Here is a 55,720-nt window from a genome sequence, read left to right as displayed (position 1 = left end):
GCTCTACAAGCACTTCGGCTCCAAAAGGGAGCTGCTGGAGGCCGCCGTCGCGCACCGGATCGACAGCATCGTGGCCGCCCGGGAACAGTACGACGCGGGAGAGCCCGGAAGCGTCGAACAGGCGGTGCGAACGGCGGGCCAGTTGATCTGGAGCAACCTCAAACAGAGCGAGGACCTACTCAAGGTCATGCTGCGCGAGCCCGACGCGCTCGGCGATCTCGACGAGAAGACGTGGCAGGTCATCACCGACAACGCCTACCAGCGGTTCACCGACGAACTGGCCGCGTTGAATCGCTCGGGCCGCAACGAGATACCCGATCCCGCTGCCACCGCGGCGGTCGCGATCGGGGCCTTGTCCTATGCCGCGACGCTGCAGGCGCTGACCGGGCGCCTGCCCGGCAATATCGCCGAAGACCGCTACATCGAGGCGTGGGTGGACCAGACGCTCAGCGTCCTCAAGCAATACCGCAAGCCCAAGAACGACTGACCACCAACCTATTTCAGGAGCAAACCCGTGACATTCTCACTGCAATTGAGCGACGACGTGATCGAGGTGCGCGATTGGGTGCACAAGTTCGCGGCCGAGGTGATCCGCCCGGCCGCCTCGGAATGGGACGAGCGGGAGGAAACCCCGTGGCCCGTGATCCAGGAGGCCGCGAAGGTCGGGCTGTACTCCCCCGACTTCTTCGCGCAGCAGGCGGCCGAGCCGACGGGGCTGGGCTTTCTCACCACGTTCGAGGAGATGTTTTGGGGTGACGCCGGCATCGCGCTGTCCATCCTGGGCACCGGCCTGGCCGCGGCGGCGTTGGCGGGCAACGGAACTCCCGAACAGCTGGGCCGCTGGCTTCCCGAGATGTTCGGTACGGCCGACGAACCCAAGCTCGGCGCTTTCTGTTCCTCGGAGCCCGACGCGGGGTCCGACGTCGGCGCGATCCGCACCCGCGCCCGCTACGACGAGGCGGCCGGCGAATGGGTCCTCAACGGCACCAAGACGTGGGCGACCAACGGCGGCATCGCCAACGTGCACATCGTGGTGGCCTCGGTCTACCCCGAGCTTGGCACCCGCGGCCAGGCCACGTTCGTCATCCCGCCGGACACCCACGGCCTGTCGCAGGGCCAGAAATTCAAGAAGCACGGGATCCGTGCGTCGCATACCGCCGAAGTTGTGCTGGACAACGTCCGGCTGCCCGAGGACGCGATCCTCGGCGGCAGGGATAAGTTCGAGGAGCGCATCGCCCGGGTCAAGTCCGGCGCCTCGTCGCGCGGACAGGCCGCGATGAAGACCTTCGAGCGCACCCGGCCCACGGTCGGCGCGATGGCCGTCGGGGTGGCCCGGGCCGCGTATGAATACGCCCTCGAATACGCCTGCCAGCGCGAGCAATTCGGGCGCAAGATCGGTGAGTTCCAGGCGATCGCGTTCAAGCTGGCCGACATGAAGAGCCGCATCGACGCGGCGCGGATGCTGGTGTGGCGGGCCGGCTGGATGGCGCGAAACAACCAGAGCTTCGACTCGGCGGAGGGCTCGATGGCCAAGCTGGTGGCCAGCGAGACCGCGGTCTACGTCACCGACGAGGCCATCCAGATACTCGGCGGCAACGGGTACACCCGCGACTACCCCGTGGAGCGGATGCACCGCGACGCCAAGATCTTCACGATCTTCGAGGGCACCAGCGAGATTCAGCGCCTGGTCATTTCGCGGGCGGTGACCGGGCTGCAGATTCGGTAGGCCGCCGGCTGAGACATGATGTCGGGATGACCACCGACATTCGTGTTCTCGACGGCGAGGACGACCTCCTCGCCGCCATGAACGTGTTTCGCGCCGCCATGGTCGGTTTCCCCCCGCTAGCCAACCTGGCGCCCGGCCAGATCACCAAGTTGCTCGATCCCGGCCGCACGATCGGTGCTTTCGTCGACGGACAACTCGTCGGCAGCGCCGACGCGGTGACGAGCACGTTGACGCTGCCCGGCGGGGCGATCGTGGGCCATGCCGCTGTGACGCACATCGGGGTCCTTCCGTCGCACACCCGGCAAGGGATCGCCACCGACCTGATGCGCCATCAGTTGCGCGACATCGCCGCGCGCGGCGAGGTGGTCGCGACGCTGCGCGCCTCGGAGGCGACCATCTACGGGCGGTACGGCTACGGTGTGGCGAGTTCATCGCAGACGGTGGAGGTTCAGACCGCGCGGGCGGCCCTGCGTCCCGACGTTGCGGGCGGAGGTCCGGTGCGACTGCTCGAGGTGGGCCAAGCGTGGGATGTCCTGCCCCGGATCTACGCCGAAAACCGTCCGTCCCGCCCGGGGACCATCGACCGGCCGGCGGTCTGGTGGCACAGCTTGCGGATGCGCGCCGAATCCTCGCCCGGCGCTTCCTATGTCGCGGTGCACGGTGAACCGGGATCGGAGTCCGGGTTCGCCCGGTACCGCCCCGTCGACACCGAGAACTGGTTCGTCAGCGATCAGCGCACCATCGCGGTCGAGGACTTCTTCGCGCCGACGATGGAGGCTTACGTCGGACTGCTGCGGTTCCTGCTCGGGCTCGATCTCATCGATCGCGTGGTGTTCTGGATGCTGCCCCTCGACGATCCGTTGCCGTGGCTGCTCGTCGACCGGCGGGCCGCGCGCGTGACGGCGGTGCACGACGAAACGTGGCTACGCGTCGTCGACGCGCGAAAGGCGTTGGCGGCGCGCGGATACGCCGGGGACGGCGCGGTCACGATCGCGGTCCATGATCCCCTCTTGCCGGGCAACTCGGCCAGCTTCGCCGTCACCGCCGACGGCGCCGAACCGACGGACCGGCCGGCACAGCTGCACACCGGCGTCGAAGCGCTGGGGGCCGCGTTGCTCGGCGGCGCGACGTGGCGCGGCCTGGCCGCCGCCGGGCTGGCGCGGACCGATGACCCCGCGGCGCTCGCCATCGCCGACCGCCTGTTCGCGGTGCCCAGCGCGCCACACGCAGGATTCTTCTTCTAGCGATGATCGTCATCGTGGGCGCGGGGATCTGCGGGCTGGCGGCCGCCTACGAGCTGTCTCGGCGCGGGGAACACGCGATCGTGTTCGAGCGTGGAGAGCCGTTCGCCGAACAATCCGCGGGGCTGGCGCGAATCTTCCGCATCGCGCACCGGCGCCCCGCGTTGTGCAGCCTCGCAATGCGGGCCCGCGACGGATGGCGGCGCTGGGAGACCGAGTTCGGCGCCGGGCGCCTGCTGGGCACGGAGGGCTTCATCTCCGCCGGCGCCAGCTCGGACACGGCGGCGGCAATGGACGGCGCCGGTGCCGCATACTCCTGGCTTGACCGCTCCGAGATCACCGCACGAATCCCATTCCTGGCCGCGCCGTGGGAAACCGGGCTCTTCGATCCACAGGGCGGCAGCCTTCGCGTCCGCCGCGCGCTCGACGCCCTGGCGCGTCGCGCCGCCATCGAACGCGGCCACGTGGTGTCAGTCGGCGACGACGGCGCGACGACGCTGGAGGACGGCACGGTGGTGCGCGCGGACCGCGTGCTGATCTGCGCGGGTGTCAAGACGCCGACGCTATTCGGTCCGCTGGGGGTGGAATTCGCCCCGCACACCCGCTTCACCTACGAGGGCGCCGAAGCGGCCGGTGCCGCATGCCTTTCCGCGCCCGAGGGATACGGGTTGCCGCTGGGCAGCACGGGCCGCTGGGCGTTCGGGCAGGAGGTGCCCGATCCGGCGACGGTGCGCGCGCTGTTCCCGTCGCTGTCGCCCGTGGACCGGGTGGACTGCGTGACGGTTCGCGCCCCATGGCTGGACTCCGGCGGCGACGGCTGGACGGTGGCCCGGAGGGGTCGCGTCGTGGCGTTCGTCGGCAGCAACCTGATGAAGTTCGGGCCCCTGCTCGGCGAGTTGCTCGCCCGGGCCGTACTGAGCGACGAGCTGCCGGGCGCGCTCGCGCTCGGCTAGCCCCTTCTCGGATGGATTCTGTTGCGCTAAGCGGATTCCGCCGGGCGGGCGCCGGGGCCGGGCCTGGGCTGGAGGTCTCGTGGGGTCAGCGCGACGCCGTCGTTGCTGCAACGCAGCGCCAGCTCGACGCGGTGTCCGCAGTCGCGGTGGGTGATCTCGACGGGCGCGCCGTCGGGGTCGGCCGCCCAGCGATCGCCCCACTCCATCAACGCAATAACCGCGGGCAGCAGGTCGAGGCCCTTGTCGGTGAGGCGGTATTCGTGGCGTTCGCGCTGGCCCGGTTCCCGGTAGGGCACGCGCCGCATCACGCCGGCCTCCACCAGGGTGTTCAACCGTTCGCTGAGCAGGTTGCGAGCGCACCCCACATGGGCCTGGAACTGTTCGAAGCGCCGTGCACCGTAGAACGCCTCGCGCAGCACCAACAGCGTCCACTTCTCGCCGACCACATCGAGTGCGCGTTTCACTGAACAGTTTTCGGCGCTGTAGCTATCTCGGGCCTCGAACACGGCACCCATCATAGCAGAGTTTGACTTTGCAACTCAGGCATGCCTATGCTGAGTTGTGAAAGTAAATCCAGATCTTTGCTCACAAATTGGAGGTCCACGAGATGCCGATGCTGGATGCGTACATTCCCGAGGGAGCGTTGCCTGACGAGGCGGAAACGGCGCTATTGGCCACACTGACCGACGTGCTGCTTGAACACGAGGGTGCAGACCCGGGCAATCCGGCGGCGCGGGCGCTGGCCAAAGTTTGGCTGCATCGACCCGCCCGCGTGCTGCATGCCGGTGAGCGGCCCACGGCACCGCATTATCGCGTGGTCGCGTCGGTACCAGAAGGTCAGTTTGACGACGAGCGCCGCGCCAGCATGGTCGCCGCGGTCACCGAGGCAATCCTGGATGCCGAGAACGGGCGCTACGAGCGTGATCCGTTGCGTATTTGGGTGTTTGCCAACGAGATTCCCGACGGCACCTGGGGCGGCGGAGGGCGCATCGCGAGGCTCGCCGACATCGCCGGGATCGTGATGGGCGACAGGGACCAGGGCCGCGCGTATGCCGAGCAGCGGCTGGCCGGACGGCGATCGGTGTCCGCCTAAATACTGATGCCGGATGGCTAGTCGCGCCGCCGCACCATCCGGCGCTCGAGCGCGCCCAACGCGGCATCGCTGAGTTTGCCCAATCCGGCCAGCAGGACGATTGCCAGCAGCATCACATCGGTACGACCGGTGTTCTGGCTGTCGATGAGCAGGAAGCCGAGACCCTTCGACGAGGCGATCAGCTCGGCCGCAACCAGAAACAGCCACGCGTTCGCCAGTCCCAGGCGTAGCCCGTTGACCAGTTCCGGTGCGGCGGCGGGCAGCATCACCGTCGTCAGCAACGAGGCGCCGCGCCGGCCGTAGGCCCGGCCCACCTCGAGCAGCTGTGGGTCGACGTGCGACAGCGCCGACGCCGTCGTGGTGTAGATGGGAAAGAAGCCACCGATCGCGACGAGCAATACCTTGGGCGTCTCGTCGATCCCAAACCACAAGAGCAGCAAGGGCACCCATGCTAACGAGGGCACCGTGCGAAACGCCGCCACGGTCGGCCCCAGCAGCACCCGCGCGGTAGCCGATAACCCGATGAGTGAGCCGAGCCCGAGCGCGGCGACAGCCCCGGCGAAATAGCCGAGCAGCACCCGCGTGAGGCTCGCTTGCAACTGCGTCCATAGTTCGCCCTGCCGCAACAGCCCGTCGAGGGCGGCCACCACGTCGCCGGGGGGCGGCAACTGGCTGGCGGAGAACCATCCCGCCGCCGTGACGAGCTGCCACGCCGCGAGCAGCAGTATCGGGACAACCAGTCCCACCAGCGGTGCGGCACGCAGCCTCAGGACGCCTGCTGGGCGTACTTCGGGTCGATGATCGTGCTCAGCGCGCCGCGGCCCGCTTCGTCGGATCTGATATCCGAGTCCGCCACGGCGATCGGCAAGATGTTGCTCAGGACCGCCCGCTGCGGATCGCCCGGAGCCGGCGGGACGTCCAGGGTCGTCCGCTGCAGCTCCTCCTTCGCCACGCTGGGGGTCACCTTGGCCTGCGAGGCAAGCAACGCCGCCATTTCGTCGGGGTGGGCCTTCGCCCATTTGCGGGCCTCCTCATAGCTGTTGACCACGGACTGCACCAGATCCGGGTGCGCAGTGCTGAAGTCCTCCCGGACGTTCAACACGCCATAGGAATTGAAATCCGGGTTGCGGTACAGCAGCCGCGAACCCTGCTGCTGAACCGTCTGCGCCATGAAGGGGTCCAACCCCGACCAGGCGTCGACGTCGCCGCGCTCCAGCGCCGTCTTGCCATCGGCGTGCTGCAGGTTGACGATCTCCACGTCGGCGGGCGAAAGACCGGCTGTCGCAAGCGATTGCAGCAAGAAGAAGTAGGGGTCCGTCCCCTTGGTGACCGCGATCTTCTTGCCCCTCAGGCCGGCAACCGAGTTGATGCTCGAGTTCTGGGCGACAACAAGGGCGGTCCACTCCGGCTTGCTGTAGACATCGACGATCTTGATCGGTGTGCCGTTGGCCCGCGCGACCAGCGCGGCCGAGCCGGCGGTGGAGCCGAGGTCGAGCCCGTTCGAGCGTAGCCCCTCGTTGGCTTTGTTGCTGCCCGCCGACAGCACCCAGGTGACATGGTAACCCCGGCTTTCCAGCAGGCGCTGATCACGCACCACCAGGCTCAGCGGGTTGTAGTAGGCGTAGTCCAGCCGGATCTCCTTTGCCGCCAAATTGCCGGCATTCGAACCGCAGGCAGGCGTGGTGGCGATCGCGACGAGCATCGAAATCGCCGCCCAGCGGCGCCCTTTCATCACGCGTTGGCCTCCTCTTCGATGGCGGACTGCGGCCCGGCGGCGCTGCGCCGGGGCACGCCGAGCTCGTCAAGCAGCTGGTCACGCAGCGCGGCGACGCGCGGATCGCCGCGGTCCCGCGGCTTGGGAACGGCAACGTCGAACGCTGCGGCAACGGTTGCGGTGCTTGCCGTTTCGGCACGGTCGGCGGCCCGCAGGATGAGCACCCGGTCGGCGAGGATCACCGCCTCGTCAACGTCGTGGGTGACCAGGAGGGTGGTGGTGCCCGCCTCTTGCTGCACCGTGTCGAGTAGATCCTGCATCCGTAGCCGGGTCAGCGCGTCGAGCGCCGCAAGCGGCTCGTCGAGCAGCAGGACGCTGGGTCGCCGGGCGAGGGCGCGCGCCAGGCCCGCCCGTTGCGCCATGCCGCCGGAGACTTGCCGCGGGTAGTGGTCCCCGAACTCGCGCAACCCCACGACATCCAACCAATGTCGCACCACCCCAGGCCCTTTCGCGCCGGTCCCGCGCGGCAGCCCGAACGCGACGTTGGCCGCCAAGGAGCGCCACGGCAGCAGTCGGGGTTCCTGGAACACCACTGCGCAGCGCGGATCGATCCCCCGAACGGCCTTGCCGTCGATATCGATTCGTCCATGAGTCGGGCGGTCAAGACCGGCGACGAGCCGCAGCAGTGTCGACTTACCGCTGCCCGAGGACCCGAGCAATGCGATCACCTCGCCGGGCTCGATCTCGATGTCGACGTCGTGCAGCACGGTGCGCGTCCCGAACGTGCGATTGACACCGCGAAGCGACACGCCTGCCGGCGCGGGGTTGGTCGACATCACCCGCGCAGCCTAGGAATCGCGCTCAGCGCTCGCCAGGGTTGGGTTGATCGTGATTCAAACCCCGTCCCGCGCGGGTGGCGTCAGCCGTGGGGCGCCTCGGAGATCTTGGTGTCCGGCTTGCCCAGGGTTTGGCAGTACGTCGTCGCGGACAGCCGGGTCACCGTGATCTCCGCGTTGGTCGGATCGCTCCCGTTCTTGTCCTTGAGCATCTTGCTGACCTCATCGCTCTGCTTCTTTTCGTCCTGCGAGGTGAAGTCCTTGCACTTGGTGTCACCGCCCGTGTTGACGATCTGCGAGGCAGAGCACGCGCCGGACAGCAGCGCGGCCAACGCAATCGTGGCCGCCGCGATTTGCTTGATCATTTGCCCTCCTAGGTCCGCGTTGTGCTATCTGTTCACCAGAACCGACTGGTTTCAAACCTCCCTGCGATTTGCGCTGGCGGGCCGTGTGTTTGCTTGCGCTGATGCGGGAATACCTCCCTGGGCCGCCGCGTCTTACTGGGGTCCGCGCACGGAGCCGGGGAGGACAGAAGCTATGTCGAACGCGTCGACCGGCCTCGTGCGCGGGACGACATCGGCTTCGGCCACGGTGAAACGAGACGGCGGCAGCGCGGGCACCGACCGAGCGGTGTTCGCCAGCGTATTGGCCCTGTTGCTATCGACGGGATGGGTCGCCAACCACTTCGTCGCGTTGATGCCCTCGATCAGCGACCGCCAACACCTCGGCACGACCCGGCTGGATGCCATATTCGGGATCTACGCGCTGGGATTGTTGCCCGGACTGCTTTTCGGCGGACGCGTCTCGGACGCGCTCGGGCGGCGGTCCGTTGCGTTGGCGGGGTCGACGACCGCTCTGGTGGGCACGTTGGCGATGCTGTTCTCTCAGCAACCCGACGTCTTGCTGGCGGGACGGTTGGTCGTCGGGCTCGGCGTGGGCCTCTTGATGAGCTCCTGCACCGCATGGGCCTCCGATCTGAGGGGCCCCGCCGGTGCGGCCGCCGCGGGTGCGGTGTTGCTCGCAGGGTTTGCCGTCGGCCCATTCGCCGCGGGCTTGATCGCGCGGAACGGCCAACTCGGCATTCGGCTGTCGTTCGGACTCGCCGCCGCCCTCGTCGTGGCCGCGATGATTTTTGCGTTGTCGGCGGCGCGGAGCCGGGACGAAATCGCACCGGCAACCGCGCACGGCTGGGAGCCATCCATGGCGGCGCGGCGGGGAACCGCGTGGGCCCTGAGTTGGGCCATGCCGCTCGCGCCGTGGGTGTTCGCCTCGGCGACTTTGGGATTCATCACCATACCCGGCCGTGTGCACACCGGGCTTTCGGCTCCGATGGCCGCGGGAACCGCCACGCTGATCGTCAACGGCGTAAGCGGACTCATCCAGATGCTGGCCCGTGCGCTGCGCTGGGGACCACACGCCGGCACCGCGGGCGCGGTGCTGGCCGCGCTCGGCTACGCGGCAACCGCCCTGGCCCCGCCGACCATGTCGGTGGCGCTGGGCCTGCCGCTGTTCCTGATCCTGGGATGCGCGTCCGGCCTTTGCCTGCGCGAGGGCTTGATCGATCTCGAAGCCGCGGCGCCGCGGCGGCTGCGCGGCGCGCTGGTGGGAGTCTTCTACGTGGTGGCGTACGTCGGCTTCGGCCTGCCGCTGATATTGACCGCCGTCGGGTCCGCGGTCTCGACCGTGATCCTGGCCGTCATGTCGCTGCTGGCGCTGACGACGGCGGTGAGTCGCGCGGTGCGGCTGCGACGGGATCGCCACCGCGAGGGTTGACTCAGCGGCCGGATGGCTTATGCCGCCGGTGTTTTGGGTCGTACGGCGGCGCCGGCCCCGATCGGCGAGTTGGCGACAACGCTCAACCCGGCTAACCGCCGCCATGAGCGAATGGCGCGGCGCGTGACCTCCACGATGGGGGCGGCGCCAAGATCCGCGCTCGCCAATCTGTGCGCCTTGAGCGCGTTGCCGGTCACGGCATCCAGCGTGTCCCAGTCGTCGGTCTCAACGAGCGCGGTCGATTGATAGGCGGCCCGGAGCGCATACCTTTCGGCGGTCACCGGCGTGGTAGTGACCGCGCGCGCGGCGCGCGCGGCGCCGTTCCATTCGGCGATCGGCGGCATCGCGCCGGGAGCGAGCCGGCGATGCAGTTCGGCGATGTCGGTGATAGCCCTGGCCGCCGCGTTCCCGGCGTATCGAATAACGCCCCACGGCGGGCTGACCAGCAGCTTGGCCACCCAGGGGTGCACGACGGCGTCGGCGACGTCGGCGGTGCCGACCGTCAGCCAGCCCAGGTCGAGTACCAGCAGGCTGTCGTCCGGCGAGAGATAGCCATCGGGCCCGGCCAGCAGGTCGTTGCACAACTGGACGAAGGACGCCAGCGGGCGGGCCGAAGTCGCCGGGAAGTCGGTGATCCGCTCGTCGCCGTTGATGTATGAAATCGCGTTCATCGCACACCCTTTGCCCGACCCGGGCTGATGCGATCCTCTGGAGAGTCGCAGCGGATGGGTGATTCGGTCGAGGTCCATTTCGGTCGCTTCCTACGGCTCGCCGGCGCGATGAACCCATGCTATGGCAAGCGATGCCCTCGCGGGCCGCGACATGACCGTCGGCGGTTAGAGCAGTCCGCGCAGCGTCTCGATCAGCTTGATCCGCTCCGGCGGCGTGCCCGCCATGGGTGCGACGTTCAGCGTGGTTACGCCCGCCTCCCGGAACGCCGCCAGGCGTTCCTTGACGAACTCGCGCGTGCCGATCAAGTTGACGTCCCGCACGAGTTCGTTGGGCACCACCTTCGCCGCGCCGTCCTTGTCGCCGGCCAGGTAGAGCTCTTGGATCCGGTCCGCTTGGGGGCCGTAACCGTACTTGGTGGCGAGGGTGTGATAGAAGTTCTTGCCCTTGGCGCCCATCCCCCCGATGTAGAGCGCCAGGTGCGGTTTGACGAATTCGCGCAGCGGCTCGACGTTTTCGCCGATCGCCAGGGCCGGTCCGGCGTACACGTCGAGTTGACCCAACGCCGGGTCGCGCTTGGCCTGGCCGGCGGCCAGCGCCTCTCCCCACACGTCGCGCGCCCTCTCCGGCAGGTAGAAAATCGGTTGCCAGCCCTCGGCAATTTCGGCGGCCAGCTCGACGTTCTTGGGTCCCAGCGCGGCGACCAGGATCGGAATGCGCTCTCGGACAGGCTTATTGATGAGCTTCAGCGGCTTCCCGAGCCCGCTGCCCTGGCCCGCGGGAAGCGGGATCGTGTAGTGCTTGCCGCTGTGTTGCAGGGTCTCGCGCCGCCACACCTGGCGGCAGATGTCGATGACCTCCCGGGTGCGCGCAATCGGGGCGTCGTAGGGCACACCGTGGAAACCCTCGATGACCTGGGGGCCGGAGGCGCCCAAGCCCAGCGTGAACCGGCCGTCGGAGACGTAGTCGAGACCCGCTGCGGTCATCGCGGTCAGCGTGGGAGTCCGCGTGTAGAGCTGCAGGATGCCGGATGCGAGCTGGACCCGTTCCGTGCTCGCCGCCAGGTAGCCCAGCGCGCTGACCGCGTCGAATGAATACGCTTCGGGGACAAAGACAATGTCCAGCCCTGCGCGCTCCAGGTCGGCCACTTCCGCGGCGACCTCCTTGAACCCGCCGGCGTAGTTGATCCCCAGTCCGATGCGCATGATCCGCTACCCCCGCACCGCGGCGAACTGGTCGGCCAGTTCGACGGCCTCTTGCTGGATCCGATCGAACTGCGCGCCCATCGCCTCCGACAGCGCCGTCGCACCCGAGAGCGGCCGCACCATCACCATGAACTCGTCGATCAGCCCGTCGTCGTTGAAGTGGAGGAAGTCGCAACCGGTGATCTTTACGCCCGGCGCCCCCGATATCCCGGTCTCGAACACCAGCGCGTGGTCGTGCCCGTTGGCGTCGGCGATTTCACGGACGTAGTGGAAGTTCTCGAAGACCCGCAGCACACCGCGCAGGATCGCCGCGGTTATCGGCTTGCCGGCATAGGGCTTGAACGCCACCGGGCTGGTGAACACGACGGTGTCGGCCAGCATCGCCTGGATGGCCGCCTCGTCGCGCCGCTCGACTGCCTCGCGAAAGGGATGCTTGGAACTCACGCGACACCTCGCATAGTCAATTTGTTGAGTAGGCGTGCTCGACGCTAAGGCCTGCTCGGCCGTCTGTCGATGTGCGATTAGTCACTTTGTTGATTATTCGCATAGTTACACTGTCAGGCGTGTCCCTGCGCGACGCGGTGCTGGCCGCACTCCTCGAGGGCGAGGCCTCCGGGTACGACCTGGCCAAGGGCTTCGACGCCTCGGTGGCGAACTTCTGGATGGCCACCCCGCAGCAGCTGTACCGAGAACTCGACCGGCTCGCCGAGCAGGGTCTCATCCAGGCGCGCATCGTGCATCAGGATCGCCGGCCCAACAAGCGCATGTTTTCCCTGACCGAGGCGGGCTACGAAGCAATCCTGCAGTTCACCGCCCGGGCGCCGAAGCCCTCGGCGATCCGCGACGAGCTCGCGGTCAAGGTCATGGCCGTCGACGCCGGTAACGCACAGGCCGTCCGCGACTTCATGGTGCAGCGAGTGCAATGGGCGAAGACCAAATTGCAACGCTACGAACGCATGCGGGCCCGGATGCTCGACGGCCGCAGCGAGGCCGAATACCTGGCCCAGGCGGAACGGGTGGGCCCCTACCTGACGCTGCTGCGTGGAATCTCGTTCGAAAAGGAGAACATTCGGTGGGGCGAGCGCGCCGTCACGATCATCGAGCGGCGCCTACCCGCCGCGCCCGACCGATGAGGGCCCGAAGCGCTACGAGTCCTTCTCGGCCTGCACCGCGTCGCCGGGCTGCTGCGCACCGACCAGTTCTTCCACCCCGACCTCGGGGACATCGCTGTCGGCCGGTGGCGGGTCCGCGGTCAGCGCGTCGCCGGGCTGCTGCGGGCCGACCAGCTCGTGGTGCCCTACCTCGGGAAGGTTCCCGTCGCCATTCGGCCCTCCGCGCTTGGCCGACTTCTTTTTCGGCGTTTTCGCCGGCGGCGGCGCGGCCTTCCGTCGCGACGTGCGGTGACCGTTGGCTGCGAGCCCGACCGACTCGCTGACCATCTCGATGGCCTTCTCGGTGTACACGCGATAGCCGAAGTTCGGCAGGTAGCCATGGATTTCGGGGGTGTCGAGGTCGCGCATGAACTGCAGGATCTCCCGGCTGAAGACCTGGCCGGGCACCAACACCGGAAACCCCGGAGGATAGGGCGTCACGTAGGTCGCCGACACGATGTCGACGCCCGCGTCCAAGCGTTCATCGATCTGCTCGCCGGTGAGGTATTCGCAGTTGGTGTCGTCGTAGGAGAGATAGAACGCGCGCCGCACATCCCCTTCCGGCGTCGCCTCGCTGCCGCTGTGGTCGAGGAACGCCGGGTGAAATCCGCTGAAATCGGGCAGCGGCAACGACATTTCGGTAAGTCGGTAGACCGCCTTTGCGAAGTGCTCACGCTCACCGAGGCTCATCTCGGAGATGTCCTGGTCCAACTCGCGGGCGATGTTGACGAGAACTTCCACCAGGAACGCCACCGAGCTGCGGGTGGTCCCGATGTTGGTCATGAACAGCACGCTGTTGCGCGACGTCTTGTTGATCTGGATTCCGTAGCGGTCCATCAGCTGCTGGCGCTTGAACGTGTCGCCGTCGTAGCCGGTGGGCCCGATGAACAACGTGATCCGCGACGGATCGAGCACGAACTCGTCCTGATCCCAGGCGGCCATCATGTTGCGCAAACCCGAGCGCAGGGGCTGGGCGATGGCCGAGGGCCGGAACTCCTCCGGGATCAGATCGGAGGTCCGCAGGCACCGCATGTACCTGCTGAGTAGGGGATGGTTGTCGATCGCGTCGCGCAACTGCATCGCGTTTTCGATCTGCCGCTGCACCAGTTCGACACCCTCCAACGCCACCTGCCGGCGGCCGAGATCGAGCGAGGCGAGGATCTGGTAGTTGGGTGAGGTGGAGGTGTGCGCCATGTAGGCCTCGTGGAACGGCTCCGCCACCTTCTGGTCGTAGTCCTGATCGAAGACGTGGATCATCGATCCCTGGCGCAGCGCGGTCAGCGTCTTGTGCGTCGATTGGGTGGCATACACCCGCACCCGGGCCCGCGCCGGGTCCGGGATCAGGCGGCGGTCCAACAGGTCGTCATCGCCGGGCGCGTCGGTTGCCAGGTGCTCCTCGAAGCGGCGCTTGTAGGCGGGGTCGGCCAGCCGCTCCCGCAGCGCCCGCGCCGACGCCATGGCGGTGCGCGTCCGGTAGACGGGGTGGAAACGGGCGAATGCGAACCACGCCTCGTCCCAGAGGAATACCAGGTCGGGCTTGATGGCCAGGCACTCCTCCATGACCCGCTCGACGTCGTAGACGATCCCGTCGAAGGTGCAGTTCGTCAGCGACATCATCTTGACGCGGTCGAGCTTGCCGGCGCGCTTGAGGTCCAGCAGTTTCGACTTGATCTCACGCAGCGGCACCGCACCGTACATCGAGTAGTCGTTGAGCGGATAAGCCTCGAGGTACACGACGTTCGCGCCGGCGAGCATCATCCCGTAGTGGTGGGACTGGTGGCAGTTGCGGTCCAGCAGCACGATGTCACCGGGCGCCACCAACGCCTGCGTGACGATCTTGTTCGCCGTCGACGTTCCGTTGGTGACGAAGTAGGTGTGGCGGGAACCGTAGGCCTCGGCCGCGAGCTGTTGCGATTCGCGCAGCGGCCCGGTCGGCTCGAGCAGCGAGTCCAGACCGCCACACGTCGCCGACGTCTCGGCCATGAACACGTCCAGGCCGTAGAAGCCCACCATGTCCCTGATCCAGTGCGAGTTGACGATCGACTTGCCCTGCGAAATCGGCAGGGCGTGAAAGACACCCGTGGGGCGGTGACTGTACTGCTTGAGCGCGCTGAAGAACGGGGTGCGGTAGCGCGCCGCCACCCCCTGCAGGATCGACAGGTGAAGCTCGAGCATGCCTTCCCGAGCGTGGAACACCCGGCGGAAGTACTGGCCCAGCCGACCCGCGATGTCCTCGACCTCGATCTCGGTCATGAGGTAGAGGTCGAGTTCGGGCCGCAGCTTCGCCAGGGAAACCGCGAGGATCTGCGCGCGTTCCTCGGGCGACTGGTGGTCCGCCAACTCGTGCGACACCCCGGTATCGACGAACTCCGCCAGGGCCGACAGGTCCCGGGTCGATTGGTGTGAGAAGCGCCGGCGGATCACCACCGCCTGCAGGTTGACGTTCAGCCGGGCCGCGATCAGCGCCTCGTCCCCGCTGGACACCACCACCAGCTCGTAGACGAATTCGTCGTCGGGGCGCCGCCATTTGCGGACCTCGTTGCGCAGCGCGCGTTCCTGGTCTTCGGTCATCTTCTCGACGACGAGCACCTCGAAATAGGGGCGGTCACGCTGTGTCGACGGTTGGTGTTCGACGAGCTGACGGGGGTCCGACGGGAACATGTCGAGGTCGTCGGCCCCGGCGTTCTCCACGTCGCCCGTGCGGTACGACTCCGTGGTCAGGGCGCGGTTGATCTGCACCAGGGCCTGCGCGAACTTGTCGTAGCTGCCGGCGGCAAACAGGCGTTGAACCCGCGCGAATTGCGGCGAACCCGGATAGGCCCAGTACGGCTCGAGAGTGCTTAGCCGCGTGAGCAATTCCTGGCAGGTGTTGATGCACTTCGTCTTGAGCGCGCCCTCGGTGGTCGGGCGGATGAGCCGGTCGGCGGCCTCCTCCAACCGGCACCATGAGTCGCTGCGGACCTGCCAGAGACTGTTGTAAGCGCGCAAGTGTTCCGTCATGGCCGCCCTTCTCAAGCGTTACGGCGACTCCTCCGTCCCGGAGCGTCGGTCAAGGCTTGCAGACCGAGCCCGCCCGCCGGTTGCCGCGAGGCAAACACTGCGCGTCCGTCGGGTGACAGCCCCATCAGACGGGGGTAAAGGGCACTCATCACCGCCGTCCCGCGGCGTCGCCGGCACGCGCCGGCCATCGGTTTAGCCGCGCCGCGCACGGGTAGGCCCCTCAGAGGTGAATTCTGACGACCTCAAGGAGGGACGTGATGGCGACAGGGGAAACCGGCTTCGATGATGTGACCTACGATCTCGTTTCGGTGCAGTACCACTCGCTGAAGGCCGGGCACGACTACGGGCAGTACGTCCGCGACGCCAAAAACGCGGGGCTCGACGACGTCGCGTCGTTCTTCGAGGATGTCATGGCCGAGGATTCCAAGCGCGCACAGCGCTGCCATGATTTGCTGGTGCAATTAACGAAATAGGCCCGCCAACCCGGGCCTAGATAATGTTGCGTTGCAACGCAATTGGCCGCTACCGTCGAGGCTATGACTGAAGCTACCGGTAACGACCGAATCGATGATGTCGCACCCGGCGACGTCATCGCCGTCGACCGCGGCGCCGGCGAACAGCCATACAAGGTGGTGTTCAAGGACTTCACCGACGGCCGCTACCTCGTCACGCTCGAGGGCGACGGTGAGACGTTCCAGCTCGACCTGGCGCCCGGCGCGCGCGTGAAGAGATCGCTCGCGGCGAAATGGGAATCGGGGCAGAGCCCCACGCCGCACTCGCACAGCTGACCGGGACGGTTTACATCCGACCGCCAAACCGTTTGCCGGATGGGCGGTTTCGCAGGGCGCCTACTTCCAGGCGAAGACCGGTTGCTCCAGGTCGTCGACGGGGTCGTGGCGGCCCTCCAGACACAGCCATCGCAGCTGCAGCAGCACCGCGCCGGTCGGTGCGTGGATCAGGTCGTTCCCCAGCGGGATTTGCACGACCGGTCGCGGGCTCTCGGGAATGCTGATGAACCGGGGCGAATCGTCCCGCTGCAGCTGGTGGAGGCCCACGCGGTAGACCGCCAGGACCTCGTCGGGTGCGGGCCGGGGGTCGAGCCGCCCGCCTCCCCAGATCACCACCGGGGTGATCACGTATCCCGACCGAGTGGGGTAGTCGTCGAGTAAGCCCAACACGGCCGAGTCGCGCAGCTCGATGCCGACCTCCTCGCGCAATTCCCGCAACGCCGCGTCGACAGCCGTCTCGCCCGGGTCGACTCGGCCGCCGGGCAGCGCCCACTGCGCGGCATGAGAGGTGAGGCGAGATGCCCTGCGGCACAGCAGGAAGGCGGCGCCCCCGGACACATCGACCATGCGGCCGTCGAGGTCGGTCTGCAACACCGGGCCCGCGGCGATCCAGTCGTCCAGCGGCGCAGGATCCACCCTGTCCTCACCGACCTCCGAGTCAACCAGCACCACCGCAACGGCCGCGTGCCGCTTGGTCGGGTCGGTCACCGTGCGCCGGTCATGACGCGCCAGGTGTACCCGAATCCGCTCGAGCAGGGCCTCGTCATACGGAAGGGTCACTTCTCGAGCCTAAGCAAACGGTTATTTGATCTATGGCTCGGCATGGAACACGATGGCCGGAAAGCATAGCGGGCCGGGAGGGTAGGAGGCGGCATGGCTGACATCACCGTATTGATCCGCGCCGACCACGACTGGTTCCGCGAACAGTTCGCCAGGCTGGACTCGCTGCGGGCCCAGGAGCCGGTCAACAACTCGGCACTCGAGCGGGTGTGGCGTCCGCTCGCCGACAAGCTCGACGTGCACGCCTACATCGAGGAGAAGATCTTCTATCCGCAGCTGCTGAAGCGCGGTACCGACGACCCGGAAGGCGAAACGCTCGACGCCATCGGCGATCACAACGACATCCGCGACGGGGTGCGCGACGCCAACGCGGCCCCGGTCGGCACCGAAGCCTGGTGGGCGGCGGTCGGCCGCACCCGGTCGGCCAACGACGACCACATGGTCGAAGAGGAACGGGACGGACTGCCGGACTTCCGCCGCAACGCCCCGATCGGCCTTCGTGATGCGCTCGGGCGCCAATACAGCGAGTTCATGGCCGAGCATCCGACCACCGAAGGACTGCCGATCGTCGACCGCGACCCCGAACGCTACGTCGAGACCCTCGAGAACGAATCGCCACCCAAACGCACCGACTTTTCGCTTCACATCGGCAGCCTGAAAGGCCAATGAGCGACCCGGGCGGACTGAGCCCTCGCTGGCCCACCGACCGCGGTGGGTGGTTAACTGCGACCGTGCGCAGAGAACCCGAATTGGCGCGACGCTTCTTCGATCGATTCGAGCCGGTGCATGCCGTGACCTACTTCGCGCCGGAGGCGCGGGCGGCGCTCGACGGGCTGGGTTACCGAGGCTTCTGGATGGGTTACTTCGCCGCCCGATCCGCGCCGCTGGGCATGGTGCCGCGCGAGGTCGTGACCGCGATCTTCTACAACTTCGCCCCCGAGCGCGTCGCGAAGGCGCTGCCCGCGGCCTGGGAGATCGCGGGCCCTGAGGCCGCATTGCGCGCAAGGCAGGAATCGGCCGTCGCCGCCCTGCGCCGATACGGCGTCGAGGCCGACGAAAACGTCGCCGTCGCAGGGCAATTGGCAGCCAAAGCGGCACGAGGGGCGCCGCTCGACGGGCGTCCGCTGTTCGCCGCCAACCTGGCGCTGCCCTGGCCGGACGAACCGCTGGCCGCGCTATGGCATGCCACGACACTGCTGCGCGAGCAGCGCGGCGACGGGCATGTGACGGTGCTGGCCGCCGCCGGTGTCTCCGGTCGGGAGTCCAACGTGCTGCACGCGGCGGCCGGCCGAGTCGAGCGTGACTACATCGCGCGCACACGGGATTACGACGAGGACGCCTGGCGCCACCACGAGCAACGGCTCGCCGAGCGGGGACTCCTCAACGATGACGGCACGGTGACGGCTGCCGGGCAAGAGTTGAAGAATCACATCGAAACGAGCACCGACGCGCTGGCCCTGGCTGCGCTCGATGCCCTCGACGACGACGAGGTGGAAACGCTGTTTCGGGCGCTCACTCCATTCACCCGTGCGGTGATCGCTGCCGGCGACATCCCGGCCAAGACTCCGATGGCCCTGCGCCGCGACGAATTAGACGACGGCGGCTCGCATTTGGGCGACTAGCCCACTCAGGTGCTGCCGGCCAGGCCGCTGATCGGTTGAGCCGCAATGTGATCCATCGGCGGCGCGTCGCCGTTGGACGTGCCACGGTCGGCGACGGCGGTGGCCAGCACCGTGCCGCCCTCGATTGTCCCGACGATTTCCACTTGGTCGTTGACGGTGAAACGTGAAGCGCCGGTTAGGGGCCGGCCGCCGTCACGGGAGATGACGGTGGTGTTCGGGGTGACGCGGTAGGTCTGTGTGAAGCCGTCGGGGCTCCGCGCGGTCACCGAGTCCGCCGACACGGCGATGACGGTCCCCTCCTGGCGCACCGGGTGAGAGGCGGGCGGGGGCCCCAGCGTCGACTCGACCGTGGGCTTGCCGGGTTCCACGTAGGCGAACAGCCCGGCCAGGCTCGCCGCGCACAGCACCGAAGCGGAGACGATCTCGCACGTCATCGCAACGCCGGACAACCCGCGGCGCGCGCGCCACCCCGTGAGCGACATTCTTTGCTCCGACGCTTCGGTCGCGCAGTGCTTGCCGTCCACGGGCAGTCCTTCCTGCGGTTTTGCACCGAGTAACCCCGGCCTCTACCGCATCAGGTAGTTGCTCGTGGTGTTACCCGCAGGGACGTGCCGGTAAACCGCGCCGCGCACGCGCGGCCGGTTCCAGGCGGCTACCGGGGCCGGGGGTCAGGCCTTGACGAGGGTGAATTGCGCGACGTCGGTGTAGCCGTCGCGGAACAGGTCGGCGCAACCGGTCAGGTACTTCATGTAACGGTCGTAGACCTCTTCGGACTGGACCGCGATGGCGTCGTCGCGGCGCGACTCGAGCGCGGCCGCCCACGTGTCGAGCGTGCGCGCGTAGTGCAGGCGCAACGGCTGGACAAGCTTGACGGTGAAGCCGGCGGCCTCCGCGTGCTCCTCGACGGCCTTGGCATTGGGAAGGTCCCCGCCGGGGAAGATCTCGTCCATGATGAACTTCATGAACCGGATCTTGGTCATGGTGATGGGCAGTCCGCGCTGGCTGAACTCTTCCTCGCTGGGCTTGATGATGGTGTGCAACAGCATCGCACCGTCGGCGGGGAGCGCCTCGTAGGCCATCTTGAAGAAGTCGGTGTAGCGGTCGCGTCCGAAGTGCTCGAAGGCGCCGATCGACACGATGCGGTCCACCTTCTCGTCGAACTGCTCCCAGCCGCGCAGTAGCACGCGCTTGCTCCGCGCCGACGGGTGCTGGTCGAGACGTCGCTGGACGTGCGCCTGCTGATTGCGGCTGAGCGTCAGGCCGACGACGTTGACGTCGTAGCGCTCGAGCCCGCGAACGATCGTGGTGCCCCACCCGCAGCCGATGTCGAGCAGCGTCATGCCCGGTTGCAATCCGAGCTTGCCCAGCGAGAGGTCCACCTTGGCGATCTGCGCCTCTTCGAGGGTCATGTCGTCGCGCTCGAAATATGCACAGCTGTAAGTGCGCGTCGGATCCAGGAAAATCTCGAAGAACTCGTCGGACAGGTCGTAGTGCGCCTGCACGTCCTCGAAGTGCGGCTCCAGGCCGACAGCTTCGGTCTGATTTTCAGGCATGGCACTTCCCCCGGACACGGATTCATTGGCCTCGGCGGCGTGTGATCTCAGCCGCTCGAGTTACAGGCCTAGCAGTCTATCCGTCCGGATGGCCACTCCACGAATTGATGGCTCTACCCGCGGGAACCGGTGGCGCGGAATTTTGCAGGTGTGGGAGGCGCCCGCTCGGGCTAATTGGAGATGAAGAGCTTTGTCGAACGAGACCGGATGGGGAGCCCAACCATGGAACCGATATCGCCCACGGATGCGCTGTTCCTCATCGGGGAGTCACGCGAACATCCGATGCACGTCGGATCGTTGCAGCTCTTCGAGCCGCCCGAGGACGCCGGGCCGCACTTCGTCCGCGAGTCCTACCAGGCGATGCTCGAGTGCACGGACGTTCAACCAACGTTCCGCAAACACCCGGCCTTCTTCGGCGGCATCACCAACGTGGCATGGTCACTCGACCGGGACGTCGAGCTCGACTACCACCTGCGCCGGTCGGCCTTACCGGAGCCGGGACGCGTCCGTGACCTGCTCGAGTTGGCGTCCCGGCTGCACGGCAGCCTGCTCGACCGGCACCGCCCGCTGTGGGAAGCGCACCTGATCGAGGGTCTGGAGGACGGGCGCTACGCGGTCTACACGAAGTACCACCACTCCCTCATGGACGGCATGTCGGCGCTGCGGCTGATGCAGCGCGCCTTCAGCCCCGATCCGGACGACGACGAGATGCGGGTGCCGTGGAACCTGGCTCCCCGGCAGCACAGCGAGCGGCGGACGCGGCCGTCGCTGCTCGAGCGGGTCGGACAAACCGCGGGGTCGGCGTTCGCGCTGGCGCCGTCCACGGTGAAGCTCGCGCGCGCGGCGCTGCTCGAGCAACAGCTGACGCTCCCGTTCCGTGCGCCCCGCAGCATGTTCAACGTACGGATCGGCGGTGCCCGGCGGGTGGCCGCGCAGTCCTGGTCGCTGGACCGCATCAAGGCGGTGAAGTCCGCCGCCGGAGTGACCGTCAACGACGTGGTGCTGGCCATGTCCTCCGGGGCGCTGCGCGCCTATCTCATCGAGCAGAACGCCCTGCCGGATGACCCGCTGACCGCGATGGTGCCGGTCAACCTGCGCAAGGACGGTGACGAGCGCGGCGGCAATATGGTCGGGACCTTCCTGTGCAACCTGGCGACCGACCTTGACGACCCGGCAAAACGGCTGGAGGTCATCAGCTCGTCGATCCACGACACCAAGGAGGTGTTCCGGCAGCTGCCCCCCGTTCAACAGCTCGCCCTTTCGGCGTTCAACATCGGGGGGCTGTTCTTCGGGCTGATTCCCGGCTACCTCTCGGCCGCCTCGCCGCCGTTCAACATCGTCATCTCGAACGTATCGGCCGGTCCGTCGAAACCGGTCTACTGGCGCGGCGCCCGGCTGGATGGGAACTACCCGCTGTCGATCCCGCTCGACGGGCAGGCGGTCAACATCACCGTGACCAACAACGCCGACAACCTCGACTTCGGGCTCGTTGGCTGCCGCCGCAGCGTCCCGCACTTGCAGCGGCTGCTGGGCCACCTGGAGACGTCGCTCAAGGATCTGGAGCGCGCCATCGGCGTGTGAGTCGCGGAGGCTATTCCAGAACGAAGACCGGGATCTGCCGTGCCGTCTTCTCCTGATATTCGGCGTAAGGGGGGTAGGCCTCCACCGCCAGCCGCCACCACTGCTCCCGCTCAGGCCCTTCCAGCTCGCGCGCGGTAAGGGCGACGACCTTATCGCCGTCCTGCACCGTCACCGCCGGATTGGCCTTGACGTTGAAGTACCACGACGGGTGGGCGGGCGCGCCGCCCTTCGACGCCACCATGGCGTAGTGGCCGTCCTTTTCCACGCGCATCAACGGCACGTACCGCTGCTTGCCGGACTTGGCCCCGGTGACGGTCATCAGGACGACGGGCCGGTCGAGAATCTCGACCCCGTCGGTCGTGCCCTGCTGCAGGATTCGTTCGGTCTGCTCGCGCACCCAGTCCCTGGGGCTCAGCTCAACGCGGTCGGTCATGGCCTTCTCAACGCGGAGCCGCCACGTATGCATTCCCGGAGAGGATTGAAGACCACCTGCCGCTAATCCGGACGCCCCGGCGGGAACTCGGCCCGTTTGGCGATCGCGTCGCGATAGGCATACACCCGGTTCGGGACCGTTCCCAGCACCGCGATGGTCTGGCCGTCGCGCCCATACGCGGCGACGAACTCCCATCCGTCGGGATAGCCCTCGACGATTTCGATGGAATCGTAATCCATTGGGACGCCGAGCATTTGGACCTTTACGTCGTACTGATCCGACCAGAAATACGGCACCTCGTCGTGGGCTTCCGCCCCGTCGGGCCCCGCCAGCAGGGTGCGCGCCGCCGCCGCTCCCTGGCGTCCGGCGTCGTCCCAATGTTCGGTGCGCAGATGCCGCTTGTAGAGCGGGTGCCACCAGCGCGCGACGTCGCCGGCGGCCACGACAGCGACATCCTCGGGGCGGCCCTCGGCCGCGCCCGTGGCGTCGCACAGCACCCCGTCGTCGACGTGCAGTCCCGACCCGCCCAGCCAGTCGGTGGCGGGAGTGACACCCAGCCCGACGATGACGAGATCGGCCGGAACCTGCGAACCATCGGTCAGCCGAACCGCCTCCACGTGTCCGTTACCGGCGAACGCGTCGACGCCCACCCCGACCCGCAGATCCACGCCATGCTGACGGTGCAGGTCGGCCCAGCGCGGCGCCAGTTCCTTGCCCAGCGCGGCCAGGAGCGGGCTGGTGGCCTTCTCGATGAGAACCACATCCAGTCCCACCGAACGGCAACTCGCGGCCACTTCGGCGCCGATGAACCCGCCACCGACCACGACGACACGCGGACGCGAGCCCAGCCTTTCCCGGATTGCCAGACAATCGTCGACCGTGCGCAGCATCAGCACCCCGTCGGGGACCGGGCCGCCCGGCCATTCGCGCGGTGTCGCGCCGCTGGCGATCACCAGTCCGTCGAATTGCAGTGCCAGATCCCGGTTTTCGTCGTGCAAGTGGACGGTGCGCGACGCCAGGTCCAACTTGGTCGCCGACGCGCCGCGCAGCACGCGCGCATCGATTTCGGATTGGGGTGCCAGGTCGACGCCTGCGCGGTGCACCTTGCCGGTGAGCAGTTTCTTCGAGAGCGGCGGCCGGTGATAGGGGGCGTGCCGCTCGGCGCCCACGATGGTCAGGGCACCGTCGTAGCCATCCTGTCGCAGGGTCTCGGCCGCGCGGGTCCCCGCCACGCCGGCACCGACGACGACAACCTCCTTTAGCTGAGGGCTCGGCATCGGATCACTCCTTCACCGTGATCGCCTGCGTGGGGCAAGACACCTCGGCGCCGATCAATTGCTGGCGCAGCTCCTCCGGCGGCTGCTCCTGAAGCACGTGAAGTCCGTCTTCTCGTACGTCGAACACCTCGTGGCAGATGCTCATGCACACGCCGTTGCCATCGCAGGTGTCGAGATCAACCGAAACCTTCATCGCACGTCAACCTTTCCCGAGGCGTTTCGTGTTCCGTTGCGGGAAGTCTCGATGCCTTGCGACTGGTCCGGTGACTTCCCTTGGGACTGCGCTCGCTCCTGGGCCGCCTTCGCCACCGGCGAGTAGTTGAGGTAGTCGACCGCCATCTGCGTGGACCCCTCGTCGTTTGGATGGTGGCTGGGCCGCAGGTACCGCACGGGCGTCGTCACCATGAGCTTCCATGGGCCGGGCAACTTGTACTCACGGGCGGCCCGCAGCCAGTCCCGCCAGCGCCACTTCTGGTCGATCGTCGGATCCTGGGCCATCAAGTATCGGGCTCCCGCGACCCACCAACCGATGAACAGCGGCGTCGTGAAGAACATCGAGAACGCCCTGATCCAGTAGTTGCCGCTGACGTGCTGGAAGACGTCGTAGACCAGCGAACGGTGCTCGACCTCCTCGGCGCCGTGCCAGCGCAGCAGGTCCAGCATCATGGGGTCGGCCTTCGCGTAGTCCAGGCCCCGGTTCGTCAGCACCCACTGGCCCAACATCGCCGTGTAGTGCTCCAGCGCCGCCACATCGGCCAGCCGCCGATACAGCCACCACCGTTTCATCGCCGGCGGAAACCACCTGGGGGCATCACCCAGCGTGAACGACAACAGTCGCCCGAGCCGGTCGGTGTACGGCTTGGTGTCGATGCCCTGCTCGGCCAAGTGGTCGAGCACCACCTGATGCGCCCAGGCGTGCCAGGACTCCTGCTGAATGAACGGCTTGATCGCCGCCTCCAGCTCGGGGTCGTCGACCAGCGACGACGCTTCCAGGACGGCCTTGATGAAGTGCCGCTCGCCCTCGGGCAGCAGCAGATGCAGGACGTTGATCATGTGCGTCGAGAACGGATCGTCGGGCACCCAGTGCAGCGGTGTTTCAGACCAGTCGAAACGAACCATCCGGCGGTACTTCGGATGTCCCTCATGGTGAAGTTGGACCTCTGGCATCGGATGCTCCTCCCGCCGACGGGTCGTGTGCCGTCAGCTTCCCTTTCATATTTGAGAGAGCGGTCGATCCAATGGCGGAACGCAGGCCGCCGCTTCGCGACCGTTCAACCGCCCGGGTACCCACCCGTTCGCCGCGTCATGCGTACCGGCGGTACCGGGTTCCCTGGCAGTTCCCTGTGAACGGGTGTTTACCGAAGTAGGGGCCGGGTTGTGCGCGAGTCCGACGGGAAGCAACTGACGCGCGGCGCGGTTGAACGGGCAATGCGCATCGGTGTCGTGTTCCCGCAGACCGAACTCGGTGGAGACCCTGCAGCCGTACGTGCTTATGGGCAGCGCGTCGAGGAATTGGGCTTCACCCACATCCTCGCTTACGACCATGTCGTCGGCGCCGATCCGACAGTGCACCAGGGCTGGCAGGGCTACTACGACATCGACTCGACCTTTCATGAGCCGTTCGTCATGTTCGGCTACCTGGCCGCGGTCACCTCGCTTGAACTCGTCACCGGCGTCATCATCTTGCCGCAGCGCCAGTCGGTGTTGGTGGCCAAGCAGGCCGCGGAGGTCGATCTGCTCACCGACGGGCGATTTCGGCTCGGTATCGGGTTGGGCTGGAACGACGTTGAGTACGAGGCGTTGGGCGAGTCGTTCACCAATCGCGGCCGGCGCTCCGAGGAACAGGTCGAGCTGATGCGCAGGCTCTGGACCGAACGGTCGGTGACGTTCAACGGCAAGTACCACACCGTGACCGGGGCGGGCCTGGCCCCACTGCCGACTCAGCGCCCCATCCCGGTCTGGTTCGGTGCGGCGTCCGACCGCGCCTACGAACGCGCCGGACGGCTGAGCGACGGCTGGTTCCCGATGATGGAGCCCGGACCTGGCCTCGACTACGCGCGTGAACAGGTGCGCCGCGCGGCGACGGCAGCCGGCCGCGACGCCGACACCCTCGGCATGGAGGGCCGGGTCAGCTGGACCGGCGACCCGGAGAAGATCGCCGCTGACATCGCCGCCTGGGAAGCCGCCGGGGCCACGCACGTGTCGGTGAACACCATGAAGGCCGCCCTGGCGACGGTCGACGACCACCTCGCCGCGTTGGAGCGGGTCGCCGCCGATCTGACGTAGCCGCGATTTAGAAGACCGCGAACCAGATGGCGATGTACTGGCAGATCGCCGCGACCGCGGTGCAGGTGTGAAAGACCTCGTGATAGCCGAACGTCGTCGGCCAGGGATCGGGCCAGCGCATGCCGTAAAACAGTGCACCCACGCTGTAGAGCGCGCCGCCCACAACCAGCAACACCGTCGCGGCCGTCCCGGCGTTGTGCAGGATCAACCCGGTGTAGGCGACCGCCACCCAGCCCAGCAGCAGATACAGCGCCACGCCCACCCAGCGCGGGGCGGTCGGCCAAAACAGGGTCAGCGCGATTCCCGCCATCGCGCCGCCCCAGACGATCGCGAGCACCACGTAACCGGTCCCCCGGGGCATGGCGAGCCTGGCGAACGGGGTGTAGGTCCCGGCGATCAGCACGAAGATCATCGAGTGGTCGAGGCGCCGCATCCAATTCCTGCGGACCGCCGACTCCCAGTCGACGCGGTGATAAACCGCGCTGACGGCAAACATCGCCACGATCGCCAGGGTGTAGGTCAGCGTCGAGTGGCCCGCCCGCTTGGAGGCCTCGGCCCACGAGACCACCACCAGGGGCGCGCCCGCGCTGACGGCCGCGACGGCGCAGTATTGGTGGATCCAGCCCCGCAACCGCGGCTTCGCCGGCGCGCCGGCCGCATCGATCGGGAAGCTCAACGTCCCTCCCTCGCACGCGTGGATCGCAAAGCGCTTTCGTCCCAGGCGATCTAAAGCCTGGCTCGATGATTTCGCCGCAACCTAAGTGGCGGCTATGCCGAATCTGTGCAGGACGTGGGACTGCCGGCGGCTAGGTCGTCACGCCCTGGTGGACCTGGACCTGGTCTCCGCCACGGCGTTTCGCCGCATACATCGCATCGTCGGCGATCCTGACGAGCTCGTCGACGATTCGTGCGACGCCACCGGTCAGCAGGCGCAGCTCGGCGCTGGCGATGCCGATGCTCGCGGTGACCTTCGGGAGAAGCCCGGCGAGCGCGGTGCAAAACTGCGTGGCCAGTGGCGTGGCGTCTGAGGTGGCGGCGGTCAGCGCCACCAAAAATTCCTCGCCGCCGGCCCGGCAGATGACCGCGTCGGCGGGAGCATGTTCGCGTAGCAGACCGGCCACCGCCCGCAGGGCACGGTCGCCGGCCAGATGTCCGTGCGTGTCGTTGATGCGTTTGAAGTTGTCCAGATCGACCATCACGACCGTCAGGTGGGTGTGCGCCGGCGGCGGGTTCGCCAACCGGTGACCGACCGCATCGGTGAACGCCCGCCGGTTCAGCAGCCCCGTGAGGGCGTCCTCTTCCGAGCGCTGAACGTAGGTTCCCATCGCGCGGGACATGCCCCAAATGCCCAGGGGGACAGACAGATTGATAAAGGTGTTGATCCAGAGCGCGGATGCCGCCGTGGCCACGTTGGCCTCGTGCGCCAGCCGCACCACCGCCGTGACGGTTACCGCGAGAGCCACCGCGCCGTTGAAGAGTAGGAGCTTGGGCCCGTGAAAAAACGCGATGTACCCGCCGGTGACGGCCATGGCCGTACACGCCAGCGCGGCGAGCGCCCCGGTGGGCTGCACGAGGCTCCACCCGCCGACGAATAACGCGCCCAGCGCCACGCCGGCCTGCGACTGTCGACGGGTGGGCCAGTGGACCATCCACATCAGGGTCACACCGAGAGTGAACGCGACGGCGACCCCGCCGGTGATCACTTCAACGGCGCTCGGCCGGCTCTGGCTCGGCAACACGGTCAGCGGCACCAACGCGGAGGATCCGGCGACGACGACCAAAATCATCCGGCCCGGGCGCAACATCCCGCGTTGGCCAAGGAAAGCAGTGATCCACTCGTATTGATCGGGCTGGCTCCACCACGCCTTGAGCCGTGACATCCGTGCGCGAACCTCCGGCCAGGCGTCGGGTCCCGCGCTGCCCGGCAGCGGCGGGACAAGTAGCAGCTCATGCTATCGGTCGCCGCCGCCGGCGGCCCGCCGGTTTGGGATCCCGCCGGCGCGGAGACCCTCCAGAAGCAGTAGTCGAAGCTCGAAGGAGTTCTCGCGTGGATCAACAAGTCAACATCGACCCGCCGCCGGCGCCCGAAGACGCCAGGAAAGCGACCGAGGAGCAGCGGAAGCTGCAGGAGAAACTGGAGCACAGAGACGATGACCCGGACGGTCCGGGTCTGCATCAGTCCCGGCGCGACCTTCCCGATGAGAGCACGCGGTAGGTCTGGCCGCAGCACGATCGCCGGTTAGCGCTCGACCTTGTCCATCGGGCTGGAGCGCTCCAGCATGCCGACCGTCTCCTCGCCGTTCCACCGGTAGCGCACGCCCGCCTGTTGCAGGGCGGGGAACGTCCAGTTGGCCAGCTTGGCAAGCTGCTCGGGCGGCACCTCGCTCGGATCGGTGAGGTCGTGGGTGGACATGATCGTTTCGCCCGCGATGCGTTCGGTGCCGTCGGCGGTCTCGAGCACCACGGAGACGTCCTCACCGAGCGGTTTCAGCCGCGTCAGCCATGGCGCCTCTGCCACCCGGGCCGGGACAAGGTCGCCGTCGCCGCCGAACAGGTACCCCTCGTTGAACGTGGGCCGCCCGTCCGGTCGCGGTGGATATGCGATGTAGCCGAACCCGCGCCCGCTTGGAAAGAGCGCCGACTGCCAGCAGTGCCCCCAGAATCCTTCCAGCCGGCGCACACCCTGGCGCCGGATCCGCAAACCGCTGCCGCTGAAGGTGTGCTCGCGGCCCGCCACCCGTACCGATCCTGTCGCCCGGAACAGCTGCTCGTAACGCGGCCCGCCCATGAGATCTCCTTCGACCGATGTCTTGAGCGCCGAGGCGGCGTCGTCCTGCAGCGCGCCCTGAACCCATGGCGGCGCGGCCATTTTCGCTTCGACATCGAACCGCAGATCGACCAGCGGACCTTCCTTGCGGCCCTGGGCAAGGTCGGCGGCCGATGTCGCGACCGCCTGGCCGTCGAACGCCATCGTCCACACGTCGAACGGCCCGACGCACGTGAACCGGAGCGGTCCCGCGCCGAGCACGGTTGGCTTGCCGTCGCGGCCGCCGACGGGCCAGCTGGCGCCGTCGTCGCGCAGTCGGTACACGCGGCCATCCGAAAACGCGACGTTGACCTGAAGCCCGTGGGCTTCCCAATTCGCGCCCACCGCCTCGATTCCGATGCGCGGCAGGCCCACCTCGCCGCGGTCGTCGAACACCCAGAAGCTGGCCGAATCGCGCATCTCGGGGTTGTCCGGCCGCTCGGCGAACATGAACTCCCGGGCCGGGTCGATGCCGCCCGTCAGGTCGATCGTCATGCCTGTCTCTCTATCTCATAGGGGCGAGCCACCGCTGCGAATGCTCGACGTATTGCGCGAACAGCGGCCGAATTGCGTTGAGGTCCAGGCCGAATTCCTCTGGCATGGCCTTCGGGTGGGGCTCGCGCCGCTCCGCGTTCTCGGCCCACCAGTCACGCATCCCGGCCTCGAACTCTTCGGTCACCGGTGCGCCGAGCCACTGGTAGAGGCGGCGCACCTCGCCGATGGGATCGGCCTGCATCGCACCGAAGCCGATGTCGAAGAACCGGTTTTCGGCTCCGCCGTCGCGAAACTTCACGGCCCGCTCCATGCCAATCGACCACTGGTGCACGTTCAACTCGCCGAGGTAACGACGGTCGAGGTGGTCGGTGAAGCCACCGACGATGTCGGCGTAGACGTCGGCTACCGACAGGATCACATCGGTCGGATCACGGTGAGTCATAACGAATTTGGCGTCCGGGAACGCGCGGTCGAGGCAGTCGAGCGACAGCACGTGAGCGGGCGTCTTCAGCCGCCAGGGACGCGCCGGTTCCTTCCATGCCAGTAGCTTGAGGACCCGCCGCTGGTAGCGGTAGGTCGACGTGAAGTCCGCCCGGTCGACCAGCCAGGCCGAGTACGACGGGATCTGGGCGTACGCCTGGAAGATCTGTGACTTGAAGTCGAGTGCCATCAGGTCGAGGCACTCCATCGGCCCGTGAATGTCCTGGGGGACGTGATGGCGGGAGCCGGCGACGATCTTCTGCTCACCGGGCGGGATGCGCGGGTCCGCGCCGCGGACGGTCGAAGGTGGCGGGCACGGCTGGCTCGACTCCCAGCTGCGCAGGTAGCGCACATTCGGATCCCGGGCCAGCAAGAACGACAGCGCCGTCGACCCGGTGCGGGGCAATCCCAGCCCGAAGAGGGGCGCATCGATTGGGACGCCGTCGATTTCCGGATGTCGCCGATACCAGTCCTCCACGCACAGCCGCTGCGCGAGATGCAGGCCGATGCGGCCGTAGACGAATGCTTCGCCGCGCGTGTTCAACCGGGCCTCGTCGTGCAATGCGCGCAGCACAATCTCGAGGCCCTCGCGGAAGGAATCGTCGCCGAAGTCATCGAGCCCGGTTCGCTCGACGGCCGCGGTCATCAACTCGCCGGGTGATACCACGATGCGCCTCCACTTTCGTGGCAGTATACTGTCATGAATATGACTGGACCGTCAACGGCCGCCCGCCGGCGCTACGACAACCGGGCGCGACGGCAGAAGGCGGCCGAAACCCGCGCGCGGATCGTCGCCGCCGGCACGGAGTTGGTGCACGGCTTCGACACATGGAATTGGCGGGACCTTACGTTTCGCGCCGTCGCCGACCGCGCGGGCGTCGGCGAGCGCACCGTCTACCGTCACTTCCCGACCGAGCGGCATCTGCATGACGCCGTCATGCAGCGGTTGGAATCCGAAGCGGGCATCTGCTACGAGGACGTGGACCTGGGCAACCTCGCCGAGGTGACCGGCCGTGTTTTCGCTTCGCTGCAACGGTTTTCGGTGCGCCAGTCCATGCAGGCGCCGAACGACCCGACTTTCGTCACCGTCGACCACCGCAGGCGCCAGGCCCTGCTGCGCGCCGTGTCGACCGCCGCCCCGCATTGGTCGCCGACGGATCAACACCTGGTAGCGGGGCTGCTTGACGTGCTGTGGAACCTGCCCAGCTACGAGCGCCTCGTCGGGGTCTGGAACGTCGACGGCGACGACGCGACGCGAGCGATCGGCTGGCTCATGGACAAAGTGATCGACTCGATCAAAAGGGACAAACCCGTCGTTACGGGCAAGCGAGATACGTTCCGTGCCCCTCGATCACCACGTCGCCGCTGAACCGCAAGACTTCGCTGACGGACTTGCCGTCTTGGTTTCGGTACGCGATGACGACGGTGTCGACTCCCCGGTAGACGCCCTCGACGGCGAAGCGGAGGTTGGGAATGTGCTGCAAGGCGCGGGTCCAGTAGCGCCGCAGCGCGGACTTGCCCCGAACGATACCGGCCGTTTCCGGGAGAAGCTCCGCCGCAACCGGTGAAGTGAATACCACGTCCTCGTGGAAGTGCTTCAGCACGGACTCGACATCGTGCGAATTCCATGCCGCTACCCACTGCTCGCTGAAGGCGACCGCGTCGACGTTCACACAGCACGACTGTACGCAAGCCGGCGACGGTCGACGGTCGGCCCGCGCCGGTGTGGTAGACAGGCCGCGTATGCGCGACAATGCCCTGCCCATCACCGGCCAGACCTGCTGGCGCGCGGAGCGCGCCGACCAGCTGGCCTGCGTGATCGACGCCGCCGACTACTTTCTTCAGGTGAAGGCGGCGATGCTGCGCGCCAACCATCGAATCATGTTGATCGGCTGGGACTTCGACGCCAGGACGACATTCGAACGAGGAAGGAAGAAGCTCCCCGGCCCCAACCAGCTGGGCGCCTTCCTGTACTGGCTGCTGTGGCGGCGCCCGGCCCTGGAGATTTACGTGCTGAAATCCAACCTGCGCCTGCTGCCGGTCTTCGACGGCATATGGTACGGCGTCACGCCGGTGTCGGTGGTGAATCGGCTCAGCAGCCGGCGATTGCGCCTGGCCATCGACGGGGCCCGGCCCACCGGCGCGGTCCATCACCAGAAGATCGTGATCATCGACGACGTCCTGGCGTTCTGCGGCGGCATCGACCTCACCCTGGATCGCTGGGATACCCCGGAACACAAGCACAACAGCCGATTTCGCCGCGCGGTCGGCCGGAGATACGGACCTCGCCATGAGGTCGCGGCCGCGGTGGACGGCGCCGCGGCGCTCGCGCTCGCCGAGGTCGCCCGGGACAGGTGGCGGGCCGGAACGGGCGAGTCGCTGGCCCCGATCGAGGCCGCGCGCTCCGTCTGGCCCGGCGGCTTGCGGCCGATTTTGCGCGATGTCGAGGTCGGGATCGCGCGCACGCTGCCCACATTCGGTGGTCGTGACGAGGTTCGCGAGGTGGAAGCGCTCAACCTCGCGGCGATCGCCGCGGCGCGTCACACCATCTATCTGGAGAACCAGTACCTGGCCGCCCGACAGGTGATCGAGGCGCTGGCCGCCCGGCTCAGGGAGCACGACGGTCCCGAGATCGTCATCGTCCTCCCCCGCCGCGGCCTGAACCGCCTCGAGCGCGAAACGATGGACAGCGCACGCCACCGGCTCATCCAAGAACTCTGGGCGGCCGACGAACACCGCCGCTTGGGCGTCTATTGGGCGGTGACCGACGGCGGGTCGCAGATCTACATTCACTCGAAGGTATTGGTCGTCGACGACTGGCTGTTGCGCATCGGCTCGTCCAACTTCAACAACCGGTCGATGGGGTTCGACAGCGAGTGCGACCTCGCCATCGAGGCGGATCCGAATGCCGAAGCGCACGAACACATCCGGCGCGCGATCGAGTCGGTGCGCCAGCAACTCGTTTGTGAGCACCTGGGCGTATCCGGCGACGAATTCGAGCGGACGATGCGGCAGGGTCGGTCGCTACTGCGGGCCGTCGAAACGTTGCGGGGGCAAGGTAAGACATTGCGACGATTCACCGGGCGGACCGTGGCCGGCGAGGACAGCGCGCTGGCCGAGAACGACCTGATGGATCCCGATCACGTTCCGCGATCCTTGACCCGCAGTATGCGGCGGTTGATTACGAAACTGTCCGCACAACCACGCGGTTCGCGCTGAAATTCGGAATGGCCCGTGGTTTTCAGTAGCGATTAGTAGCATACGAGGGTTCGGTCGTCGCGTCGTTGAGCGATGTCGAGGAGGGCCAGGGGCGACGAAAATGCGCTGGATCGGCGTGTGGTGGCGTCAACCCGACCACTATGACTGGTTGTCGGATTACCTTGCCGCGCGCGGATTGAAGCCGTTTGTCCGCTTTTTACTGGTCGCCATCCTGACAACCCTGGCCGCGGCGACCTTCCTGATGCTGAGCAGCCCGTCGGGTCCACGGACCGCCGCGGGGCGCGCCATGGCTGTGGCGTTCGTCGTCGTCCTGGCGGGCATGGCGCTGGTGTGGCTGCGCGGTTGGCCGACGCTGCTTCAGTCCCAGGTGTTTTCGGCGGTGGGGACGCTGGGCATCGCCGCGACATGCCTGATCGAGAGCGACCCGCTCAGCGGGTTGCTGGGTTGCGCGGCATTCGGGGGCCTCGCCGGCTACGTCGCATTTTTTCATTCGGCACGTCTTCTCGTTTTCACGTTGGACACGGCCTTGGCTACCGCGGCGGTGTGCGCCGGCCGGGTCGCGGTGGCCGGTGATGTGTCGATGGCCGCGGCCAAATTCCTGGTCCTCAGCGCGGGGATCCTGGCGGTACCGTTCTGCGGCCAGATCCTCGTTCATTGGCTGTCGGTGGACGCGCTGAAGTCTTCCACCGATCCGCTCACCGGCCTGCGCAATCGGCGGGGCTTTTATCGGTCCGCGTCCAGGCTGTTGACCGCCCAGACGCCCGCGCTGTGTCTCAGCGTGTTGATGCTCGATCTGGACAATTTCAAACGCATCAACGACACCTACGGGCACGCCACGGGGGACCGCATCCTGGTGGCGGTAGCCGACAACCTGCGGCGAATCAGCAATGGCGCCACGGTGCTCGCCCGGGTCGGCGGAGAGGAGTTCCTGGTCGCCGAGACGATCGGGGTAGACGACGCGCTTCGGGCCGCCGAGGCGGTGCGCGAGGCAATTGCCGGCACACCCTGGGGCGTGACGGCGAGCCTGGGCGTCAGCAGTATCCAGCTGCCGCCGGAAAGCGCACCCGTCAACCGCCAGATCGTCGAGCGCCTTGTGGACGCCGCCGACGGCGCGATGTACGAGGCGAAACGCGCTGGGGGAAACCAGATTCGGCACGCCGACATTCCGGTACCACCCGGGCGCTGAGGCCGGCGCCGGCGCGGCTGATCAGGAAGCCGTCCCGGTGATCGCCGGGCCTTCCGGGACGAGCACATCGACCAGGCGCTCGATGCGCTCGGCCACCGCCGCGCGCGGCACCCGGATCGCCGCCACGTCGTCGAAGTGACAAAGCCCGAGCAGGAGGAGAAAGACGGCTTTGGTGGTGGCCTTTGGGTTCGGATCGGTGCCCGAGAGTGCCCCGACGAACCGGTCGGCGTACTCGTGATGCCACTGGCGGATCAGGGCCGCCAACCGCGCATCGCGGCGGCTGGCGAGGTGCAGCTCGGCGATGAGGCGGCGGTTCTGGCGCATCCCGGGCTGCAGATAGGCCATGGCGATCGCATGCAGGGGACGCTCGCCGCGGCCGTTGCGCAGCGCGACGGCGGTGATCTGGTCAAGGGCACGCACCGCGGCGGCGTACAGCAATTCCTCCCGGTTGTGGAAGTGGTTGTAGACCGCGGTCGGTGACACGCCCGCCCGCTCGGCGATCAGTGGCAGGGTGCTGCCTTCGAATCCCCGTTCAACACACACCGCCGCGGCCGCCTCCAGCAGTCGCCGGGTGGTGACCTGCCCATCGGAGTTGGGTGGGCGTCCTCGAGATCGGCGCGGGGGAGCCGGCCGCTGTTTCCTTGCAAAATGAGTGCCCATTCATAAAACTATCCCACAGGAGAGATCGGCGGCATGCCGGAGACGAGGTGACCATGGGCATCGGCTCCCACGCGATGGACGCGGTATTGGAGTGTTCCCGGGCGGAGACGGCGCGGGTCGCCTACCCGGCGGAATTCCCGGTGCTCCCGCCCGTGCCCGGCGCACGCTATTCGGATCCCGGCTTCGCGAAGCTCGAAGCCGCCGCGGTCTTTTCCCGCTCGTGGTTGTTCGTCGCCCACGCCGACCAACTGCGCAAGCCGGGCGACTACCTGCTGCTCGACCAGCTCGACAGGCCCATCATGCTCCTCCGCGGCGGGGACGGCGTCGTCCGCGCGTTCTACAACACCTGCCGCCATCGCGGGGCCGCCCTCGTCGAGGAATCGCAGGGGAATGTGGGCCGCCGGCTCACCTGTCCCTTCCACGCCTGGACGTACTCGCTGGACGGAAAGCTGGCCGGATACCCCGAGGCGCTGAACTTCTCCGGCCTCGACCGCGACTGTCACGCCCTGGCCGAGCTGCGGTCCGCCTGCTGGGGTCCGCTGGCATTCATCAACCTTGACGCGGACGCACCGCCGTTGTCCGACTTCCTCGGCCCCGTCGGCGACGACCTCAGCGATTTCGCCGAGCTGGACGGCCGCCTGCACCTGGCGGATCGCACGGTGCGCCACGTGCCGGTCAACTGGAAGCTGCCCGTCGACGCGAATCTCGAGAGTTACCACGTCAATTACGTGCACCGGACCACGGCGGCCCGAACGCTTCAACAGTCCGGCACCGGAATCCAATTGCTACCGAACGGCCACTCCCGCATGCTCGTCCCCTACCGCGACGGCGTCGACGGCGAGACGCTGTCGCCGTTCCCAAGCGTGTTCCCCAGCCTCGGGGATCTGCCCTTCCGTGGCACGTTCTCCTATCACGTGTTCCCGAACCTGAGCATCGTGTTCGCCGGGGCCGGGTTCGTCTTCCTGATCACCAACTGGCCCACCGGCCCGTCGACGTCGGCGTACAACGTCCACTGGTGTTCCTCGCTGGGCGCCGACGACGGCGCGACCCGGCAGACCAATGAGATGGTGATCGCGGCCTTGTCGCGGGTGTTGTTCGAGGACCTCGACGTGCTGCCCGGCCAGCAGCGTTCGCTCGATGCCGGCACCCTCCAAGCACTGCGGCTCGGCTATCAGGAGCGGCGCATCTACCACCTGCACGAGGCGATCGACCGAACCATCGGCATCGATCGCGTTCCCGAATCCCTCCGAGTCCCACAGCTGCTCGGGCCGTTCGTCCAGGGCTGACGTGCACCCCTTCGTCGCGCTGATGCGCAAGTACTGCATCGACTACACGAACTCGCACGATCAATCGGTCTACCCAGAGATCATGGAGGCCGACTACGTCGTCCACATCAACGGCCTATCGCTGGTCCGGTCGACCACCTATGCCGAGGCGGTTCGTCAAATCTTCGATGCCGCACCGGGTTTGGGCATCGTCGTGCACGAGTTCGTGCTCAACGGCGATCGCCTGTGCATGCACTTTAGCGAGCACGCGGCCATGCCGGCCGGTGGGGAGCGCGCGCTTGCCTGCTGGCGCGGGATCGGGCTGTACAAGTGGAACGGCGCCCGGCTGACGGAGAACTACGTCGAGCAGGATTATTTCGCGATGCGGGCGCAGATCGCGAGCGGGCACCCCCACCCGTTGATGCCGCCGCACCTCGATCCCTGGACGACGACCGAGGCGGTGCCGGCTGATCCCGGCGCCGAACAAACCGTGCGCGCCTGGCTCGAGGGGGCCGATCTTGCCGCCGCGCCGGTGCACGACATCGATGACGCCCGCACCGGGGCCACCTACCGGGCGGTGCTCGATCCCCGCGAGGTGGTGGTCAACGATCTCTTCTCCGCGGGCACCGACGTTCCCTTCCACGTCACGATCCGAGGTCCGTACCGCGGCGGCCTGGGTGCGGCTGCCGAAGCGCACCTCGGGGAGACCGCCACGCTTCACGTGGCCGGCATCGCTCAGGTCGCCGACGGCGCGGTCGCGTCCGTCAGGGCGGTGACGGCGCGCGCGCAGACCCTGGCCGAGCTCACCCGCCCCGCTTAGTAGCGCCGCAACTTTTGGGCGCGACCGGTGAGGGCGGTTATCCGGTAGTGGTCGCGCTGACCGGGCAGCGTTGGCACAGCGGGAATCTCGTGGGTCGTGGTGATCAGCATGGTATGCACCGGGATGTCCACTTCCTTCGTCGGAATGACCACCGTGGGGAAGAGAATCGTCGCGACGACCGAACCGGCGTCGCCGAATTCGTGAGTCGTCACGCTCAGGCACCAGCCCAGGTCGGCCACGAAGGTACTGCGGATCTGTTCCCGTTCGAAGTTGAGCATGCGCTGGCCGTGTTCGTAGCTGAGGACGTAGGGCGGCCTGCCGGGGATGGGTGGCGGGGTGATGCAGTAATCGATGGAGATGCCGTCACCGACGAGGTCGCAGCAGTAGTCGGGAAACGTCTGGTGGGTGACTGTCGCTGCGGTCATCGGGATCGGATTTCTGGGCTCATGAGTCGCGTGCCGGTCGCGGTTTCCATCGCCGTCCTCCGTTTCAGGGGTATCCACGGCAACAGCGTGCCGGTTGCGACGCCGCCGCACACGCGTAGCGGACTACTCGACTTGCGAGATCGCGGGTGCTCGACCATCACAAGCTCGCGATGAACGCGCGCAGGATCGCCCGGGCTCCCGAAACGCGCTTCCCCGCCTCCAGCTCGATCAGCGCGGTCTCCGATGTCAATGCCACGAAAAGGCGTGCGGCCACCCGCGGCGCCGGCACTCCTGCCGACCGGAGGCCTGGTTCGGCAAGCTTCGCGAACAGCTCGTGCCGTTGTTCCATCGTGGTGGTGAGATGTCCCAGGGCACGCGTGTCGAAGACGAGCGCCTTCATCGCCCGGTGGGCAAGGCAGACGTCGAGGTAAGCCTCGGCGGCCGCGGCCAACAGCTCACCGCCGGGCTCGAGCCCAGCAACCGCGTTGGCGACCGCGTCGTTCACCTGTTCGTAGAAACGTTGGTGAAGCGCGTCGACGAACACGTCGCGGTCGGAGAAGTAGACGTAAAACGTGCCTTTGGCAACGCCGGCGTGCTTGGTCACCGCGGCAATGGTCACTCCCGCAAGCCCCTCGGCGGCCGCGACGGCCTCGCCCGCGTCCAACAGGGACTCGCGGGTGCGACGCCCCTTTGGCGTCACGGGCTCGGCCGGTTTCACGCACCACAGGATATCTGACTGTCTGACCATCTTTTTATGACCAATCGGCTGGAAAAAGTTGACCGCATGGTCATATTTGAGTTACGGTCCCGGACCATGACGACCGCGACCCGGTTTTGGCGATCCGCCCTACTCGGCGAGGCGCACCACGTCGAGCTACCGGCGGGCCGCATCGACTTCTTCGAACGTGGCGCAGGGCCGGCGCTCGTGTTCGCGCACGGCTGGTTGGCCAACGCCAATCTCTGGCGCAACGTGATCGACCGCCTTGCGGGCGATTACCGCTGCATCGCGATCGACATGCCGCTTGGCGCACACCGCACTCCGGTCCACGCGGGAGCCGATCTGAGTCCTGCCGGTTGCGCAGCCATCGTCGCCGGCGTGATCGACGCGCTGGGTCTGGCCGGTGCAACCCTGATCGGCAACGACTCCGGCGGCGCCTACTCGCAGATCGCGGCCGCCGCACATCCCGATCTGGTGGGCGGGCTCGTACTCAACGCATGCGAGACCCGATACGATCCATTCCCGCCGCCGCCATTTGACGGGCTGCCCCTCGTCGCCAGGGACCCGAATGCCCTCGCGGAACTCCTTGGGGCGCTTCGCGACCCACAGATTCGCCGATCCGAGGCGGCCTACGGCTTGCTGATCAAACGGCCGATTCCCGACGAGGTCTTCGACAGCTATGTCCTGCCCAGCATTACCGATCCAATGATCCTGCGCGACATCGCCGCCGTGATGTCGGGGACCGACTCGCGGGAGCTGCACGCCGCCGGGCGGGCGCTGGCCGAATCGTTCGATAAGCCAGTGCTTTTCGCGTGGAACGTGGACGACACGGTTTTTCCGATCGCGAACGCCGAGCGGTACGCCGCGGACCTCGCGGACGCAGCCGTGGTTCGCATCGAGGGTTCGTATTCCTTCACGCCCGAAGATCGTCCCGACGCGCTCGCCGACGCGATCGGCACCTTCAGCGCACACTAGGCCAAGCGACCCAACCCGTCGACGCCCCCGTTAAAGTGGGACGTTCACCAAGCTGTCTTGATTGTGTCCACGGAGGTCGTAGGCTGTTTTCCCGTTCGCGCCAGGCGGCGGCTGAACCACCATCTTGGTTCACCGCCGCGCTGAACCAACGACCGGAACATTGCGACGTCGAAGTCGACGGTTGCCGGATTCACCTCCGCGCCTGGGGTGCCGCGGACCAACCTACCGTGGTGCTCGTCCACGGCGGCGCGGCGCACTCTGGTTGGTGGGACCACATCGCGCCGTTCTTGTCCCGCACGCATCGCGTAATCGCGCCGGACCTGTCCGGGCACGGCGACAGCGCCACCCGCAGCAGCTACGACCTGCAAACCTGGGCAAACGAAGTGATGCAGGTGTCGACCGTCGCCGGCGCCTCGGGGCGACCGACCATCGTCGGCCACAGCTTGGGCGGCTGGATCGCGGCCACGGCGGCGATGAATTGCGGCAAGCAGATCAACAGCATGATCGTGATCGACGCGCCGTTGTGGGACCGTTCGCCGGAGGAAGCGCGGCTGCGTAACCGCACACACAGGTTGTATCGCACGAGGGACGAGATCCTGCAACGGTTTACGGCGGTGCCCTCGCAGCAAGTGATCCTGCCGTACATCCGGCAGCACATTGCGGTCGAGTCGGTACGGAAGACCGGCGGAGGGTGGAGTTGGAAATTCGACCGGGCTATTTTCGGCGGGGAGCTGCTCGAGCCGACGACCTCGGACGAAGAGACGCTGGAGACCATGATGGCCGAAATGCGTTGCCGCTTGGGTTATGTGCGGTGCGAAGCGGGATTGGTGCCGCCCGCCATGGGCGAACGAATCCGCTCGATGCTCCAGCTGCGTGGGCCGTTCGTCGAATTGGCCGAGGCAGGCCATCACCCGATGCTCGACCAACCGCTCCCCCTCGTCGCGACGTTGCGCACCCTGCTCGAATTCTGGTCGATCACCTAGTCGGGGCGATTCAGCCCGGCAGCACGCTCGGAAGATCAAAGCGACCCAGCGCGCCGATGTCCTGGTAGGCCACGACGTGGACGACACCCTCCGGCGCGAATGTGAGCAAATGCAGGGCGTGCAGGCGGTGCTGTCCGTCGGTGGTCGCCGGATAGAGGGCGACGGCGGGTTGCCCATTGGCCGAGGTGCGTACGACTGGGGTGTTGCCGAAGGCGTGCATGCGCGGGCCGAGGAACGCGCCAATCGCGTCACCGCCCTTGAACCAGGTGAGGAACGGCGGCATCTCGAAGACCGCGTCCTCGGTCAGCACCGCGACCAGTTCGTCGACGTCGGCGTTTACAAACGCCGCCACGTACCGATCGAGCAGTTCCCGCTGCCGCTGCTCGGCTGGCTGCGTGAGCGAGTCACTGTCGGCGGGCAGGCGGGCGCGGGCGCGCTGCAACGCGCTGTTGACCGCGGCCACGCTCAGGTCGAGGAGCGTCGCGACTTCGGCCGCGGACCAACACAATACGTCGCGCAGGATCAGGACCGCCCGCTGTCGCGGCGGGAGAACCTGCAGCGCGGCGACGAAAGCCAGCCGCATGGTTTCGCGGGCGGCCACCACGGTTCCGGGGTCGGTCGTCGTCGCGGTGAAAAGCGAATCGGGCGCGGGTTGCAACCACGTCAACTCCGAATCGCCGGCGACGGGATGCGCGGTCGGGTCGGAGGTCGCAGCGTTCAGGTCCGATGGCAGCGGACGGCGCTTGCGTCGCTCGAGGGCTTTGACGAACGCCCGGGTGGCGATGGCATAGAGCCAGGTGCGCAGGGACGATCGCCCTTCGAACCGGTCGTAGGCCCGCCACGCGTCCAGGTAGACGTCCTGCACGACTTCCTCGGCGTCGTCGACCGAGCCGAGCATGCGATAGCCGTAGGCGATCAGCTCTCGCCGAAACGGCTCGGCCAGCCGCGCGAAGTCCTCTCCCCCACGATCAATGGTGATGCTCATGACTATCCGGTGTTTCGTACCTGTCGTGCCACGGCCATTCGTTGATGTAGCGCTGCCGGCCCAGCGGGGTCAGATCGAGAAACCGGTAGGTGCTCAGCATGACATCTGCGCCGACCCCGTAGGCCGAATAGGTATGAAACACCTGGCCGTCGTCCTGGACGAAGACGCTCACGCCCTGGCCGTCGGTTCCGTTGGTGGCGACATAGTCCAGCCCCTCACGCAGCAGGGTGACCTTGTCCTTGTAGTTGTATTCGACGGGGGCGACCGACTCGTCGGTGCTGACGTGGAAGTCGTAGTTGAAGTCGCTGCCGTGTGAGGAGTACCAGGGCAGCCGCCAGCCCATGCGGGCCTGATACTGGCTGATCCTCGTGTAGGGCGCCCGGGACACCAGGGCCAGCGTGGTGTCGGCTCCCTCGTTGAGGTGGATCGGATTGGGCATGTTGTCCACGGCGAACGAGCAACTCGGGCAGCCCTCGTCGATGTCGTGCAGCCACATGAAGTGGTAGACGATCAACTGGCCACGGCCCTCGAACAGGTCGATCAGCGCCACCTCGCCGTCGGGCCCCTCGAACACGTAGTCCTTGTCGATGGCCACCGCGGGAAGCGCGCGCCGCTGCTCAGCGAGCGCGGCGAGCTGCCGGCTGGCGGCCTTCTCCCTGGCCAGCAGATCCAGGCGCGCCGCCAGCCACTCCTCGCGCGACGCCGTATGGATGATTTTCATTTTGACTCCTGTCCTCAGCAGTACTGAGGAGCCGAACCGCCGAAACTCATCGCGCGTCGTGTTTCGCCTCGTAGCGCAGCAGGACCGTGCCGCCCGGAAAGGTGCGGTTCTCCAACAGTCGCAGCGAGATCCATGACGGCAGGGTCGGGAAGAACGGGGTGCCACCGCCCACGGCGGTGGGCGCGACCACGATCCGGTACTCGTCCACCAGTCCGGCCTGCACGATCGGTGCGGCCAGCGTCGCGCCGGCCACCTCCAGCCTGCCGTCGGTCTCGGCTTTCAGCTTCCTCACCACCTCGACCGGATCGCCGCGCTCCAGGCGGGAGTTCCAGTCAACGGACTCCAAGGTGCGCGAGAACACCACCTTGGGCATGTCGCGCCAGATACGAGCGAAGTCAACGATCACAGGGGTGGCGTCCGGGTCCGTGTCGGCGGTCGGCCAGTACGCGGACATCAGTTCGTACAGCCGCCGCCCGTAGAACGACAGCGCGGTCTCCCGCTCGAAGTCGTTCCAGTACCGGTGCAGCTCTTCGCTCGGATCGGACCAGTCGATGTTGCCTCGTGCGTCGGCGATGTACCCGTCCACCGACACGTTGAAGCCATAGATGAGTTTGCCCATGCCGATCAGACTGCACCGGAGGGCGAAACTCATCGCGACGGCGCACGAGACATTGTTCAAATCCTCGTGGATGGGGAAGCGTCATTCTGCGCCGATGAGTTATTGCCACTGGCCGCCTCAATACGGACGACGGCAACCTCACTGAGAAGCTAGGAGCAGGAAATGAAACTCGACGACGACGCACGCCAACTGATCGCATCCGACCCGGCGACACTGGTCACGATCAATCGCGACGGCAGCCCGCAGGTAAGCGTGGTGTGGATGGTGGTGCAGAGCAAGGCTGACGGTGACGACGAACTCGTCGTCGCGCACCTCGAGGAACATCAGAAGGTGCGCAATATTCGGCGTGATGCTCACGTCGCGGTGACCGTTGTGTCCAACGATCGCAGTGGCCTGCAGACGCCCTATTTGTCGATCAAGGGAACGGCACGCATTGAGGAGGGCGGCGCGCCTGAGCTGCTGGGCGAGATCGCCACGGCGCTGCTCGGACCGGGCACCGGATTCCCGCCGCCCGGCTCACCGCCCGGATACCTGACTCGGATCACGATCGAGAAGGTCGGCGGCGTCGGGCCCTGGGCCTCCTGAAGGAGTTTCGGATTTGGCACCCTTGGTACGCCACTAGGCTCGACAGGATGTCAGGCGCGGGCCGGTGACCGGGATAGCGATCGGGGATGCACCGCGTCACGGCCCGTTTTCGGGAACGCTTGACCCACAGAGCATCGCGGCCTACGCCAGGGCCACCTGCGATCACACGACCGCCGTACTCTCCGGCGACGCGGTGCCGGTCGTCTTCCCCGTCGTTTTGGTCTTCCAGGCCCAACAGGCGGCCAACGCGGACATTCCCGGCGCCGCGTGGCGGCAGGCCACGGGAGGTGTGCACGGCGAGCACGACATCGTGCTGCATCGCGCGCTCGAACCGGGCGAGGTGCTGCAGACGTGGTCGCGGCTATCCGCTGCGCGCACGACCCGGGCGGGGACCAGCGTGGTGCTGTACATCGAGCAATTCGACTCCCGTGGGGCGCTGGTCGCCGAACAGTGGTGGACCACAATGCTGCTCGGCTTGCACGGTGTCGCCGACATTGGGGCAATGCCCGCCGATCACCGGATCCCGGATGGCGCGCGGGCCCGTCCACTGGGATCTAGGGTCCAGCACATCGACAGCCAAGTCGCGCATCGCTACGCCGAGGTGTCCGGCGACTGGTCCGCTCACCACTTTGACATTGACGCCGCGCGCCGCACCGGCTTCGACTTCTTGTTCGGTCACGGACTGTGCACGATGGCGATCTGCACGCACCAGGTCCTGGCACTGGCCGGCGTCGACCACCCCGGGTGCGTACGCCGCGCGGCGGTGCGCTTTGCCGCACCGACTCCCCTGGGCGCCGATCTCACCGTCAGCGCGTTCGGTATCGACGACCGGTCGATCGGGTTCGAGGCGGCCTGCGACGGCACGAACGTCATCACGCACGGACGGTTGGAATTGCGGGACTCGTAGATTCCCGCTCGTCATCGCGGACCACGGTGCTTTACGGGTGGCTTCGCGAAATTCCCATCGGAATGGCGGATGCGTTCTTATCGTCTTCGTGGCGGATCTGATAAACCACACCTTTGTGCAGACCTAGGTCGCCATAGCGGGAGCCGCTGCGGCTCGAAGGCGCGGTGCAGGCCAAGGCCGCCGGCGTCGCTGGTCCTCCGCGCGCCCAGAGCGCCACAGCGACGTTCCATGCTCGAGATGCCCTTCCCCGCCGACTAATTCAAATATGCTGCCCGACACCAGTTGATACAGCCCATGCCGCTTTGCCGGGCCGGCTCAACAGGGATGCAGGTAAACAGGGTCGATCGCGTGATATCCGGAAGAGCCGACAAGCCACACTAAAGAGAAAACCGTGACGCTCGCGCCGATCGCCGCCGCCGCGACGGCCAGAGCAAAATAGACGCCGCGGGCCCGGCCCGCCTTGCCTAGACTCGTCACTCCGAGCGCTGCGGCAACGATGCCCAACATCGCCGCGATCAGCATGGACAGCATGCCAAGGCCCTGTAGCGACTTGTCGACGATGCAACCGCTCGTCAGGGAATGGCTTGCCATCGCGCCGCCAACCCCGAGGGCCGCGGCCAGTCCGGCCAGCAGCGCCGTCGTCAGTGCCGCCGCGGCCAGCGGAAACCGCCGCAGCAAGCCGCTGGGTTCGCGATCGGCGTCGACACGCATCGTCTCGACGGCCGCCACACTGCTTAGGTGCCGCAGCCGCCGCGCCTGCCTGAGATGCGCGCGGCAGAACAGGCCCATGCCCGGAGGTGCCGTGACGCCCAACTCGTTCGACCAACCGACGATCGGTGAGCCGTTGGCCGCCCGCGGATCCGACCAATCGGGTGCGTAATCGGCGAAGGTCACTGCTTGGACCTGCTGGTAACCCCGGTCGAACCCGCAGACCACACAGTGCGGCATGATTGCCACCGCGCTACCTCCTGCCGATCGGCCTGGAGTCTAGTTCGGCGGCGATGGGAGCGCCGCGAGTTCTTCGAGCCAGCGCGCCATTGATTTCGTCGGCCCGTTGACCGGGCGATGGCGGTAGGCGCGTCGGCCCGGTATAGGTGATGAGGGTCGACGGAGCTGCGCGGAAAAGCCCGTGGCTGGGTGCCTGGCAGTCGGCTTCTGGCCGGCCTACACATCGAGCTGCTGGCCACACAGGTAGTAGTACAAACCCTGGCGCGCCATGAGCTCGTCGTGCGTGCCGCGCTCAACCAGCCGGCCCTTTTCGAGCACCAGGATGATATCGGCGTCACGTACGGTGCTGAGCCGGTGCGCGATCACAAACGACGTGCGACCCTTCAGGAGTTGGTCGAGGTTTTCCTTTACGGCGCGCTCGGACTCGGTGTCCAGCGCACTGGTGGCTTCATCGAAGACCAGGACTGGGGGGCGGTGGTAGACGGCGCGGGCGATGGCGATCCGTTGCCGTTGACCGCCGGACAACAACAACCCCGATTCGCCGATCCGCGTCTGGTATCCCAACGGCAGGCGCTCGATGAACTCTGCTGCGTCGGCCACCCGCGCCGCCCACCTGACCTGCTGCGGTTCGGGTTGCTCGGCACCAAAGGAGATGTTCTCCGCGATTGTCGCGTCAAACATGTAGTTCTCCTGGAGCACGAAGCCGATGTGGCGTCGTAGCTGGCGCAAGTCGAGGCTGCCCAGCTCGACGCTGTCGTAAAGGATGGTGCCGCCAGTCGGCTCGAGCAGCCCGCAGAAGCATTTGACCAGCGTGGTCTTGCCCGAGCCGCTCCGGCCGACGATGGCGACCCGGGTGCCGGGCTGCACTTCGAAATCGATCCCGTCCAGTATCGGCGCCGTGGCCGGACCGGGGTACTGAAAGGACAGGCGCCGAAAGTGAACATGGCCCGAGAGGGAACTCACCGGGACCAAGGCCGAGCGATCCATTCCCTGCTCGGGCTCCTGCTCGAGGAGGTCGTTGAGCCGATTCAGGAGGACGACAGCCTGCTGCATCTCGCCCCATGACAACGCGACCGTCACAATCGGCTCGTTGGTGAGCAGCACCAGGGCGTTAAACGAGACCAGTGCTCCGACCGTCATCTGGTTATGCAAGACCTGCAGCGCGCCCAGCCATAAAAATAGTGCCAGCAACACAAAGGACAGCGTTTGGACCGCACCCACGAACAGCATCATCGTGCGAGTCCCCCGGTACATCCGGTCCGAGAGCTGATCGAACTGACGCAGCAACAGCTGGCGCAGCGACCGCTCGGCGCCCATCGCCTTGACCGTCTCGATGCCCCGGATGGCGTCGATTTGTCGTGATTGGTATCTGCCCCACGACTCTTCGAGCGCGGTGTAGGTGGGCCGCAGACGGGTCTGATTGAACCGCATCAGAGCCGCGTAAAGCGGCGCTGCGGTAGCCACGTACACGAGCATGAGGCGCCAGCTGAAAGCGCCCATCATGGCGACGGCAACCACCACCTGAGCGGCGCCGGTCAGAGCCTGCACTCCCCAGGTGACCAGGAGCTGGCGCACTTCTTGCATGCCGTTGAGCCGCCGCGCGATGTCGCCGATGCGCCGCACGTGAAAGTAGCGCATCGGCAGTGCCAGCAGGGTGTCGGCGAGGGTGTCGAGGCTGGCCCGGTCGACGCGCACCGCAACGCGGGCCAACAGCAACCTCTGAACGATAGTGACTAGGACGGATAGCGCCAGCGCGCCGCACATCACTACCACCAGCACGGTGAGCAGCCCGAGATCGTGTGAGCGGATCACCCCGTCGAACACGAATTTGCTCAGCACCGGAATCAGCAGTGAGCCACCGGCGGCGAGAAAGGCCAGCACGACCGACGCAAGCAACACCCGTCGGTGCGGCTTGAAGAACCCCAGTAGCCAGCCGACATTCAGCTTTTCCTCGGGGACGTGCTGCAAGGCCCCGGTCGGAGCGAGGAATGCCGCGCAACCCGACCACTTCGCCTCGAGGTCGGACCGGGTCAGACGTTGGCGTCCCTGCGCTGGATCGGCGACCCGGACGTGCCGGGCGTCGACGTCATACACAACGAGCCAGTGATTCGAGTCGACCTGCAAAATCGCCGGGAGCGGCACGTCGTCCAACCGGTCCATCGACACCTTCGCGGTGCGCACCGTAAGTCCCAGTGACTGCGCCCCCTGGCGGATGCCGGCCAGGGTCGTGCCGTCAACGGCGGTGTGGATGGCGTCGCGCACACGCGCCATAGACACCTTGCGACCGTAATAACGGCAAATCATCGCCACCGATGCGGCACCAGAGCCGGCCTCGTCGACCTGCAGCACCACCGGAAAGCGGCGGATACGCGTGCCAGGTCGGGTAAACCCGTCGAACTCCTCGGATTCGGCCTCTGCCTCGGCCCGTGGCGCCTGTGCACCGCTGCCAGCGTGCGTCTGCTGCTCGCTGGCGGCCTCCTCTTGCGCGACCTTTCCCGTCAGCACTTCTGCAGAGAAGTCGAGCTCGGCCCGGGCGCCGGGCGTGGATCCGTGATCAGAGGCGCTCATGCGCGTTCACATGCCGGTTGCCTCGGCGACGGCGCATCGTCCACGCGGATTCGCTGCGCCCCGTTGACTACGCACGGACCTCGCGGCGCGAGCGCGCAAAACGCCAGTACCTCGCCTCCTCATGGTGCTGGTCATGTCATCTCCTGTGCCAGATTCCAGAGATCTATCAGGCTAGCTGGCGTCGGCGGCACGGCAAGTTGGTTTCGTCGTGAGAAGCAAGAGCCGTACCAGGAGCGAAACCCCTTGCCGACAGCCGCAATCAGCACCAAGCCGTTAGGGACACCCTTCGAACCATTCCGTGGCCGGGACCAAAGCTCTTGGAAGACAATGCGTTACGACGCCGTCCAAACTCCGGCATCCAGGCAGATCCGGCTCGGCCGGGGCAGGTGGGCCGATTTCCGAGCCCTGCGACCGCGCTGAAGCGCATTTGCCGATGTCAAACCACCCTTTAGCCGGCCTGCAAAAACCCACGCCCGGCGCCGGGCGCGGCTATTATGTAACCCGCCGCCGTCGCCGTAGGACGTAGGGTCCGAGATCATGACTGAGGGGGCCCAGTGCTCGCGTCTGAGGTGCGACGCAATCGAGGTCTTTGCCGCCATCCACTACCAACCGCGGTTGCCGTCGTTGGACATTCACGCGCCGGTCCACGATGGTGGGCGGCCCTCGGCGAAGGCGCGGGGGCCCTCCTTGGCGTCGTTGCTGCGCTTGCGCAGTTCTTCAGATGGATAGACCTCGTCGAAGGCGTCCGGCAGCGGCAGTTCCAGCGAGCGCCACATGGCCTGCTTCGCGGCGCGTACGGCCAGCGGCGCGCCTCGCAACAGATCGTCGACCCATGCCTGCGTTGCGGCGTCGAGGCGCTCGGGCGCGGCCACCTCGTTGACCAACCCGTAGCGAAGCGCGTCGTGCGCGGTCATGCGGCGGCCGGTGAGCAGGTAGCCGGCCGCCACCCGCGGTGGCAGCTGACGGCCCAGCCGGAATACCCCGCCCGCCCCGGCGACCAGCCCCAATCGCACTTCGGGCAACCCGAACTGCGCGTCGCTACAGGCAACGATCAAGTCGCACGCCAACGCCAGCTCGAAGCCACCACCCAACGCATACCCACGCACCCTGGCAACCAACGGCTTGGTGATATCGAACCGGTCGGTGAGCCGCGGCGCACCCGGCTTGCCTTTGCTCCCGAACGACGACAATCCCGCGACTCCGCGGGCGTCGCGATCGGCGAGTTCCTTGAGGTCCTGTCCGACGCTAAAGGCGCGGTTACCCGAACCGGTCAAGACGCCGACCCAGGTGTCCGGATCGGACTCGAAGTCCTCCCAGACCCGTGCGAGCTCCTCATGCATGCGCACATTCATCGCGTTGAGCACCTCGGGGCGCCGCAGGGTGATCGTGGCTACCCGATCGCGCTTCTCATACCCGACAAATTCCAAGTCATCCAGGGCCGCGGTCATGCCGTCAGGGTAGGCGCAGCCGTGCTGGCCCGACCGTCAGCGCGCCGCGGCGGGAAAACCTGATGCAGGCGCGCCTGTGCTCAGTCGGGACCAGCGTCCCGCCATTCCGCTACACGCAAGACGACTTCATCAATCAGCTCAACATCGAGGACGACAGAATCCGCTCGCTGATCAAGAACAGCGCGATCCTGTCCCGGCACTTGGTCTTGCCCCCGCGCGATGTCGACGGCCGACTCAAACCCGAAAGCCAAGGCCAACTCCTTGACAAACACCGCGAGTGGGGCATCAAGATGGCCGCTGAGGCCATGGACAAGTGCCTGGCGAACATCGGCCGGACCCCCGCCGACGTCGACTACCTGTGCTGCGTCACCACCACCGGTTATTTGACTCCCAGCATGTCCGCGCGGGTCATGAAGCATCGCGACATGCGGCCCGACTGCGCACGACTCGACGTAGTCGGTATGGGCTGCAATGGCGGACTCAATGGCTTGGCGGCGGTAGCGGCCTGGGCACAGACACACCCCGGCAGGCTGGCCATGATCATTTGCGTCGAAACATGCTCGGCCGCATACGTTTTCGACGGCACCATGCGGACCGCTGTCGTCAACTCGCTGTTCGGCGACGGGGCCGCCGCGCTGGCGGTCAGCTCCGATCCGCATCTGGCCGAGTCGCCGCACCCCCAGGTGCTCAAGACCAGCAGCCACATCATCTTGGAAGCGCTGGACGCAATGCGCTACGACTGGGACGACGACCAGGGCCTGTTCAGTTTCTATCTCGACCCGCAAGTTCCGTACGTGATCGGCGCCAACGCCGAGACGGCGCTGAATCGCCTGTTGTCCGGTACGGGGCTGCACATCACCGACATCGATCACTGGCTGATGCACTCCGGAGGCAAGAAGGTGCTCGATGCGCTACGGATCAACCTGGGGTTGAGCCGGCACGACGTCCGCCACTCCGCGAGCGTGCTTCGCGACTACGGCAACCTCTCCAGCGGATCGTTCCTGTTCTCCCTCGAGCGGCTCAACCGGGAGAACGTCGTACAACCAGGAGAATACGGAGTTATCACAACGATGGGCCCCGGCTCGACCATCGAGATGGCCCTCATCCAGTGGGCATGAGGGAACACAACGATGGACCCGTCCCGCGAGCCCACCGACTTCTTTACGCTGCCCGCAGGCGATCTTGCCAGTCGCACACGGGATTTGAGCGACTTCATCCGATCTCGGACCGGCGGTTTGGCGGTCATCGACCTGCGCGAAGCCGGGCCGCAGCACCTCTCGCCCGGAGACGGCATCGCTGATGTCAACGGCTGGGAGCGGACACTGCGCCTCATCGAGCGCTCGCCGGCAACCACGGCGGCCCTGTTCGGGCAGCAAATCGGCGGGCATGCGCTCGAGGTCGGGCTCGCCTGCGACTTCCGCATTACAGGCCCAGGCTCTCGAGTGATTTGGCACAACGACGGCGCAGTCTGGCCGAGCACCGCGCTGTTCCGCCTGGTTCAGCTGGTCGGGCCGGCACAGACAATCCGGCTGAGCTTGCTCGGTCGGCCGATGGATGCCAGTGCTGCACTAGTCAGCGGCCTGGTCGACATCATCACCGACGAGCCTGAGACTGAGCTGGAAGCGCTGCGCGCGGCGGTAGCCAGACTGGATGACCTGCGGGTCGTTCGCCAGTTGATCGCCGAGGCCACACATACCAGCTACGACGAAGCCTTGGGAGCCCACCTCGCGGCGTGTGAGCGCTATCTACGGCGGCGCGGGGTCGGTTAGATGACCGACCGACTTCCCGCGGTCGACATCGCCGCGCCGCGCGCCCCGACCCAGCGCGGCCGTCCCTGGCACCGGCCCTCGACGGAGGCGGAACTACGCCTCGCCGCGGCCTGGTTTGATGAGCACATCGAAGAGGTCTACCGCGCCCTGACGACGGCGTCCGGCGGGGGGCGCAGGCTCGGCGACCTGGTGCGCGCGGCCGGTGACCGGCTGCCCGACCTGCTACCGGATCAGGTGACCCGACAGCACGATGAGGCGCTGGCGCCAAGCGGACAGCTCCGGGTGGAGCGCGACCAGGGCCGGTTCCTGCAAGCCCTGCTCCGCAACCCCGCCACCGCTATCCCTGCGCTCACCGACATGCGGGCGCCGCTGCCCGAATCCGCCACCCACGCCGCGCAGTTCCGGGCCACCGGCGAGCTCCTGCTGGAGACCGTCACGCTGCGGCGCACGGCCAACGTTGCCGAGCTGACGTTGGCCGACACCATGACGCTCAACGCGGAGACCAACCAGCTCGTGCACGATCTCGAGACGGCCGTCGACGTGGTGACACTCGACCCCGCCACCCCGGTGGGCGTCATCCGAGGCGCCCCGATGAAGCACGCGTCCTACGCCGGCAAGCGGGTGTTCTGCGCCGGGATCAACCTCAAACACCTTGCTGCCGGCAAGATCTCCTACCTTGACTTTCTGATAGGCCGCGAGGCGGGCCTGCTATCGAAGCTGGCGCGAGGAGTACATGATCCCGAGACCGGCCGCGACGTCGCCCGGATGTGGATCTGCGTCATCGATTCCTTTGCCATCGGAGGCGGCATGCAACTCACCCTGGTGGCCGACCACGTGATCGCCGTCGACGACGCCTGGCTGAGCCTGCCCGCGGCGAGCGAGGGCATCGTTCCCGGCGTCGCCAACCTGCGCCTGCCCGCACGGGTCGGCGTTCGGCTCGCCCGTGACCTGATCCTGGGCGGGCGTCGTCTAAGCGGCGCCGAGGCCACGCAGGCCGGCCTGGTTGACGAGGTGGTCCGCGCAGCGGATGTCGATGCCGCGGTGGCGTCAGTGGCCGCCGCGTTCTCGCAGCCGGGGGTGGCGCCCAACAAGTTGATGCTCGCCCATGGCATCGAGCCCGAAGATGAATTCGCCAGGTATCTGGCCGATTTCGCCGTCATCCAAGCCGAACGCATCCACGCCCCCGATGTGCGTAGCAAACTTCCGAGCTCTCGATGACACCGGCTTCAAAAATCGACGAGTCGACCGAGGCCCAGGTTTTCGGTGCGATCGGATTTCTCAACGAGGTGATGGCTCGCTACCCCCACGCCATCTCCTTTGCCCCCGGGGCCCCACTGCTGGACGGTGTTTCGCGCGAGCGCCTCATTGCGGCTGTCGACGACGTCGTCGGCCGCCCGAGCGCCGGGGCACCGGCGTGGGACGCGTTGTTCCAGTACGGCCCGAGTCAAGGCATCATCAACGCCGCCCTGGCTCGGGCGCTGTCCGCCACCGGCGAACTGACTGTCAGCGAGTCCGATATCACCATCACCGTCGGCGCTCAAGAGGGATACATCCTTGTCCTTCGCGCGCTCGAACTCCATCGGTCGGGAACCCTGGGCATTGTCGCTCCCGCGTTCGCCGGGATCCGCGGTGCCGCAACGTTTTTAGGTGCTCGGGTGCTGGACGTGATCGAGGGCCCTGAGGGCGTCACCGCAGCCGACCTGGAAGCGGCGTGTGCCCAAGCCGAAGCCCTTGGTGAGCCGCTGCGAGCCTTGTACGTCGCACCGGACTTCGCCAACCCGTCGGGCACCGTGATTCCGCAGGCCGCCCGCCGCGAACTGCTGCGGACCGCCCGGGCGCGCCGGGTGCTGTTGATCGAAGACACCACCTACGGCTTCACCGATCCCGAGGTCCCGCCGTGCCTGAAAGCCCTCGACGAGCACCGAGTGGTGATCCAGGTCGGCACCTTTTCCAAGGTGTGCCTCCCCGGTGTGCGGGTGGGTTATGTGGTCGCCGATCAGCCGTGGCACGGGAGCACCCTGGCGAGCTGGCTGGCCACCCTCAAGAACACCACCACGGTCAACACCTCACCGCTCAGCCAGGCCATGGTCGCGGGCTTGGTGCTGTCGGATCCGACCGCCCTCGCCGACCGTGAGCGGGCGCTGGCACGGGCCTACCGCGAAAAGCGGAACCTGCTCTTGGCCGCATTGGACGACGAGTTCCCCGACGCCGCTGAGCTAGGTCTTGGTTGGAACCGGCCCACCGGGGGATTTTTCGTCGTGATGCACAGCCGCCACGAAATGAGTCATGCCGCCCTCCAACGCAGCGGCGCGCGCTACGGCGTGCTGTGGACTCCGATGCGTGACTTCTACGCCGGCCAGCACGGGGACCGTCAATTGAGGCTGTCGTGTAGCCACGTCAGGACCGACCAAATCAGGGAGGGGGTCCGCCGTCTAGGCGCCTTCCTGCGCGATGACGCGACCCGGATCGACGCCCCGGTCGGCGCAGATCTGAAAGGCCCCGATTGGCAATGATATTCGCGCTAGCGTGCTATGGGAGCCGGGGAGACGTCGAGCCCTGCGCCGCTGTCTGCCTTGAGCTGTTGCGCCGCGGGCACGAGGTGCGAACAGCCGTCTCGCCCGACCTGGTCGACTTCGCCGAGGAGGCTGGGCTCGCCGCGGTCGGTTACGGACTGGATGCGCAGGCGCCCCTGGAAGCGCAGCGCGAGTTCGTGACATCTCTGTTCACAAAGCCCTGGAAAACCCGGCACCTGCACGCGTTGTGGCGCGAACACGGGGAAGTTCTCGCTAAGTGCTGGGACGAGATGAACACCACGCTGACCGCGCTGACGGCCGGCGCCGACCTGCTATTCAGCGGAATGCTTTTTCAACAGCTCGCCGCCAACATCGCGGAGTACTACGACATTCCATTGGCCACGCTGCATTACTTCCCGATGCGCGCCAACGGGCGACTCCTACCATCCCTGCCGCCGACGCTGACCCGCGCCGCAATGAAGGCCGACGAGTGGCTCGGTTGGCGAATGACGAAGAAGGCCGAAGACGCGCAGCGCCGCAAACTGGGCCTGCCCAAGGCAACGGGCCCGGTGCCGCGGCGGATCGCCGAGCGCGGATCGTTGGAAATCCAGGCCTACGACGAGGTCTGCTTTCCCGGGCTGGCTGCCGAATGGGCAAAATGGGGTGGCCAACGGCCCTTCGTCGGCACGCTGACGATGGAGTTGCCGACGGGCGCCGATCAGGAAATCGCCTCGTGGATCGCCGCCGGAACACCGCCGATTTACTTCGGGTTCGGCAGTGTGTCGGTGGAATCTCCCGCCGACACGCTTGGCATGATCGGCGCGGCCTGCGCGCAATTGGGCGAGCGGGCGTTGGTTTGTTCCGGCTGGAGCGACTTCAGCAACCTTCCCCACTTCGACCACGTCAAGGTCGTGGACACGGTGAATTTCGCGACAACGTTTCCGGCCTGCCGCGCGGTCGTGCACCACGGCGGCGCGGGCACCACGGCCGCGGGCCTGCGCGCCGGCGTCCCCACGTTGATCCTCTGGAAAGACCTCAGTCAGCCGATCTGGGGAGCGCAGGTCAAGCGCCTGAAAGTTGGTGCAGCCCGGCGTTTTTGGGCCACTACCCAAGAATCACTCGTGGCGGACCTCCGCACGATCCTCGCCCCGCAGTACCTCACCCGCGCCCGCGAAGTCGCCACCCGGATGACCGCCTCCGCGGAAAGCGTGACGAGGGCCGCCGATCTTGTCGAGAATTTCGCCCGTGTGCGGCGCGTCGGCTGAGCTGCTAGAGCAGTCCGAGCAGTTGCAAATCGGTGACGTACTTGATGATGATCGGTGCCGAGATGTGGGGAATGTCCGGATTGTCCTTGTCGGGGCCTATTTTCGCTGATCGCACCGCGGCACGGAACCGATCGGCGGGCGCGATCGATCCGCGGGCCGGCGCTGCGGGCTGTGCGTACTGGGAATCCGCTGTACGCAAGGGCAACTGCCACAGCAGCGAGTGCTGGCGCTGTCGAGCCGGCAAGGCACTCAACGCGGCCTCAAACCGCTCCAACCACTCCCCAAAGTCATCGATGCGCCGGATTGGGTAACCGGCGTCGATCAGCCAGTCGATGTACTCGTCGTACCCAATCCCGTCGTCGTGCGGGTTCATCACGTGATAGGTCTGGAACCCTTCGACCACGGAAACACCCAACGTAGCGATCGCTTCGGCGACGAATTCGACTGGCAGCCCGTCGAAGTGAGCGCGCTGCCGGTTGCCGTCCGCGTCGCGTTGGTAGAACGAGACGGGCGCGATCCCGGTGGCCACCACGGACAGCATCAGCCGGGTGAAGTTGTCCGCCACGTTGAGCTGACCCGCATAGCTGGTATCGGCCATGATCATGTCGCAGCGAAACACTGCGACCGGCAGGGCGCATAGGTCGTGGGCCTCGCGCAGCAGCACCTCGCCGGCCCACTTGCTGTTGACGTAGCCGTTGTCGCTGTTGCGGGTGGGGCTGATGACCCGGATATCGGCGTCCTCGGTGAACGCCGACGGCTCGATCTGTTCGCTGACACTGCCGGTCGACACGTAGGCGTAGGGCTTGAGTTTTGTGGTGACCGCGATTCGGATGAGCTCGGCGGTGCCCACGACGTTGGGCCCGAACAGCTGGTTATAGGGCAGCACGTGGTTGACCACGGCCGCAGGGTCGACGATCAGATCGACGGTATCGGCCAGCCGCTGCCAGGTCTGCTGGTCCAGGCCCAGGTTGGTTCGGCTTTTGTCGCCGGCGACGACCTCGAGGCGATCGGCCGCCAATTCCTGGAAGTGACGCAGTAGATCTGGGTCGCTGTTAAAGATGTCGTCCAGGCGACGCCGCGCCTCTTTGTCGGACTCGGCTCGCACCAGGCAGATCAGCTTGCCGCCGACCGTGCCCATCCGCTCCAGCCATTCCAGGGCCAGATAACGTCCGAGGAATCCGGTCGCCCCGGTCAACAGGACCGTCCGCACGTCGCTGGGACCCGGCAGGTTCGCCGCGCCGATCAGCGTCGTCGTTTCGATGAACTTGTCCAGCTTCAGGTCGGCGGCGCGCACCTCGGTGGGATCGCTGCCGTGCACGGACGCGAAGCGGGGATCGCCCGCAGGGCTTACCGCCACCCAGTCGGCGTCTCCGCGCAACCGCCCACTCAGACTGCGCACGGACGGTGCGTCGAACAAGGCGCGCACCGAAAGGTGTGCGTCGAGGCTGACATTGATCGTCGCAATCACCCGCATCGCGGTAAGCGAGTTGCCGCCGAGGTCGAAGAAGGAGTCTTCGACGCTGATGTGGTCGAGTCCGAGTACCTGGGCGTAGATGTCGGCCAGGATCTCCTCGACGGGGGTGGCCGGGGCGCGGTAGCGATCGGTGGGTGGCGGTAAGCCCTGCGGGCGATCCCCGCTTCGCGTCCGTGCACGGCAGCGATCCCACCGAGGTGCGCGC

Annotated in this window: 59 protein-coding genes (1 of these 59 cut by a window edge); 28 read left to right on the top strand and 31 right to left on the bottom strand. The window is 66.9% G+C overall.

The window, feature by feature from the left end; translation table 11 throughout:
- The 4 genes in view from A5655_RS20925 to A5655_RS20910 are tightly spaced (at most 27 nt apart) and all read left to right on the top strand, a layout consistent with a single transcriptional unit that may run on beyond the window.
- Positions 1–487, top strand: partial view of a TetR/AcrR family transcriptional regulator gene (locus tag A5655_RS20925; RefSeq protein WP_067013300.1) — the 3' portion only. Its footprint begins 125 nt before the window's first position; the window shows 487 of its 612 coding nt (coding positions 126–612); its start codon lies beyond the left edge, outside the window; it ends in the stop codon at positions 485–487.
- Between the two features lie 27 nt (positions 488–514).
- The gene (locus A5655_RS20920; RefSeq protein WP_067013298.1) at positions 515–1,726 is read left to right on the top strand and encodes an acyl-CoA dehydrogenase family protein; all 1,212 of its coding nucleotides are present in this window, start codon (positions 515–517) and stop codon (positions 1,724–1,726) included.
- 26 nt (positions 1,727–1,752) lie between these two features.
- Positions 1,753–2,970: a GNAT family N-acetyltransferase gene (locus A5655_RS20915; protein ID WP_067013296.1), complete on the top strand. Its 1,218-nt coding sequence runs from the start codon at positions 1,753–1,755 to the stop codon at positions 2,968–2,970.
- Positions 2,971–2,972: 2 nt separating this feature from the next.
- On the top strand, positions 2,973–3,920 hold the full coding sequence (locus tag A5655_RS20910; RefSeq protein ID WP_067013294.1) for an FAD-binding oxidoreductase: 948 nt from the start codon (positions 2,973–2,975) through the stop codon (positions 3,918–3,920).
- 26 nt (positions 3,921–3,946) lie between these two features.
- Here the strand turns inward: A5655_RS20910 and A5655_RS20905 are convergent, their stop codons facing one another.
- On the bottom strand, positions 3,947–4,426 hold the full coding sequence (locus A5655_RS20905; protein WP_231999223.1) for a helix-turn-helix domain-containing protein: 480 nt from the start codon (positions 4,424–4,426) through the stop codon (positions 3,947–3,949).
- A gap of 101 nt (positions 4,427–4,527) precedes the next feature.
- Here A5655_RS20905 and A5655_RS20900 point away from each other — a divergent pair, with 101 nt between their 5' ends.
- A complete protein-coding gene (locus A5655_RS20900; RefSeq protein WP_067013386.1) occupies positions 4,528–5,013 on the top strand; it encodes a tautomerase family protein in 486 nt (161 codons plus the stop codon).
- Positions 5,014–5,030: 17 nt separating this feature from the next.
- Here the strand turns inward: A5655_RS20900 and A5655_RS20895 are convergent, their stop codons facing one another.
- From A5655_RS20895 to A5655_RS20880, 4 genes are all read right to left on the bottom strand, one after another.
- Positions 5,031–5,759, bottom strand: coding sequence for an ABC transporter permease (locus A5655_RS20895; RefSeq protein WP_067013292.1), 729 nt, complete (start codon positions 5,757–5,759; stop codon positions 5,031–5,033).
- 20 nt (positions 5,760–5,779) lie between these two features.
- Entirely contained in the window at positions 5,780–6,745 is a 966-nt protein-coding gene (locus A5655_RS20890) for an aliphatic sulfonate ABC transporter substrate-binding protein (protein WP_067013290.1), read from the bottom strand.
- Positions 6,745–7,536: an ABC transporter ATP-binding protein gene (locus tag A5655_RS20885; RefSeq protein WP_197508758.1), complete on the bottom strand. Its 792-nt coding sequence runs from the start codon at positions 7,534–7,536 to the stop codon at positions 6,745–6,747. Before A5655_RS20885 ends, A5655_RS20890 begins: the two co-directional genes overlap by 1 nt.
- A gap of 110 nt (positions 7,537–7,646) precedes the next feature.
- Positions 7,647–7,928 (bottom strand): hypothetical protein, encoded by a 282-nt coding sequence (locus tag A5655_RS20880; protein WP_067013286.1) that lies wholly within the window; start codon positions 7,926–7,928, stop codon positions 7,647–7,649.
- A gap of 172 nt (positions 7,929–8,100) precedes the next feature.
- On the opposite strand from A5655_RS20880, the gene A5655_RS20875 reads away from it, so the two are divergent.
- Positions 8,101–9,336 (top strand): MFS transporter, encoded by a 1,236-nt coding sequence (locus tag A5655_RS20875; RefSeq protein ID WP_082978779.1) that lies wholly within the window; start codon positions 8,101–8,103, stop codon positions 9,334–9,336.
- A gap of 17 nt (positions 9,337–9,353) precedes the next feature.
- On the opposite strand, the gene A5655_RS20870 is transcribed toward A5655_RS20875, so the two are convergent.
- The 3 genes from A5655_RS20870 to A5655_RS20860 all read right to left on the bottom strand — a co-directional run bounded on the left by A5655_RS20870 (position 9,354) and on the right by A5655_RS20860 (position 11,654).
- A complete protein-coding gene (locus tag A5655_RS20870; RefSeq protein ID WP_197508754.1) occupies positions 9,354–10,007 on the bottom strand; it encodes a hypothetical protein in 654 nt (217 codons plus the stop codon).
- Between the two features lie 165 nt (positions 10,008–10,172).
- Complete coding sequence (locus A5655_RS20865; protein WP_067013282.1) at positions 10,173–11,210, bottom strand: LLM class F420-dependent oxidoreductase; 1,038 nt, start codon at positions 11,208–11,210, stop codon at positions 10,173–10,175.
- A 6-nt stretch (positions 11,211–11,216) separates the two neighbouring features.
- Positions 11,217–11,654 (bottom strand): nuclear transport factor 2 family protein, encoded by a 438-nt coding sequence (locus tag A5655_RS20860; RefSeq protein WP_255362018.1) that lies wholly within the window; start codon positions 11,652–11,654, stop codon positions 11,217–11,219.
- A gap of 119 nt (positions 11,655–11,773) precedes the next feature.
- Between A5655_RS20860 and A5655_RS20855 the strand changes: the two genes are divergently transcribed.
- Positions 11,774–12,343 carry a PadR family transcriptional regulator gene (locus A5655_RS20855; RefSeq protein WP_067013280.1) on the top strand — a complete coding sequence of 190 codons (570 nt, stop codon included), beginning with the start codon at positions 11,774–11,776 and terminating at the stop codon, positions 12,341–12,343.
- Between the two features lie 12 nt (positions 12,344–12,355).
- On the opposite strand, the gene A5655_RS20850 is transcribed toward A5655_RS20855, so the two are convergent.
- Positions 12,356–15,361 carry an aminotransferase class I/II-fold pyridoxal phosphate-dependent enzyme gene (locus A5655_RS20850; protein ID WP_231999222.1) on the bottom strand — a complete coding sequence of 1,002 codons (3,006 nt, stop codon included), beginning with the start codon at positions 15,359–15,361 and terminating at the stop codon, positions 12,356–12,358.
- Positions 15,362–15,618: 257 nt separating this feature from the next.
- Between A5655_RS20850 and A5655_RS20845 the strand changes: the two genes are divergently transcribed.
- Both A5655_RS20845 and A5655_RS20840 read left to right on the top strand, forming a co-directional pair.
- On the top strand, positions 15,619–15,834 hold the full coding sequence (locus A5655_RS20845; RefSeq protein ID WP_067013278.1) for an acyl carrier protein: 216 nt from the start codon (positions 15,619–15,621) through the stop codon (positions 15,832–15,834).
- A gap of 63 nt (positions 15,835–15,897) precedes the next feature.
- Positions 15,898–16,149, top strand: a complete 252-nt coding sequence (locus A5655_RS20840; protein ID WP_067013276.1) for a hypothetical protein — start codon at positions 15,898–15,900, stop codon at positions 16,147–16,149.
- A 60-nt stretch (positions 16,150–16,209) separates the two neighbouring features.
- Here the strand turns inward: A5655_RS20840 and A5655_RS20835 are convergent, their stop codons facing one another.
- Positions 16,210–16,929 carry a CoA pyrophosphatase gene (locus tag A5655_RS20835; RefSeq protein WP_067013274.1) on the bottom strand — a complete coding sequence of 240 codons (720 nt, stop codon included), beginning with the start codon at positions 16,927–16,929 and terminating at the stop codon, positions 16,210–16,212.
- A gap of 93 nt (positions 16,930–17,022) precedes the next feature.
- Between A5655_RS20835 and A5655_RS20830 the strand changes: the two genes are divergently transcribed.
- On the top strand, positions 17,023–17,598 hold the full coding sequence (locus tag A5655_RS20830) for a hemerythrin domain-containing protein (RefSeq protein WP_067013272.1): 576 nt from the start codon (positions 17,023–17,025) through the stop codon (positions 17,596–17,598).
- Positions 17,599–17,660: 62 nt separating this feature from the next.
- Positions 17,661–18,551, top strand: a complete 891-nt coding sequence (locus tag A5655_RS20825; protein ID WP_067013270.1) for a hypothetical protein — start codon at positions 17,661–17,663, stop codon at positions 18,549–18,551.
- Between the two features lie 5 nt (positions 18,552–18,556).
- Here A5655_RS20825 and A5655_RS20820 read toward each other — a convergent pair whose 3' ends face one another.
- Together A5655_RS20820 and A5655_RS20815 are read right to left on the bottom strand one after the other, a co-directional pair.
- Complete coding sequence (locus A5655_RS20820; RefSeq protein ID WP_231999220.1) at positions 18,557–19,033, bottom strand: hypothetical protein; 477 nt, start codon at positions 19,031–19,033, stop codon at positions 18,557–18,559.
- A 186-nt stretch (positions 19,034–19,219) separates the two neighbouring features.
- Positions 19,220–20,104: a cyclopropane mycolic acid synthase family methyltransferase gene (locus A5655_RS20815; RefSeq protein WP_067013266.1), complete on the bottom strand. Its 885-nt coding sequence runs from the start codon at positions 20,102–20,104 to the stop codon at positions 19,220–19,222.
- A gap of 222 nt (positions 20,105–20,326) precedes the next feature.
- Here A5655_RS20815 and A5655_RS20810 point away from each other — a divergent pair, with 222 nt between their 5' ends.
- Positions 20,327–21,685 (top strand): wax ester/triacylglycerol synthase family O-acyltransferase, encoded by a 1,359-nt coding sequence (locus A5655_RS20810; protein WP_067013264.1) that lies wholly within the window; start codon positions 20,327–20,329, stop codon positions 21,683–21,685.
- A gap of 10 nt (positions 21,686–21,695) precedes the next feature.
- On the opposite strand, the gene A5655_RS20805 is transcribed toward A5655_RS20810, so the two are convergent.
- The 4 genes from A5655_RS20805 to A5655_RS20790 form a co-directional block, all read right to left on the bottom strand.
- Complete coding sequence (locus A5655_RS20805; RefSeq protein ID WP_067013262.1) at positions 21,696–22,118, bottom strand: nitroreductase family deazaflavin-dependent oxidoreductase; 423 nt, start codon at positions 22,116–22,118, stop codon at positions 21,696–21,698.
- Between the two features lie 62 nt (positions 22,119–22,180).
- Positions 22,181–23,395, bottom strand: coding sequence for an NAD(P)/FAD-dependent oxidoreductase (locus A5655_RS20800; RefSeq protein ID WP_067013261.1), 1,215 nt, complete (start codon positions 23,393–23,395; stop codon positions 22,181–22,183).
- Between the two features lie 4 nt (positions 23,396–23,399).
- Complete coding sequence (locus A5655_RS20795; protein WP_067013259.1) at positions 23,400–23,588, bottom strand: ferredoxin; 189 nt, start codon at positions 23,586–23,588, stop codon at positions 23,400–23,402.
- Positions 23,585–24,562, bottom strand: coding sequence for a metal-dependent hydrolase (locus tag A5655_RS20790; RefSeq protein ID WP_082978777.1), 978 nt, complete (start codon positions 24,560–24,562; stop codon positions 23,585–23,587). The genes A5655_RS20795 and A5655_RS20790 overlap by 4 nt, the downstream gene beginning before the upstream one ends.
- A gap of 261 nt (positions 24,563–24,823) precedes the next feature.
- Between A5655_RS20790 and A5655_RS20785 the strand changes: the two genes are divergently transcribed.
- Positions 24,824–25,681, top strand: a complete 858-nt coding sequence (locus A5655_RS20785; protein WP_067013257.1) for an LLM class F420-dependent oxidoreductase — start codon at positions 24,824–24,826, stop codon at positions 25,679–25,681.
- A gap of 7 nt (positions 25,682–25,688) precedes the next feature.
- Here A5655_RS20785 and A5655_RS20780 read toward each other — a convergent pair whose 3' ends face one another.
- A complete protein-coding gene (locus A5655_RS20780; protein WP_231999219.1) occupies positions 25,689–26,357 on the bottom strand; it encodes a hemolysin III family protein in 669 nt (222 codons plus the stop codon).
- 130 nt (positions 26,358–26,487) lie between these two features.
- The gene (locus tag A5655_RS20775) at positions 26,488–27,561 is read right to left on the bottom strand and encodes a GGDEF domain-containing protein (protein WP_067013253.1); all 1,074 of its coding nucleotides are present in this window, start codon (positions 27,559–27,561) and stop codon (positions 26,488–26,490) included.
- A gap of 167 nt (positions 27,562–27,728) precedes the next feature.
- Between A5655_RS20775 and A5655_RS28370 the strand changes: the two genes are divergently transcribed.
- Complete coding sequence (locus A5655_RS28370; protein WP_197508753.1) at positions 27,729–27,896, top strand: hypothetical protein; 168 nt, start codon at positions 27,729–27,731, stop codon at positions 27,894–27,896.
- Positions 27,897–27,920: 24 nt separating this feature from the next.
- On the opposite strand, the gene A5655_RS20770 is transcribed toward A5655_RS28370, so the two are convergent.
- A complete protein-coding gene (locus A5655_RS20770) occupies positions 27,921–28,982 on the bottom strand; it encodes a hypothetical protein (RefSeq protein WP_067013252.1) in 1,062 nt (353 codons plus the stop codon).
- Positions 28,983–28,992: 10 nt separating this feature from the next.
- A complete protein-coding gene (locus A5655_RS20765; RefSeq protein WP_067013250.1) occupies positions 28,993–30,129 on the bottom strand; it encodes a sulfotransferase in 1,137 nt (378 codons plus the stop codon).
- Positions 30,130–30,168: 39 nt separating this feature from the next.
- Between A5655_RS20765 and A5655_RS20760 the strand changes: the two genes are divergently transcribed.
- Entirely contained in the window at positions 30,169–30,831 is a 663-nt protein-coding gene (locus tag A5655_RS20760; RefSeq protein ID WP_067013248.1) for a TetR/AcrR family transcriptional regulator, read from the top strand.
- Here the strand turns inward: A5655_RS20760 and A5655_RS20755 are convergent.
- Positions 30,779–31,135, bottom strand: a complete 357-nt coding sequence (locus tag A5655_RS20755) for a nuclear transport factor 2 family protein (protein WP_067013246.1) — start codon at positions 31,133–31,135, stop codon at positions 30,779–30,781. The genes A5655_RS20760 and A5655_RS20755 overlap by 53 nt on opposite strands.
- 70 nt (positions 31,136–31,205) lie before the next feature.
- On the opposite strand from A5655_RS20755, the gene A5655_RS20750 reads away from it, so the two are divergent.
- Positions 31,206–32,681 carry a phospholipase D-like domain-containing protein gene (locus tag A5655_RS20750; protein WP_067013244.1) on the top strand — a complete coding sequence of 492 codons (1,476 nt, stop codon included), beginning with the start codon at positions 31,206–31,208 and terminating at the stop codon, positions 32,679–32,681.
- Between the two features lie 100 nt (positions 32,682–32,781).
- The gene (locus A5655_RS20745) at positions 32,782–33,867 is read left to right on the top strand and encodes a diguanylate cyclase (RefSeq protein ID WP_067013242.1); all 1,086 of its coding nucleotides are present in this window, start codon (positions 32,782–32,784) and stop codon (positions 33,865–33,867) included.
- A gap of 21 nt (positions 33,868–33,888) precedes the next feature.
- Here the strand turns inward: A5655_RS20745 and A5655_RS20740 are convergent, their stop codons facing one another.
- Positions 33,889–34,527 (bottom strand): TetR/AcrR family transcriptional regulator, encoded by a 639-nt coding sequence (locus A5655_RS20740; protein WP_082978774.1) that lies wholly within the window; start codon positions 34,525–34,527, stop codon positions 33,889–33,891.
- Between the two features lie 53 nt (positions 34,528–34,580).
- Here A5655_RS20740 and A5655_RS20735 point away from each other — a divergent pair, with 53 nt between their 5' ends.
- Complete coding sequence (locus tag A5655_RS20735; RefSeq protein ID WP_067013238.1) at positions 34,581–35,813, top strand: aromatic ring-hydroxylating dioxygenase subunit alpha; 1,233 nt, start codon at positions 34,581–34,583, stop codon at positions 35,811–35,813.
- Position 35,814: 1 nt separating this feature from the next.
- Complete coding sequence (locus A5655_RS20730; protein ID WP_067013236.1) at positions 35,815–36,612, top strand: hypothetical protein; 798 nt, start codon at positions 35,815–35,817, stop codon at positions 36,610–36,612.
- Here A5655_RS20730 and A5655_RS20725 read toward each other — a convergent pair.
- Together A5655_RS20725 and A5655_RS20720 are read right to left on the bottom strand one after the other, a co-directional pair.
- Positions 36,609–37,037 carry a hypothetical protein gene (locus tag A5655_RS20725; protein ID WP_067013234.1) on the bottom strand — a complete coding sequence of 143 codons (429 nt, stop codon included), beginning with the start codon at positions 37,035–37,037 and terminating at the stop codon, positions 36,609–36,611. The two genes, A5655_RS20730 and A5655_RS20725, sit on opposite strands and share 4 nt — an antisense overlap.
- A gap of 157 nt (positions 37,038–37,194) precedes the next feature.
- On the bottom strand, positions 37,195–37,755 hold the full coding sequence (locus A5655_RS20720; RefSeq protein WP_197508752.1) for a TetR/AcrR family transcriptional regulator: 561 nt from the start codon (positions 37,753–37,755) through the stop codon (positions 37,195–37,197).
- A gap of 36 nt (positions 37,756–37,791) precedes the next feature.
- Here A5655_RS20720 and A5655_RS20715 point away from each other — a divergent pair, with 36 nt between their 5' ends.
- The gene (locus A5655_RS20715) at positions 37,792–38,730 is read left to right on the top strand and encodes an alpha/beta fold hydrolase (RefSeq protein WP_082978772.1); all 939 of its coding nucleotides are present in this window, start codon (positions 37,792–37,794) and stop codon (positions 38,728–38,730) included.
- 83 nt (positions 38,731–38,813) lie between these two features.
- On the top strand, positions 38,814–39,713 hold the full coding sequence (locus A5655_RS20710; protein WP_082978786.1) for an alpha/beta fold hydrolase: 900 nt from the start codon (positions 38,814–38,816) through the stop codon (positions 39,711–39,713).
- Positions 39,714–39,723: 10 nt separating this feature from the next.
- Here the strand turns inward: A5655_RS20710 and A5655_RS20705 are convergent, their stop codons facing one another.
- From A5655_RS20705 to A5655_RS20695, 3 genes are read right to left on the bottom strand one after another with little or no spacing between them, the layout of a single operon-like run.
- Complete coding sequence (locus A5655_RS20705) at positions 39,724–40,698, bottom strand: sigma-70 family RNA polymerase sigma factor (RefSeq protein ID WP_067013228.1); 975 nt, start codon at positions 40,696–40,698, stop codon at positions 39,724–39,726.
- On the bottom strand, positions 40,682–41,419 hold the full coding sequence (locus tag A5655_RS20700) for a DUF899 domain-containing protein (protein ID WP_067013226.1): 738 nt from the start codon (positions 41,417–41,419) through the stop codon (positions 40,682–40,684). The genes A5655_RS20705 and A5655_RS20700 overlap by 17 nt, the downstream gene beginning before the upstream one ends.
- 46 nt (positions 41,420–41,465) lie before the next feature.
- Positions 41,466–42,038: a dihydrofolate reductase family protein gene (locus tag A5655_RS20695; protein WP_067013378.1), complete on the bottom strand. Its 573-nt coding sequence runs from the start codon at positions 42,036–42,038 to the stop codon at positions 41,466–41,468.
- 162 nt (positions 42,039–42,200) lie between these two features.
- On the opposite strand from A5655_RS20695, the gene A5655_RS20690 reads away from it, so the two are divergent.
- A complete protein-coding gene (locus A5655_RS20690; RefSeq protein WP_067013224.1) occupies positions 42,201–42,623 on the top strand; it encodes a TIGR03618 family F420-dependent PPOX class oxidoreductase in 423 nt (140 codons plus the stop codon).
- Between the two features lie 64 nt (positions 42,624–42,687).
- Positions 42,688–43,530 carry a MaoC/PaaZ C-terminal domain-containing protein gene (locus A5655_RS20685; RefSeq protein ID WP_067013222.1) on the top strand — a complete coding sequence of 281 codons (843 nt, stop codon included), beginning with the start codon at positions 42,688–42,690 and terminating at the stop codon, positions 43,528–43,530.
- 315 nt (positions 43,531–43,845) lie between these two features.
- Here A5655_RS20685 and A5655_RS20680 read toward each other — a convergent pair whose 3' ends face one another.
- The 3 genes from A5655_RS20680 to dpgD form a co-directional block, all read right to left on the bottom strand.
- Positions 43,846–44,487 (bottom strand): hypothetical protein, encoded by a 642-nt coding sequence (locus tag A5655_RS20680; RefSeq protein WP_156764962.1) that lies wholly within the window; start codon positions 44,485–44,487, stop codon positions 43,846–43,848.
- 207 nt (positions 44,488–44,694) lie between these two features.
- The gene (locus A5655_RS20675) at positions 44,695–47,046 is read right to left on the bottom strand and encodes a peptidase domain-containing ABC transporter (RefSeq protein ID WP_082978771.1); all 2,352 of its coding nucleotides are present in this window, start codon (positions 47,044–47,046) and stop codon (positions 44,695–44,697) included.
- 632 nt (positions 47,047–47,678) lie between these two features.
- Positions 47,679–48,494 carry an enoyl-CoA-hydratase DpgD gene (dpgD, locus tag A5655_RS20670; RefSeq protein ID WP_067013215.1) on the bottom strand — a complete coding sequence of 272 codons (816 nt, stop codon included), beginning with the start codon at positions 48,492–48,494 and terminating at the stop codon, positions 47,679–47,681.
- Between the two features lie 62 nt (positions 48,495–48,556).
- Between dpgD and dpgA the strand changes: the two genes are divergently transcribed.
- The 5 genes from dpgA to A5655_RS20645 are packed head-to-tail and all read left to right on the top strand — an operon-like array spanning position 48,557 to position 54,041.
- On the top strand, positions 48,557–49,612 hold the full coding sequence (gene dpgA / locus A5655_RS20665) for a 3,5-dihydroxyphenylacetyl-CoA synthase DpgA (RefSeq protein WP_067013213.1): 1,056 nt from the start codon (positions 48,557–48,559) through the stop codon (positions 49,610–49,612).
- 12 nt (positions 49,613–49,624) lie between these two features.
- A complete protein-coding gene (dpgB, locus tag A5655_RS20660; RefSeq protein WP_067013211.1) occupies positions 49,625–50,263 on the top strand; it encodes an enoyl-CoA-hydratase DpgB in 639 nt (212 codons plus the stop codon).
- Positions 50,264–51,481: an enoyl-CoA hydratase/isomerase family protein gene (locus A5655_RS20655; protein WP_067013209.1), complete on the top strand. Its 1,218-nt coding sequence runs from the start codon at positions 50,264–50,266 to the stop codon at positions 51,479–51,481. It begins immediately after the preceding gene.
- On the top strand, positions 51,478–52,776 hold the full coding sequence (locus A5655_RS20650) for a PLP-dependent aminotransferase family protein (protein ID WP_082978770.1): 1,299 nt from the start codon (positions 51,478–51,480) through the stop codon (positions 52,774–52,776). Before A5655_RS20655 ends, A5655_RS20650 begins: the two co-directional genes overlap by 4 nt.
- The gene (locus A5655_RS20645) at positions 52,773–54,041 is read left to right on the top strand and encodes a glycosyltransferase (RefSeq protein WP_067013207.1); all 1,269 of its coding nucleotides are present in this window, start codon (positions 52,773–52,775) and stop codon (positions 54,039–54,041) included. Before A5655_RS20650 ends, A5655_RS20645 begins: the two co-directional genes overlap by 4 nt.
- A 4-nt stretch (positions 54,042–54,045) precedes the next feature.
- On the opposite strand, the gene A5655_RS20640 is transcribed toward A5655_RS20645, so the two are convergent.
- The coding region (locus A5655_RS20640; protein WP_156764961.1) for a thioester reductase domain-containing protein at positions 54,046–55,720 on the bottom strand (1,675 nt) is incomplete at its 5' end.

The sequence above is a fragment of the Mycobacterium sp. 1081908.1 genome, from assembly GCF_001673535.1.
In the GTDB taxonomy this organism is placed as follows: domain Bacteria; phylum Actinomycetota; class Actinomycetes; order Mycobacteriales; family Mycobacteriaceae; genus Mycobacterium.
Note: the sequence above shows the minus strand (reverse complement) of the source record. Positions and strands in the feature narration are given on the sequence as shown.

Coding starts and splice junctions, on each gene's coding strand:
- A5655_RS20915 (WP_067013296.1), top strand. CDS start 1,753: ATGACCACCGACATTCGTGTTCTCGACGGCGAGGACGACCTCCTCGCC.
- A5655_RS20910 (WP_067013294.1), top strand. CDS start 2,973: ATGATCGTCATCGTGGGCGCGGGGATCTGCGGGCTGGCGGCCGCCTAC.
- A5655_RS20900 (WP_067013386.1), top strand. CDS start 4,528: ATGCCGATGCTGGATGCGTACATTCCCGAGGGAGCGTTGCCTGACGAG.
- A5655_RS20890 (WP_067013290.1), bottom strand. CDS start 6,745: ATGAAAGGGCGCCGCTGGGCGGCGATTTCGATGCTCGTCGCGATCGCC.
- A5655_RS20880 (WP_067013286.1), bottom strand. CDS start 7,928: ATGATCAAGCAAATCGCGGCGGCCACGATTGCGTTGGCCGCGCTGCTG.
- A5655_RS20875 (WP_082978779.1), top strand. CDS start 8,101: ATGTCGAACGCGTCGACCGGCCTCGTGCGCGGGACGACATCGGCTTCG.
- A5655_RS20870 (WP_197508754.1), bottom strand. CDS start 10,007: ATGAACGCGATTTCATACATCAACGGCGACGAGCGGATCACCGACTTC.
- A5655_RS20865 (WP_067013282.1), bottom strand. CDS start 11,210: ATGCGCATCGGACTGGGGATCAACTACGCCGGCGGGTTCAAGGAGGTC.
- A5655_RS20850 (WP_231999222.1), bottom strand. CDS start 15,361: ATGACGGAACACTTGCGCGCTTACAACAGTCTCTGGCAGGTCCGCAGC.
- A5655_RS20845 (WP_067013278.1), top strand. CDS start 15,619: ATGGCGACAGGGGAAACCGGCTTCGATGATGTGACCTACGATCTCGTT.
- A5655_RS20840 (WP_067013276.1), top strand. CDS start 15,898: ATGACTGAAGCTACCGGTAACGACCGAATCGATGATGTCGCACCCGGC.
- A5655_RS20830 (WP_067013272.1), top strand. CDS start 17,023: ATGGCTGACATCACCGTATTGATCCGCGCCGACCACGACTGGTTCCGC.
- A5655_RS20820 (WP_231999220.1), bottom strand. CDS start 19,033: ATGTCGCTCACGGGGTGGCGCGCGCGCCGCGGGTTGTCCGGCGTTGCG.
- A5655_RS20815 (WP_067013266.1), bottom strand. CDS start 20,104: ATGCCTGAAAATCAGACCGAAGCTGTCGGCCTGGAGCCGCACTTCGAG.
- A5655_RS20810 (WP_067013264.1), top strand. CDS start 20,327: ATGGAACCGATATCGCCCACGGATGCGCTGTTCCTCATCGGGGAGTCA.
- A5655_RS20805 (WP_067013262.1), bottom strand. CDS start 22,118: ATGACCGACCGCGTTGAGCTGAGCCCCAGGGACTGGGTGCGCGAGCAG.
- A5655_RS20800 (WP_067013261.1), bottom strand. CDS start 23,395: ATGCCGAGCCCTCAGCTAAAGGAGGTTGTCGTCGTCGGTGCCGGCGTG.
- A5655_RS20795 (WP_067013259.1), bottom strand. CDS start 23,588: ATGAAGGTTTCGGTTGATCTCGACACCTGCGATGGCAACGGCGTGTGC.
- A5655_RS20790 (WP_082978777.1), bottom strand. CDS start 24,562: ATGCCAGAGGTCCAACTTCACCATGAGGGACATCCGAAGTACCGCCGG.
- A5655_RS20785 (WP_067013257.1), top strand. CDS start 24,824: ATGCGCATCGGTGTCGTGTTCCCGCAGACCGAACTCGGTGGAGACCCT.
- A5655_RS20775 (WP_067013253.1), bottom strand. CDS start 27,561: ATGTCACGGCTCAAGGCGTGGTGGAGCCAGCCCGATCAATACGAGTGG.
- A5655_RS20770 (WP_067013252.1), bottom strand. CDS start 28,982: ATGACGATCGACCTGACGGGCGGCATCGACCCGGCCCGGGAGTTCATG.
- A5655_RS20760 (WP_067013248.1), top strand. CDS start 30,169: ATGACTGGACCGTCAACGGCCGCCCGCCGGCGCTACGACAACCGGGCG.
- A5655_RS20750 (WP_067013244.1), top strand. CDS start 31,206: ATGCGCGACAATGCCCTGCCCATCACCGGCCAGACCTGCTGGCGCGCG.
- A5655_RS20745 (WP_067013242.1), top strand. CDS start 32,782: ATGCGCTGGATCGGCGTGTGGTGGCGTCAACCCGACCACTATGACTGG.
- A5655_RS20740 (WP_082978774.1), bottom strand. CDS start 34,527: ATGGGCACTCATTTTGCAAGGAAACAGCGGCCGGCTCCCCCGCGCCGA.
- A5655_RS20735 (WP_067013238.1), top strand. CDS start 34,581: ATGGGCATCGGCTCCCACGCGATGGACGCGGTATTGGAGTGTTCCCGG.
- A5655_RS20725 (WP_067013234.1), bottom strand. CDS start 37,037: ATGACCGCAGCGACAGTCACCCACCAGACGTTTCCCGACTACTGCTGC.
- A5655_RS20715 (WP_082978772.1), top strand. CDS start 37,792: ATGACCAATCGGCTGGAAAAAGTTGACCGCATGGTCATATTTGAGTTA.
- A5655_RS20705 (WP_067013228.1), bottom strand. CDS start 40,698: ATGAGCATCACCATTGATCGTGGGGGAGAGGACTTCGCGCGGCTGGCC.
- A5655_RS20700 (WP_067013226.1), bottom strand. CDS start 41,419: ATGAAAATCATCCATACGGCGTCGCGCGAGGAGTGGCTGGCGGCGCGC.
- A5655_RS20695 (WP_067013378.1), bottom strand. CDS start 42,038: ATGGGCAAACTCATCTATGGCTTCAACGTGTCGGTGGACGGGTACATC.
- A5655_RS20690 (WP_067013224.1), top strand. CDS start 42,201: ATGAAACTCGACGACGACGCACGCCAACTGATCGCATCCGACCCGGCG.
- A5655_RS20675 (WP_082978771.1), bottom strand. CDS start 47,046: ATGAGCGCCTCTGATCACGGATCCACGCCCGGCGCCCGGGCCGAGCTC.
- dpgD (WP_067013215.1), bottom strand. CDS start 48,494: ATGACCGCGGCCCTGGATGACTTGGAATTTGTCGGGTATGAGAAGCGC.
- dpgA (WP_067013213.1), top strand. CDS start 48,557: ATGCAGGCGCGCCTGTGCTCAGTCGGGACCAGCGTCCCGCCATTCCGC.
- dpgB (WP_067013211.1), top strand. CDS start 49,625: ATGGACCCGTCCCGCGAGCCCACCGACTTCTTTACGCTGCCCGCAGGC.
- A5655_RS20655 (WP_067013209.1), top strand. CDS start 50,264: ATGACCGACCGACTTCCCGCGGTCGACATCGCCGCGCCGCGCGCCCCG.
- A5655_RS20650 (WP_082978770.1), top strand. CDS start 51,478: ATGACACCGGCTTCAAAAATCGACGAGTCGACCGAGGCCCAGGTTTTC.
- A5655_RS20645 (WP_067013207.1), top strand. CDS start 52,773: ATGATATTCGCGCTAGCGTGCTATGGGAGCCGGGGAGACGTCGAGCCC.